At 45.9% G+C, this 57,671-nt stretch carries 45 protein-coding genes (2 of these 45 cut by a window edge); 34 read left to right on the top strand and 11 right to left on the bottom strand.

All coding sequences use genetic code 11. From position 1 onward, the window contains the following. Both ACO0KW_RS19270 and hemL read right to left on the bottom strand, forming a co-directional pair. Positions 1–1,437 carry the 5' portion of a TolC family outer membrane protein gene (locus tag ACO0KW_RS19270; RefSeq protein ID WP_423054983.1) on the bottom strand. Its footprint begins 423 nt before the window's first position, so 1,437 of the gene's 1,860 nt are visible here — the first part of the coding sequence; the start codon lies at positions 1,435–1,437; its stop codon lies off the left edge, out of view. 139 nt (positions 1,438–1,576) lie between these two features. Then, positions 1,577–2,872, bottom strand: coding sequence for a glutamate-1-semialdehyde 2,1-aminomutase (hemL, locus tag ACO0KW_RS19265; protein ID WP_423054982.1), 1,296 nt, complete (start codon positions 2,870–2,872; stop codon positions 1,577–1,579). 291 nt (positions 2,873–3,163) lie between these two features. Here hemL and ACO0KW_RS19260 point away from each other — a divergent pair, with 291 nt between their 5' ends. From ACO0KW_RS19260 to ACO0KW_RS19235, 6 genes are all read left to right on the top strand, one after another. Next, positions 3,164–3,334 carry a rubredoxin gene (locus ACO0KW_RS19260; protein ID WP_423054981.1) on the top strand — a complete coding sequence of 57 codons (171 nt, stop codon included), beginning with the start codon at positions 3,164–3,166 and terminating at the stop codon, positions 3,332–3,334. Between the two features lie 211 nt (positions 3,335–3,545). After that, entirely contained in the window at positions 3,546–3,947 is a 402-nt protein-coding gene (locus ACO0KW_RS19255; protein ID WP_423054980.1) for a response regulator, read from the top strand. A gap of 26 nt (positions 3,948–3,973) precedes the next feature. Further along, positions 3,974–4,339: a response regulator gene (locus ACO0KW_RS19250; RefSeq protein ID WP_186943644.1), complete on the top strand. Its 366-nt coding sequence runs from the start codon at positions 3,974–3,976 to the stop codon at positions 4,337–4,339. A gap of 12 nt (positions 4,340–4,351) precedes the next feature. Beyond that, positions 4,352–4,954 (top strand): chemotaxis protein CheW, encoded by a 603-nt coding sequence (locus ACO0KW_RS19245; protein ID WP_423054979.1) that lies wholly within the window; start codon positions 4,352–4,354, stop codon positions 4,952–4,954. Positions 4,955–5,230: 276 nt separating this feature from the next. Next, positions 5,231–7,414: a methyl-accepting chemotaxis protein gene (locus ACO0KW_RS19240; protein ID WP_423054999.1), complete on the top strand. Its 2,184-nt coding sequence runs from the start codon at positions 5,231–5,233 to the stop codon at positions 7,412–7,414. 92 nt (positions 7,415–7,506) lie between these two features. Continuing rightward, a complete protein-coding gene (locus ACO0KW_RS19235) occupies positions 7,507–14,331 on the top strand; it encodes an Hpt domain-containing protein (RefSeq protein WP_423054978.1) in 6,825 nt (2,274 codons plus the stop codon). A 225-nt stretch (positions 14,332–14,556) separates the two neighbouring features. Here ACO0KW_RS19235 and ACO0KW_RS19230 read toward each other — a convergent pair whose 3' ends face one another. Beyond that, positions 14,557–16,026, bottom strand: coding sequence for a cryptochrome/photolyase family protein (locus tag ACO0KW_RS19230; RefSeq protein WP_423054977.1), 1,470 nt, complete (start codon positions 16,024–16,026; stop codon positions 14,557–14,559). Positions 16,027–16,173: 147 nt separating this feature from the next. Between ACO0KW_RS19230 and ACO0KW_RS19225 the strand changes: the two genes are divergently transcribed. From ACO0KW_RS19225 to ACO0KW_RS19205, 5 genes are all read left to right on the top strand, one after another. Then, a complete protein-coding gene (locus ACO0KW_RS19225; RefSeq protein WP_423054976.1) occupies positions 16,174–16,884 on the top strand; it encodes a YqgE/AlgH family protein in 711 nt (236 codons plus the stop codon). Next, a complete protein-coding gene (gene ruvX / locus ACO0KW_RS19220; protein ID WP_423054975.1) occupies positions 16,884–17,291 on the top strand; it encodes a Holliday junction resolvase RuvX in 408 nt (135 codons plus the stop codon). Before ACO0KW_RS19225 ends, ruvX begins: the two co-directional genes overlap by 1 nt. 76 nt (positions 17,292–17,367) lie before the next feature. After that, positions 17,368–18,333: an aspartate carbamoyltransferase catalytic subunit gene (locus tag ACO0KW_RS19215; RefSeq protein ID WP_423054998.1), complete on the top strand. Its 966-nt coding sequence runs from the start codon at positions 17,368–17,370 to the stop codon at positions 18,331–18,333. A 53-nt stretch (positions 18,334–18,386) separates the two neighbouring features. Then, positions 18,387–19,670, top strand: a complete 1,284-nt coding sequence (locus ACO0KW_RS19210) for a dihydroorotase (RefSeq protein ID WP_423054974.1) — start codon at positions 18,387–18,389, stop codon at positions 19,668–19,670. A 95-nt stretch (positions 19,671–19,765) separates the two neighbouring features. Further along, positions 19,766–20,500 (top strand): lysophospholipid acyltransferase family protein, encoded by a 735-nt coding sequence (locus ACO0KW_RS19205; RefSeq protein ID WP_423054973.1) that lies wholly within the window; start codon positions 19,766–19,768, stop codon positions 20,498–20,500. Positions 20,501–20,510: 10 nt separating this feature from the next. Here the strand turns inward: ACO0KW_RS19205 and ACO0KW_RS19200 are convergent, their stop codons facing one another. The 5 genes from ACO0KW_RS19200 to ACO0KW_RS19180 form a co-directional block, all read right to left on the bottom strand. Then, positions 20,511–21,332: a symmetrical bis(5'-nucleosyl)-tetraphosphatase gene (locus ACO0KW_RS19200; RefSeq protein WP_423054972.1), complete on the bottom strand. Its 822-nt coding sequence runs from the start codon at positions 21,330–21,332 to the stop codon at positions 20,511–20,513. 7 nt (positions 21,333–21,339) lie between these two features. Beyond that, the gene (hemH, locus tag ACO0KW_RS19195) at positions 21,340–22,446 is read right to left on the bottom strand and encodes a ferrochelatase (RefSeq protein ID WP_423054971.1); all 1,107 of its coding nucleotides are present in this window, start codon (positions 22,444–22,446) and stop codon (positions 21,340–21,342) included. A 75-nt stretch (positions 22,447–22,521) separates the two neighbouring features. Beyond that, positions 22,522–24,168, bottom strand: a complete 1,647-nt coding sequence (recN, locus tag ACO0KW_RS19190) for a DNA repair protein RecN (protein ID WP_423054970.1) — start codon at positions 24,166–24,168, stop codon at positions 22,522–22,524. A 158-nt stretch (positions 24,169–24,326) separates the two neighbouring features. Continuing rightward, on the bottom strand, positions 24,327–25,220 hold the full coding sequence (locus ACO0KW_RS19185) for an NAD kinase (RefSeq protein WP_423054969.1): 894 nt from the start codon (positions 25,218–25,220) through the stop codon (positions 24,327–24,329). A 191-nt stretch (positions 25,221–25,411) separates the two neighbouring features. Further along, positions 25,412–25,876 (bottom strand): GNAT family N-acetyltransferase, encoded by a 465-nt coding sequence (locus ACO0KW_RS19180; protein ID WP_423054968.1) that lies wholly within the window; start codon positions 25,874–25,876, stop codon positions 25,412–25,414. Between the two features lie 130 nt (positions 25,877–26,006). Here ACO0KW_RS19180 and ACO0KW_RS19175 point away from each other — a divergent pair, with 130 nt between their 5' ends. The 8 genes from ACO0KW_RS19175 (at position 26,007) to ACO0KW_RS19140 (ending at position 37,420) form a co-directional block, all read left to right on the top strand. Beyond that, on the top strand, positions 26,007–26,915 hold the full coding sequence (locus tag ACO0KW_RS19175) for an FAD-dependent oxidoreductase (protein WP_423054967.1): 909 nt from the start codon (positions 26,007–26,009) through the stop codon (positions 26,913–26,915). A gap of 143 nt (positions 26,916–27,058) precedes the next feature. Then, positions 27,059–27,235: a hypothetical protein gene (locus tag ACO0KW_RS19170; protein ID WP_423054966.1), complete on the top strand. Its 177-nt coding sequence runs from the start codon at positions 27,059–27,061 to the stop codon at positions 27,233–27,235. A 72-nt stretch (positions 27,236–27,307) separates the two neighbouring features. Then, entirely contained in the window at positions 27,308–27,997 is a 690-nt protein-coding gene (locus tag ACO0KW_RS19165) for an HAD family hydrolase (RefSeq protein ID WP_423054965.1), read from the top strand. Positions 27,998–28,066: 69 nt separating this feature from the next. Beyond that, entirely contained in the window at positions 28,067–29,098 is a 1,032-nt protein-coding gene (gene hrcA / locus ACO0KW_RS19160; RefSeq protein ID WP_423054964.1) for a heat-inducible transcriptional repressor HrcA, read from the top strand. 47 nt (positions 29,099–29,145) lie between these two features. After that, complete coding sequence (locus tag ACO0KW_RS19155; protein ID WP_423054963.1) at positions 29,146–29,568, top strand: response regulator; 423 nt, start codon at positions 29,146–29,148, stop codon at positions 29,566–29,568. Positions 29,569–30,649: 1,081 nt separating this feature from the next. Further along, complete coding sequence (lanKC, locus tag ACO0KW_RS19150; RefSeq protein WP_423054962.1) at positions 30,650–33,340, top strand: class III lanthionine synthetase LanKC; 2,691 nt, start codon at positions 30,650–30,652, stop codon at positions 33,338–33,340. Positions 33,341–33,408: 68 nt separating this feature from the next. Beyond that, positions 33,409–35,163 carry an ABC transporter ATP-binding protein gene (locus ACO0KW_RS19145; RefSeq protein ID WP_423054961.1) on the top strand — a complete coding sequence of 585 codons (1,755 nt, stop codon included), beginning with the start codon at positions 33,409–33,411 and terminating at the stop codon, positions 35,161–35,163. Between the two features lie 55 nt (positions 35,164–35,218). After that, the gene (locus ACO0KW_RS19140) at positions 35,219–37,420 is read left to right on the top strand and encodes a TonB-dependent receptor plug domain-containing protein (RefSeq protein WP_423054960.1); all 2,202 of its coding nucleotides are present in this window, start codon (positions 35,219–35,221) and stop codon (positions 37,418–37,420) included. A gap of 99 nt (positions 37,421–37,519) precedes the next feature. On the opposite strand, the gene ACO0KW_RS19135 is transcribed toward ACO0KW_RS19140, so the two are convergent. Beyond that, positions 37,520–40,288 carry a M16 family metallopeptidase gene (locus ACO0KW_RS19135; RefSeq protein ID WP_423054959.1) on the bottom strand — a complete coding sequence of 923 codons (2,769 nt, stop codon included), beginning with the start codon at positions 40,286–40,288 and terminating at the stop codon, positions 37,520–37,522. A gap of 554 nt (positions 40,289–40,842) precedes the next feature. Here ACO0KW_RS19135 and ACO0KW_RS19130 point away from each other — a divergent pair. Beyond that, the gene (locus ACO0KW_RS19130; protein WP_423054958.1) at positions 40,843–41,562 is read left to right on the top strand and encodes an autoinducer binding domain-containing protein; all 720 of its coding nucleotides are present in this window, start codon (positions 40,843–40,845) and stop codon (positions 41,560–41,562) included. Between the two features lie 22 nt (positions 41,563–41,584). Here ACO0KW_RS19130 and ACO0KW_RS19125 read toward each other — a convergent pair whose 3' ends face one another. Next, positions 41,585–41,854: a hypothetical protein gene (locus tag ACO0KW_RS19125; protein WP_423054957.1), complete on the bottom strand. Its 270-nt coding sequence runs from the start codon at positions 41,852–41,854 to the stop codon at positions 41,585–41,587. Positions 41,855–42,028: 174 nt separating this feature from the next. On the opposite strand from ACO0KW_RS19125, the gene ACO0KW_RS19120 reads away from it, so the two are divergent. Next, entirely contained in the window at positions 42,029–42,637 is a 609-nt protein-coding gene (locus ACO0KW_RS19120; protein ID WP_423054956.1) for an acyl-homoserine-lactone synthase, read from the top strand. A 448-nt stretch (positions 42,638–43,085) separates the two neighbouring features. On the opposite strand, the gene fur is transcribed toward ACO0KW_RS19120, so the two are convergent. After that, positions 43,086–43,514 carry a ferric iron uptake transcriptional regulator gene (gene fur, locus ACO0KW_RS19115; RefSeq protein WP_423054955.1) on the bottom strand — a complete coding sequence of 143 codons (429 nt, stop codon included), beginning with the start codon at positions 43,512–43,514 and terminating at the stop codon, positions 43,086–43,088. 124 nt (positions 43,515–43,638) lie between these two features. Between fur and ACO0KW_RS19110 the strand changes: the two genes are divergently transcribed. The 13 genes from ACO0KW_RS19110 to ACO0KW_RS19050 all read left to right on the top strand — a co-directional run. Beyond that, positions 43,639–44,163, top strand: coding sequence for an outer membrane protein assembly factor BamE (locus ACO0KW_RS19110; protein ID WP_423054954.1), 525 nt, complete (start codon positions 43,639–43,641; stop codon positions 44,161–44,163). Positions 44,164–44,176: 13 nt separating this feature from the next. Then, entirely contained in the window at positions 44,177–44,983 is an 807-nt protein-coding gene (dapB, locus tag ACO0KW_RS19105) for a 4-hydroxy-tetrahydrodipicolinate reductase (protein ID WP_423054953.1), read from the top strand. Between the two features lie 37 nt (positions 44,984–45,020). Beyond that, a complete protein-coding gene (locus tag ACO0KW_RS19100) occupies positions 45,021–45,680 on the top strand; it encodes a MotA/TolQ/ExbB proton channel family protein (protein WP_423054952.1) in 660 nt (219 codons plus the stop codon). A 10-nt stretch (positions 45,681–45,690) separates the two neighbouring features. Beyond that, positions 45,691–46,176 carry an ExbD/TolR family protein gene (locus tag ACO0KW_RS19095; RefSeq protein WP_423054950.1) on the top strand — a complete coding sequence of 162 codons (486 nt, stop codon included), beginning with the start codon at positions 45,691–45,693 and terminating at the stop codon, positions 46,174–46,176. 120 nt (positions 46,177–46,296) lie between these two features. Next, positions 46,297–48,924: a leucine--tRNA ligase gene (leuS, locus tag ACO0KW_RS19090; RefSeq protein ID WP_423054949.1), complete on the top strand. Its 2,628-nt coding sequence runs from the start codon at positions 46,297–46,299 to the stop codon at positions 48,922–48,924. A 157-nt stretch (positions 48,925–49,081) separates the two neighbouring features. Beyond that, positions 49,082–49,600 carry an LPS assembly lipoprotein LptE gene (lptE, locus tag ACO0KW_RS19085; protein WP_423054948.1) on the top strand — a complete coding sequence of 173 codons (519 nt, stop codon included), beginning with the start codon at positions 49,082–49,084 and terminating at the stop codon, positions 49,598–49,600. 13 nt (positions 49,601–49,613) lie between these two features. Beyond that, entirely contained in the window at positions 49,614–50,633 is a 1,020-nt protein-coding gene (holA, locus tag ACO0KW_RS19080; protein ID WP_423054947.1) for a DNA polymerase III subunit delta, read from the top strand. 151 nt (positions 50,634–50,784) lie between these two features. Further along, complete coding sequence (locus ACO0KW_RS19075) at positions 50,785–52,071, top strand: glutamate-5-semialdehyde dehydrogenase (RefSeq protein WP_423054946.1); 1,287 nt, start codon at positions 50,785–50,787, stop codon at positions 52,069–52,071. Between the two features lie 40 nt (positions 52,072–52,111). Beyond that, on the top strand, positions 52,112–52,534 hold the full coding sequence (locus tag ACO0KW_RS19070) for a CopD family protein (protein ID WP_423054945.1): 423 nt from the start codon (positions 52,112–52,114) through the stop codon (positions 52,532–52,534). A gap of 85 nt (positions 52,535–52,619) precedes the next feature. Beyond that, complete coding sequence (locus tag ACO0KW_RS19065) at positions 52,620–53,222, top strand: 2-hydroxychromene-2-carboxylate isomerase (protein ID WP_423054944.1); 603 nt, start codon at positions 52,620–52,622, stop codon at positions 53,220–53,222. A 202-nt stretch (positions 53,223–53,424) separates the two neighbouring features. Beyond that, on the top strand, positions 53,425–54,645 hold the full coding sequence (locus tag ACO0KW_RS19060; RefSeq protein ID WP_423054943.1) for a THUMP domain-containing class I SAM-dependent RNA methyltransferase: 1,221 nt from the start codon (positions 53,425–53,427) through the stop codon (positions 54,643–54,645). Positions 54,646–55,709: 1,064 nt separating this feature from the next. Continuing rightward, a complete protein-coding gene (locus tag ACO0KW_RS19055; RefSeq protein ID WP_423054942.1) occupies positions 55,710–57,182 on the top strand; it encodes an NAD-dependent succinate-semialdehyde dehydrogenase in 1,473 nt (490 codons plus the stop codon). A gap of 121 nt (positions 57,183–57,303) precedes the next feature. After that, a protein-coding gene (locus ACO0KW_RS19050) for a multidrug effflux MFS transporter (protein WP_423054941.1) crosses the window boundary here: on the top strand, positions 57,304–57,671 show its start. Its footprint extends 850 nt past the window's final position; the window shows 368 of its 1,218 coding nt (coding positions 1–368); its start codon is at positions 57,304–57,306; the stop codon falls past the right edge of the window.

The following is a 57,671-nucleotide window of genomic DNA, read 5'->3' as shown; positions in this document are numbered from 1 at the left end:
TTTGAATTCTGAAACTGTAATGCCTTCAATGGCGCGTTGATCGAGTTGCGCCTTATTAATGACGTAAATATCCGGTGCTTCTATTGGGCAATTTGCCGCCGCAGCGTTCGGGCTGATTTCAGTATTCTTAAGCAAACCAGTAGCGTCGTCGCGACGTGCTAATCCCAAAGCTGCATAAAGTTTGCCCATTCCCGCCTGCGTTCTTGCGTAGGCTAAGAATAAGTCAATTTCAGCGTTTGAAAAAGTGCGCTTGGCTTGATACAACTCATTTTCAGTGTCTAATAAATCGAGCAAAGAGCGCTGGCCAATATCAAATTGCTGGCGATAAGCGTCTCGCGCTTTTTCAATTGACAATTGATGTTGATCGAGGAAATTCAATTGATCAGTTAATTTGCGAGTGTCGTTGAACGCAATCGCTAAGGTTTGGCGTATGTCCCGACAAGTCTTATCGCGCAAATCACGCGCCAGATTTAATTGATCTGCTGCTTCCTGCACCCGTGCCTTATCGCTACCACCGTTGAACAGGTTCCAAGTCATTACAAATTCGGCTGAATTATTATTGGTGCGACCCGAAACGAAATCGATGTTATTGCCACGCTCAGCCCGTGCTTTAAAATCAAGACGAGGTTGATAGACAGAGCGACGTGAATTCAATCCACTATTCACTGAGTCAATGTTATCGATACTTGCTAATAAGGCTGGATGATTAGTAAACGCGACATTCAAGGCTTCTACAATAGAACTGGGCATGCCAGTGGATAAACCACTTAAACTTTCCAAATCTTTTGCTGGCATAACACCCACCAGTCGCTGGAATCTTGCACTAACGTCATGTAGGTTAGACGTTTCAGTCACCAGATTCGCCTCTGCTAATGCTAAACGTCCCGAAATTTGCTCCAAATCGACGCGACGACTTACACCCGCTTTTGATTTCGCCTGTATTTGTTCGAATACCGCACGGTGACGAACATAATTATCTTCAGCGAGGCTTACCAACTTACGGAATCTGGCAACGTCTGAGTAGGCACGGACAACCTCTAACACGATGTTTTCCGAAGTATCTTGTAATTCAAAGAAACGAACACGCTTCAGATGATCGAGTTGTTTAACTTGATTACTCGTCAAAAAACCATCGTAGATCATTTGATTCAAACTAATTGCTGTTGCACTACGATTTAACTCAGATTTCCCTAGACGGTTATCGCGGTTGTCGCGCCCTGTATCTGCGGTCAATGTAACGTTGGGTAAATAAGCACCTAACGCAGCATCCCGGCCGGAGCTTGTCGATTGAAAACTATGCCACTTTGCCTGTACTTCGGGATTGGTCAAAATAGCCTTTTGCGCAGATTCCTTTAAAGTTTGCGTTTGCGCATACGAAGATAGCGCAGTAATGGTTAAGCTAATCGCAAGACTAATTTTCTTTAGATTTAATGACATGTTTTTCTCAAAAAGGTCAAGATTAAGTTATGGCGAAAGATAGCAGAAGATTATTGGCAGTGACAAGAATTCCACAATTGATTGGTGTCTATTTTTCATTAATTAACAGATTAAATGCAGTGTGGAAATAGTACGGTTTCTACGAATTTTCTTTACATGTAAATTGACGTAAAGATTCATATGCCGCATCAATTGTAGTTTTAATTACATTATCTGAATGGCATGCCGACACAAATCCTGCTTCGTAAGCCGATGGAGCAAGATATATGCCACGATCGAGCATTGCATGAAAGAATCGTTTAAATAAATCGCCATCCGCTTGCATGACTTGTTGGAAACTGGTTGGTACTTCTTTACAAAAGTAGATGCCAAACATGCCGCCGATGGCATCTGCACAAAAATTGATATTTAGTTCCTTACCGATGCGGTTGAATCCGTCAACTAACTTTTGAGTTTGTCGGCTGAGGTGCATATAAAACTCAGGTGCTTGAATGAGCTTCAACGTCGTTAATCCAGCTGCAACCGCAACCGGATTTCCGGATAAAGTGCCGGCCTGATAGACGCCACCTAAGGGAGCCAAATGTGCCATGATCTCAGCTTTGCCCCCAAAAGCAGCGACTGGTAATCCGCCGCCAATGACTTTGCCTAACGCGGTTAAGTCTGGTGTAATCCCATACAAGGATTGCGCTCCACCAAGCGCAACTCGGAAGCCGCACATCACTTCATCAAAAATCAATATGCTGCCATGCGCGGTACAAAGACGGCGCATAGTCTGCAAAAATGCTTCAGTTGCTTTAATTAAGTTCATATTCCCTGCAACCGGTTCGACGATAACACAGGCGATTTCACTACCAAATTGTTGAAAAGCTTCTTCTAGTTGCGCACAGTCGTTGTAGTCAAGAACCAATGTGTGTTTGGTGAAGTCCGCAGGAACTCCAGAAGAAGTTGGATTCCCAAATGTTAATAGGCCGCTACCTGCTTTGACCAGCAACGAATCAGCATGCCCATGATAGCAACCTTCGAATTTAATGATTTTGTCGCGTTTCGTTGCACCTCGTGCGAGACGCAAAGCGCTCATTGTTGCTTCCGTGCCGCTGGACACCAAGCGTACTTGTTCAATTGAAGGCACCAGCTTGCAGATTTCTTCTGCCATTAGAATTTCCGCCTCGGTGGGGGCGCCAAAACTCAAACCTTGCGTGACCGCCTGTTGAACAGCCGCAACCACATCCGGATGCGCATGTCCCAAGATTGCCGGTCCCCACGAACCAATGTAATCGATATATTTTTGGTCGTCTGCATCCCAAATGTAAGCGCCTTCAGCCTTCTTGATAAAGCGTGGCGTACCACCAACGGAGCGAAATGCACGAACTGGCGAGTTTACACCGCCGGGTGTAGTAATTTGTGCTCTTTGAAACAGAGTCTCATTGAAAGACATAGCAATATTCTCACTGCAAAATAGTTATAAGAAAACGATACTTCACAACCAGTAATGATGAGGTTGTGATGATGTGATGGACATTACAATTTTTAAAATGCAAAAATGAAGTGGCATTAGCAATAAGAGATCTAACTTTTTACTGGAATAAAAATGAAAGTTTGTTTATTCTTCGATCTTTTTAGATCATGCAATTGCGCTTGATTTAGATATATCTGAAATAGAATAGACAAAAAAGCTGATCTTAACCTAACACCTGTTTAAAGTCGTTATCTAAAAGGAATGGAATTCGTGGAATATAAAACAATGATGTGTTTAATTTGTGGTTGGATTTATGATGAAGCGGCTGGTATGCCAGAGGATGGAATCGCGCCTGGAACTAAATGGGAAGATGTTCCTTTAAATTGGACTTGTCCTGAATGTGGTGCAAGGAAAGATGATTTTGATATGGTGTCGATGTAAGTTGGCGAGGAATTTAGAAATGCTGATAGTGCATTTTATAGATTAAATAGACATGAAATTAGGTGCTCGCTTCTATTTTTAAACTCGATTTACGTACAGGTAAACCTGAATTGTTGTTTCATCGTGTAGAAACAACTAAAAATTGGTGCAAGCTTGATAAACTTTGATAAAGTGCGGAGTAGTAAAAACTCTTCCATTTCGAGATAGCCTCATGTCAACATCGATTAGCAACGAAAATTTAAGAATTATGGTGATTGACGATAGCAGTACTATTCGTCGGTCGGCCGAAATCTTCTTGGGGCAAGTTGGTTATAAAGTGATTTTGGCAGAAGATGGATTTGATGCGCTGGCCAAAATAAACGATACCCATCCGCATTTAATCTTTTGTGACATCCTGATGCCGCGACTAGATGGTTATCAAACTTGCGCGTTGATTAAAAAAAGTGCCAAATTCCGAGATACCCCTGTAATTATGCTTTCTTCAAAAGATGGATTGTTCGACAGGGCACGTGGAGCGATGGTTGGGTCAGAAGAATATCTTACTAAACCCTTTACAAAAGATAGCTTGCTTAAGACTGTACGGAAGTACACTTCTGAGGCTGTTTCTAATTAAATTCAAAAACTTTTTCGAGGTTGAAAATGGCAATACAGAAGATTTTGATCGTTGATGATTCACCGACGGAACGTTATTTCTTGACAGATATTTTGGTGAAAAATGGCTTTTCTGTTTCTACCGCAGAAAATGGTGAAGATGCATTGACAAAAATTAAAGCCGACAAGCCGCAGTTAATTTTGATGGATGTCGTGATGCCAGGCCAAAACGGTTTTCAAATTACGCGTGCGATTTCTAGAGATCCAGAAACTCAAGACGTTCCGGTAATCATTTGTACTAGTAAAAATCAAGAAACCGATCGAATTTGGGGTTTACGTCAAGGCGCAAGAGATTATCTTGTGAAGCCAATTGATCCTCAAGAGTTACTGGCAAAAATAGCAGCGCTCGGTTAAGCGAGTGAGTTTATGGCAGATAATTCGAGCGACAAATTGGTGGTAACAGAACCCGAAATAGCAGTTTCTGCGGCGATCGGACGACGGGCTCGTTTGCGAGATTTTCAATCTCAGCTGATGGAGCGTATGCAAGCTGCGAAAGCTGGCGCGCATGTCAGAGCAAATCAGCTGGGAGTCCAGATCGGAAAATTTCGCTACCTGATTGATTTACGTGAGGCGGGTGAGATTGTGTCGTCTGGTAATCTCACGAAAGTTCCTTTGACAAAACCTTGGTACCTCGGTCTTTCGAATGTCCGCGGTAGTTTGACCAGCGTCATAGATTACTCACTTTTCGAGGGAAATGAGGCAACATTCCTGGATTCTTCATGTCGTGTTTTGGCGTTTTCGAATTCATTGTCATTTAACAGTGGATTGTTAGTGTCGAAAGTGCTTGGTTTGCGTAATGCGGACGAAATGGATCTGATTGATGAGCTCGCAATCGATGAAAGTGCGATCAATCAGCAGAAAAAACCGTGGGTGCTAAATCGGTTTTTAGACGCGGAAGGGCAAGTCTGGTCACAATTAAGCCTTTCACTATTAGTCCAGGATCAAGAATTCTTGCACATTGGACTGTAAATAAAAATAAGTGTTTGACGGATAAGTAAAATAGAAAAAGCCTAGCTTTTCAATCGTTTAGGAGATTTTGTAATGGCATTGAATAACCCACCACATTCGACTGAAGATCAAGAAGTCCAAGATCTAGACTTTGCGAATCAAGCTTCAGAGGCACCGATTGAGTCGATTGAGAATGAGATTCTGCCTTTAGAAACGATAGAAGAAGCACAGAACGTTCGTATGTTGCAAGAGAATGACGTACAAACAGCAGAGCCTGAGGTTCAGCCTCAGCACACGATGGCTGAGCCAGAAAAAGAGCTTAATTTTGACAGCACCATCAATCGAGTAGATGCAACTATCATTGGTGATGCCCTGGAAAAAGGTCGCGATATTCGCTTGCCTTTGATTGGGCATTTGCCACTACAAAAACAGATCCGTTATTTGTTGATTGCGATGGCCGTTTCTTTAGGCTTAAGTGCACTATTCGTTTATTTAAACGCGAGTCAGTCATCTTTGATTTCTACGCAGGCACAGATTTCCGGTGAGATTCTGATGCACTCGCAGCGTATTGGTAAAGCTGCACCGAATGCGATTTACGGCAAACCAGCGGCGTTTTCTCAATTGGAAGAAAGCCAAAAAACGATCAATGCGAATATCGACATTCTCTTGAATGGCGGCGATTACAAAGGCCGTTCTATCTCCAAGGCAAGTTCAGGCGCCGAGCCGATTTTGAAAACGACCAAAGCGGCCTGGGCGAACTCGAACAAAGCAGCGACCACCATCATGAAAACCAAGAAAGAATTGGCTGGTTTCCGTGAAGATTTGGAAAGCATGAACTTACTATCGCCAACTCTTGAGAGTTTGACGAGCGATATCTCAACGAAAGAAGTGCAGGGCGGCGCGTCTCCGCAAGCGATTTTCGCATCTGGCCAACTTGTTATGTTGACGCAACGTCTGGCACGTAGTGCGAGTGAATTCATGACACCAGAAGGTATCAACCCAGAAAAAGCTTTCTTATTGGGTAAAGATGCGGATACTTTCTATGAACTGGTCGAAGGTTTCTTGAACGGTAGTGAAATCAATAAATTGGCGGCCGTGAAAGATGGTGCTATCCGTGCACTGTTGACTGATTTGCGTAAGACGTTCGCAGACTACAAAAAAAACGTGGATAGTATTCTCGCAAAAAACAATGAATTCATTGAAGCGAAAAAATCCGAGCAATTGATTTTTAATGAAAACGAAGACATCAAACAAAAAATTGCTACGTTGGAAAAGACTTACACCGCACAACAAGATTCGACAAATCTGTCGTTCTGGTTCCTGATGTTGTCAGCAGCGTTAGCGTTGGTTTCCGCCGCAGGTATCGCGGTGGTCTTGTTGCAAGACAGTCGCAGCCGTACCAAAGAAGCAAATCAACGACGCCTTGAGGCCGATGCGCAAATGCAATTGGCGCAGAAACAAGAAGAACAAGCGAACGCGGTTAACGAACAAAACCAGGCAGCGATTTTGCGCTTAATGAATGAGTTGCAAGAAGTGGCGGATGGTGACTTGACGGTACAAGCAACGGTCTCCGAGGACATCACCGGTGCGATTGCCGATTCGGTTAATTACACGGTGGAAGAGTTGCGTGGACTGGTAGGCCGTGTTACAACGACCGCAGTACAAGTTACCAGCGCGTCTTCACAAGCGCAAACAATTTCCGATGAATTGTTGGAAGCGTCTCATCAACAAGCGCGTGAGATTGTCGACGCTGGTAAAGCGATTACCACGATGGCGAATGATATTACCGAAGTTTCTCGCTCTGCGAATGAATCTGCAGAAGTTGCGCGTCAATCAGTTGCGGCGGCGGAGCAAGGAGCCTTGGCTGTGGAAAACACGATCAAAGGCATGAACGAGATTCGTGAACAGATCCAGGAAACATCTAAACGTATTAAACGTCTCGGTGAGTCTTCACAAGAGATTGGTGAGATCACCGAATTGATTTCCGATATTACCGAACAGACCAACGTGTTGGCGTTGAACGCGGCGATTCAGGCAGCATCTGCGGGTGAAGCGGGTCGAGGTTTCTCCGTCGTTGCGGAAGAGGTTCAACGATTGGCGGAACGTTCAGCTGAAGCGACCAAGCAGATCGGTGCATTGGTTCGTACGATTCAAACGGATACTCATGACGCGGTTGCCGCGATGGAAAAATCGACACAGGGTGTGGTTGAAGGAGCAAAATTGTCAGATGCGGCGGGTACGGCGTTGTCTGAGATTCGTAGCGTTTCAAACCGCTTGGCGGAATTGATTCAAGGTATTTCACTTTCTACCGAACAGCAGGCAACTTCAGCAAACGGCGTTGCCCAAAATATTCAACACATTTTGACGATTACCGAGAAAACACAAAACGGTACACAACAAACCTCACTCTCCATTAAGGACTTGTCGAAATTAGCGGAAGAATTGAAGAACTCAGTGTCTCGATTCCGGGTTACAGCCTGATTTTCGACAGCAAGCGAGATTTTAATCTGCTTGTTTATGTATGCAACGCGGAAAATTTGTTTTTCCGCCCATAGAGTTTGCGGGGTTTAAGAATGACATCAGGTTCTTCTAAAACGTTGGATTCTGGGCAGGAGCAATTTGATATTGCTCCCTTGTCTTGGGTCATGACGGAATTGCGAGAGGCACTTTCGAGTGCCGGTAAATTGTTGAATGATGCGATTGGTCAAGAGACTGATACGCAATCCACATCGCTATTACAGGCGAAGACTTATTTGCATCAGGCACATGGTGCCTTACAAATTGTTGAGGTCGAAGGTGTTTCGATTGTGACCGAGACGGTCGAAGAGTTGATCGAACGAATTCAGGCCGGAAAACTAGCTATTTCGGCAGACGTTGTGCAGCGAATCACAGAAGCGTTTTATGCGGTTTTGCGCTATTTGGAAGATTTGCTGGCAGGGAATTCTCAACAACCGGTGCGTTTATTTCCGGAGTATCGAGCCCTGCTTGAGTTAAAAGGTGCTGAACGAATTCACCCCGCGGATTTATTTTTTCCTTCGCTATCGGTGCAGGAAAAAATACCAGAATTAGCGTTGTCGGCCCATCCGGCAAGCATTAACTACGGTGCTATTCGTTTACGCTTCGAAAAATTATTACTCACTGTTCTTACAAGTAAAAACCTCGATGCGAAACTGGATGCATCGAATCAGATGAGTGTTTTAATTCGGGAAATCGAGCAGGCACAAACAAGCTCGCAAACGAAAGCATTTTGGTTAGTGATGCGCGCATTTGCGGAGTCAACAGCGTCGATAGATGCACGAGATGAGCGGCATATAAAACAAATCTGGGGACGAATTAATTTACAAATTCGTCGTTTAGTTGAAGGCAATACAAGTGTTCCGGAACGCTTACTGCGCGATGCATTATTTTTCATTGCCCAAGTGCGTAATCCATCGGCTTTTGTGGCGCAAATCCGGCGCGCATATCAGTTAGACGATCATGTACCGGATGATTATGATCAAAAACGCTATGGCTTAATTTCACCAAATGTCTTGGTGAATGCGAAAGAATTGCTCACAAACATTAAGAACTTGTGGGGTCGCATTTCGAACGGCGATAACAGTTTGGCAGATAAGTTCACCCAGAAGATGAAGGATCTTGCAGAATTAGGCGTGAGCTTACAATCACCACCGTTGACCAAACTCTTGCGTGAATTAAACGGCATCGCCAGCCATGCGGTTCGTGCCAAAGACAAAGAACGAATGGGATTGGAATTAGCAACCTGCCTTCTATTTCTTGAAAATTCACTCGATCAGATTACACATTTGCCCGCGAATTTTTCAGCACGCGCTGATGAAATTTCTGCTCGACTGTTGTCGGTCGTGAGTGGTGAGGTTCCTGATGGACACGTCACCTGGATCGGTGAAATCTCTCGTGAAGCGCAGCAACGGCAGACAATGGGTGTGCTGGTCGGTGAGATGCAGGTGAGCCTGAAACAGGCAGAAAAAGCGCTAGATGAGCATTTCCGTGATATTTCGAATACTGCGACATTAGCGCCGGTTGATGGTATTTTAGCGCAGCTTGGTGGCGCTTTGGCAATGCTGGATCAAGACGATGCGCTCGCTGCAGTCAGTCACACACGTACGCTAGTCAATTCCTTTGCGCAAGGTGATGCAAGCTTGGCTCCCGCGCAGTTGAATGACTTGCATCAAAAAGTGGCACAAAATATCGGAGCGCTATCGTTTTTCATCGAGACTTTGCAAAGCCAGCCAGAGTTTGCTAAAAAGCGCTTTGTTTTTGATTCGGTCGCTGGAACTTTCCAAACAAAATTATTGGAAAAAGCGCCTGAGAAAGAATTGTTACCATCTACTCCGTTAGAAATAAATCCTTTGGCGCAACCAGCGCCAACCGCTGAGCAAGATTTGATAGAGCAGCAAAAAGAATCTGAACGTTTGTTAGCTTCTTTGGTTGATGCACCTGAAGATTCCGCTTTACAAGCTAAACTTAAAGACTCTTTGGATCATGAACGTTCATATGCAGCCTTACTTGACGATAGCGATGCCAGCGCCAGAGCGAAAACTGCAATTGATTTACTCGCACATGCAGATCTGACACAAGCAGCTGCATTAGATGAAATCGTTGCGGCGACATCTCACGTTGATGTAGAGCCTGAGATACAGTTAAGCCACGAATTACCCGAAACCGAAGAAGAAATTGATGCGGAGCTGTTAGAGATATTCTTGACCGAGGCCGATGAAGTACTTGGTGCAGTAAGGGAAAATATTCCTCTTTCTCGTCATGATTCGACTAACCAAGAGTACCTGATTCGATTGCGCCGATCATTCCATACGCTCAAAGGTAGTGGACGAATGGTAGGCCTGATGGTGTTTGGTGAAGGTGCGTGGAACATTGAGCAAGTCATGAACTTGTGGTTATCCGAGTCCCGTGCGGGTACTGAGCCACTTTATCAATTGTTGGAATACGCAGCCGAAGAGATGTTTGCTTGGGTAGAGGAGCTTAAGACGAAAGGGAGCTCCAGTCGTAATTCGAATGCGATTATTGCGGCTGCCACTCGTGTACGAGACGGTGAAAAATTTAGTATTGAACCGGTAGGGCTGGAGCAATCGGTGCCATTAGAGCCAGTGCTGTTGACTGAGTCACCTGAAACCGAACAAGCTATCGAAGTTGTGGCTCCGTCGTTAGAAACTGAACTGCCAGAATTAGCTATACCGGAAGATGTTGCACAATTGATCGATGTAACAAGTCTCACTTTAACATCTGATACAACTGCCAAAAATGATGTTGCTTTCAATGAAGCTGAATTGACGGTGGCATCAGCGATCGAGGAAGCTGAAGATCATGCAGAAATTAGCCTGACGATCCCCGATCTGCACGCACCAGAGTTAAACGACGTTTCTTTAGATTTTCCTGATATTCCTTCTCATGATGCCTTGCTAGCAATTAAGACAGACATTATTGAGAGTGCTGATGCTAGTCATGTTAGTCACGAGCTCGCCGATGATGCGTTGGACAATAATGTGTTCGCGATAACGCCAACGGCAACGGATTCAGACTCAATTGAATTGCTTGAAGATTCTGGATTGTCTGACAAGTTGATCACGCCAGACGACGTTATAGCAGTTCAACAAACAGCACAAATTATCGAATTCCCAGATTTTTCTATGCCGGTGTTGAAAGATTCCGACAACACGAAGCGTATTGGTGAAATAGAAATAAGTTTGCCGCTGCACACGATTTATATGGCGGAGACAGATGAAATCGTACGCTTTTTGGCACAGGATTTCTCCGAATGGCGTCATGAGCCAAGCCGCCCCGTTTCCCGTCATGCAGTACATGCAGCACATTCTTTAGCTGGTAGTTCCGCTACTGTCGGCTTGTTTGCAGCGCAAGAATTGGCACATAGCCTGGAAAACGTCCTGCAGCGCTTAGAACGCCATCCGGTCATTTTGGAAAATGCAGAATTTGACTTGTTGGACCATTCTGTTGAATGTGTTAAATCTATGCTGCAAAAATTCGCTTTGTCTGAAATGGCGGATCGAGTTCCAGAAGAAAATTTCAGTTTAAGTCAATTGCTGGAAGCCGTTATTGCACGTTCGAATATTGGGGATGATGGTGAATTTATCACGTCAACTAATGAACGTTTGGATCCAGTCTTACTTGCAACAGAGACAGGCGAAACAGTAGAGGCTGTAGAGGCAGTAGAGGCTGTAGAGGCAATCGAGGCAGTAGAAGCAATCGAGGCAGTAGAAGCAATCGAGGCAGTAGAAGCAATCGAGGCAGTAGAAGCAATCGAGGCAGTAGAAGCAATCGAGGCAGTAGAAGCAATCGAGGCAGTAGAAGCAATAGCAGCATTAGAGACAGTAGAGGAATCGGCGGTCTTGGAAGTGCCTGTTTTGCCAACTACCACCTCTGATATTAGCGAAACGATTTCAGATGTAGCTTATTCGGACACCCCAAATATTGCGGTGATCGAGACGCTTGCTGAGAACGACCTAACGCCGAATGTGGTGGAAATAAACTTGCCGCAGGAATTGTCGCAAACTTTGACAGCTGCAACCGAATCTTCGGATGTAGAAGCGTTGTCCAAAGTCGGAATTGACTTGCCAGCTGATATTCAGGAATTAGCCTCAGATACTGTGTCACTAGAAATCAATGCCGATCCAGTTGTTTCTGAGACCTTCGCAATTGAACCTGTTTCTACCGAACCCGTACCTTCAGCAATTTTTGAAAATGAAATTTCGCCTGATTTAACGATCGGAAATTTTGAAGCTGTGGATGCTGCGAAAGCATTGACAGCAAAAGAAGCGACTCCGGTTGCTCAGGAAATCGAACTTGATCGCGGCAGTTCGGAAATTCACTTGAAGGTGAACGACGAGATTGATCATGATTTACTCCCAGTGTTCTTGGAAGAAGGTAATGATTTGTTGCCGATGATCGGTCAATTATTGCGTTCATGGCAGCAGAGTCCTGAGGATGATGCGATTCCACAATCCATATTGCGTTTGATGCACACAGTAAAAGGTAGTGCTCGGATGGCTGGTGCGATGCAATTGGGCCAACATACGCATGATATGGAAACGCGTATTGAAAATCTGATGCATACCGGTAGTACGATTCGTCAACCTTTGTTGGAAGATTTATTGTCCCGTCATGACTATGCAATGCATTTGTTTGAGCGCTTGCAAAATCCTGATTTGGCGCTCCAAAATGCCCCGAATATGGAAATCGGTGAGTTGTCCGCAACCGAAGAAATGAATCAGTTCGAGGAAGCGCCGGAGAATGCTCCGATCCATGAAAATGACTCATTAGCGCCGGCATCGACTGAATCCTCGATGATGCAAGCACCAGATGATAATTCAGTGAGTTTGAGCAGCGATCTTGCGGCAGGTATAGATGCCCTCACAGTACCGAATCTTCATGTGGCCGAAGTCACTAACACTCCAGTTAAGCCTGCAATTGTGTCACGTGCCTTGAGGCAAGCGGCACCGCAGGTGGTGACCGCAACCAATACGGCACCAGTACCTTTAGTGCGCGTTCGCGCAGATATTCTTGATCGTTTGGTCAATCAGGCGGGTGAAGTATCTATTTCTCGTTCGAAGTTGGAAAATGAGGTTGATACTTTAAAAGCGTCATTGTCAGAGTTGACAGAAAACGTCAGTCGTTTGCGGGATCAATTACGCGAAGTTGAAATTCAGGCTGAAACACAGATCACTTCACGCATGGCATTTTCCGGCGACCGTGAATTTGATCCTCTTGAATTTGACCGTTTTACGCGTTTGCAAGAATTGACGCGGATGATGGCAGAAAGCGTCAGTGACGTTGCCACCGTGCAGACCACGTTGAATCGCACGATCGAAGGTGCAACCATCGATCTCAATGCGCAAGCGCGTTTAACGCGTGAGTTACAACAAGATTTGATGCGTGTGCGGATGATTCCGTTCTCTAGTGTTTCTGAACGCCTGTACCGGATTGCACGTCAGACTGCGAAAGAAATGGATAAACGGGTCAACTTAGATATTCGTGGTACATCGGTTGAGATCGATCGCAGTGTTTTGGAAAAAATGGTCGGTCCATTTGAACATATGCTGCGCAATGCGATTGTGCATGGAATCGAAGCGCGCCAGGAACGTGTCGTTCGAGGTAAGAGCGAAGTTGGTGAATTATTAATTGAAATTCGTCAAGAGGGTAACGAGGTTGTTATTCATTTCAACGACGACGGGCAGGGATTAAATATCAACCGTATTCGCGAAAAAGCGAAAAATGTTGGCTTGTTGACTGACGAAAGCTTTGTCAATGAATCCGATGTCGTCAATTTGATTTTTGAACCAGGTTTCTCAACCGCCAGTGAAGTCACCGAATTAGCTGGACGTGGCGTCGGTATGGACGTGGTGCGTTCAGAAGCAGCGTCACTAGGTGGGCGTGTTTCAGTCACTACGGTTGAAGGTAAAGGAGCGCATTTCACGATCCACTTGCCGTTGACTTTGGCGGTGACTCAGGTCGTGATTTTGAATGCAGGCGGCAAGACATTTGCGGTACCTTCGGTATTAGTTGAGCAGGTACAACAGTTGAAATCCGCGGCTTTGGCCACTGCCTACAATGATGGTGCAATTATGTGGCAAGGGAACCGCGTTCCTTTGCATTACTTGCCAAGTATGTTGGGCGAGCGCGATGCGACACCGGACACGCAACAATACACGCCTATTTTGATTATGAAGAGCGACAATGAGCGTGTTGCCATTCACGTCGATCAGATTATTGGTAACCGCGAGGTGGTAGTTAAAAACGTTGGACCGCAGCTTGCACGGATGATTGGTATCGCAGGTGCAACGGTTCTGGGTTCTGGCAACATTGTGTTGATTTTGAATCCTGTTCCATTGGCGCAGAAAATCGAACACGAGCGTGCCAAGTTGCCTGAAACGCATATTGATGGTGCTACACCAGAGTTGGGCGCAGTGGCTGAGATGGTGGAGAAGCAAACTGCAGCTGCGAACGTGGAGCCGGTGCAAGGTCTGCGTTCACATCATATTGTGATGGTCGTTGATGACTCTTTGACCGTGCGCCGTGTAACTCAACGTTTGCTGGTGCGTGAAGGCTACCAGGTTGTCTTGGCCAAAGATGGTATTGATGCACTCGAACAACTGCAGTCAATTACGCCGGATGTGATGTTGGTCGATATTGAAATGCCGCGTATGGATGGTTTCGATTTGACGCGTAACGTACGTAGCGACTCGAGAACCCATCATATTCCTATCATTATGATCACTTCCCGTACTGCGGATAAACATCGTAACTATGCGGCCGAACTCGGAGTGAACGAGTATTTCGGTAAGCCATATCGCGAAGATGATTTGTTGGCGGCGATTAGTGGTTTTGTGAATAAGCAAACCGAGGCTGTGTAATAGTTTTACTATTAGGAAAAATCTGTCGCAGTCGATAGAAACAGCACACCATAAAAAAACGCCTCGATATTCTCGAGGCGTTTTTTTATGGTGTGCTGTTTCAAGTCCTCTGCGTGACTGCAGCAAGTAGTCAAAATTCGAAACGTGAAGCGCACCTGTAGCATTGCACAGCGAGCACCGCAGACCACAAAACCTTCGCGTTATTGCTCGTGCAGTAGGCTCGATTCAACCCACTTTCTTCACTACACTATACCGCTCTAAAGTCTTCAGACGTGCAACATCATGTGCCACAATCGGATAAGGATAATCAACACCTAGTTGTAGACTTGCCGCCGTCAACTCGATGGGGCCCAGCTTCCATGGTGCATGAATTTGCTTGGCATTCAGCTTTGCTAATTGCGGTAAGTAACGACGTATGAATTTACCGTCGCTGTCAAATTTTTCAGACTGCGTAGTTGGATTAAAAATTCGGAAGTAAGGTTGCGCATCGCAGCCGGTGGACGCCGCCCATTGCCAGCCACCATTATTAGCGGATAAGTCAAAATCGTTTAGATTCAGTGCGAAATAGGCCTCGCCCCAGCGCCAGTCGATGCCGAGGTCTTTGACCAAAAAGCTAGCGACAACCATGCGTAAGCGATTATGCATATAGCCAGTTTGGTTCAGCTGCTGCATCGCGGCATCAACCAATGGGTATCCAGTCTTTCCGTCACACCAGGCCTTAAACAACTCGTTCGCCGCACTTCCGCTCTCCCAGTGAATCGCATCGTACTCAGGTTTATATGCCTGCCCGACTACGCGAGGATTATGGTGCAAAATCATGAAGTAGAAGTCGCGCCAAATGAGTTCCGATAACCACACGCTGGCACCGTCTAGAGAACTAGCGATACGGATGTGACGCATCGCTTGACTCACCAGATAACGGATCGAAACAGTGCCAAAACGCAGATGCACGGACAGATAAGATGGCCCTTTAATTGCGGGGAAGTCTCGTGCATTACCATATTGATCGATCCGATTTAAGAACTCCTCTAACAGAGCAGCACCTGCGTTCATGCCGCCTTGCAGTTTCAACTCTTGCTCGCTGAGTTCTTCGAATCCCATGCTGGCTAGGCTAGGTAAAGGAGTTTTAGTATGTGGTGCAAAATGACCCGCATATTTTCTTACGGGATAGGGCTTAAAATAGAAATCCGCCCCTCCTTCGATTTCAGAGGCAAGTTTCTTTAGCCAGGCATTTTTGTAAGGGGTGAATACAGAAAATGGTTTTCCGGCCAGACTTAAGACTTCATCTTTATCAAAAATAACTTGATCTTTACAGTCGATGAAGTCGCAATTAAAACTCCCTAAGTGTTGTTGCACCGACTGGTCGCGTTGTAGTGCGGCCGGCTCATAATCACGATTGACGAAGACTGCATTGATTTCTAACTCGGCTGCCAAACGTGGAATTTCTTCGACAGGATCGCCGTAGAGAACGATCAAGTGCGTGCCTAATTCTTTTAGCTCAGTTCTTAATTCCTGAATGCTTTGATGGATAAACTGCACACGACGATCGCGCTTTGGTAAGCCACGCAAGATGACTTTATCAAAAATAAAGACGCAGTAACAAGAATTGGACTGTTTTAATGCGTGGTATAAAGCGGCATTGTCGAAATGACGCAAGTCGCGGCGGAACCACACTAAACTTTTGGTATAGATCATATTTTCAAATAGCTAATGTTCTGTTGTGATATTCAGATGTTTTCAGTTGAAAGATGCTTGAAATAGCAATGCTTGTAGCAGTTTTTTCAGTAGGGTGTGACCATATCACAGATCATAAAACCGCATTAAAACTGATAAAATACGGGGATGAAGAAGCAAAAAAACATAAATCCCCCAGTTGACGACTTTGATGATGAGGAAATTGAACTCCTCAGCGATGATTTTTCCGAAACTTTAGAACGCGCGCTTAAACGCACTGAATTGACTTCCGCTACCGAAGTCGACGAACAGTCTCTTAATCTCCGTGATCATTTCCTTATCGCGATGCCAGGCATGCTGGATCCGATTTTTGGTGGCACTGTGATCTATATATGCGAGCACAATTCTCGTGGTGCCATGGGGATGGTGATCAACCGTCCTACGGACATGACGATTGCTGAGTTGTTTGATCGCATTGATCTACAACTTGAAATTATTCCTAATTCACATCCATTAGGGCAGCGGCCTGTGCTATTTGGTGGCCCCGTGCAAAGTGATCGCGGATTCGTATTACATGCAAATGCAGGAAAATTTTCATCTTCGCTTAAAGTCAGCGAAGATATTTCTTTTACGACGTCACGCGATATCTTAGAGTCTCTTGCTGCAGGAGAAGCTCCGCAACGTCTATTGCTTAGCATAGGTTATGCGGGGTGGGATGCTGGACAACTAGAGCAAGAAATTTTGGCGAATGGTTGGCTGACGGTGCCTGCGGATTTAAGCGTGATGTTTGACACGCCAGTCGAAGAACGTTTCGACGCGGCGATGAAACTGTTGGGTTTCGATCCCTTGATGTTGGCCACAGTTGCAGGACATGCTTGATGACGAGCCTAGACATGGCCAATATTAGCGGTACGATATTAGCATTTGATTTTGGTTTGAAACGCATCGGTGTTGCGGTTGGAAATACCCTGATTCGACAAGCGCAGCCATTGTCGATCATTAATGCGCCGAGCAATGAAGGAAAATTCGAAATCATCGCACGCTTGATTCAGGAATGGCAACCCGCATTGTGCGTGGTTGGCTTACCGATGCATCAGGATGGCGTAGCGCATGAAATGACGGTGCGTTGCCAACGATTTGCGAATCAATTACATGGACGCTATGGCGTCAAAATTGCCTTGGTGGACGAGCGTTATTCGTCAGCGGTATTGCACGCCAGGCAGGGTGAAAGAATCGACGATCAAGCCGCCGCAGTGATTTTGCAGCAGTATTTTGATCAGACCTGAAATGCTCGTGCGTAACAACTCAGTATCCAACCCCAATACTCGGCTTGAAACTTCTAAAACAATTTGAAGAGTAATGATGAAAAATCCACAGTTAAATAAAAACGGCGAACTGCAACATTTATTAGGTATAGATGGTTTGCCGAAATCGATTATCAATCACATTCTGGATACTGCTTCTTCGTTCGTTAGCATAGGTGAACGTGAACTGAAAAAGGTTCCTTTGATGCATGGTAAGAGTGTGTTTAATCTGTTTTTTGAAAATTCTACCCGTACCCGTACTACTTTCGAAATCGCGGCCAAGCGCCTTTCAGCCGATGTGATCAATTTGAATATCGCCGCCTCTAGTGCAAGCAAAGGTGAATCTTTGCTTGATACGATAGACAATTTAGCGGCGATGCATGCAGATATGTTTGTCGTTCGTCATGCGACTTCTGGTGCACCATTTTTAATCGCACAGCATTTGAACGATACCAAGCAACACCATGTGCACGTTGTGAATGCGGGTGACGGGCGCCATGAACATCCAACTCAAGGTTTGCTGGACATGTACACGATCCGTCACTACAAAAAAGATTTCAGTAATCTGACAGTGGCGATTGTCGGTGACGTTTTGCATAGTCGTGTAGCACGCTCCGACATTCATGCGTTGACTACGCTAGGTGCAGCAGAAGTACGCGTGATCGGCCCACGTACTTTATTGCCGGGCGGTTTGGAGCAAATGGGGGTGCGTGTTTTTACGAACATGAATGAAGGCCTAAAAGGCGTCGATGTGGTCATCATGCTGCGCCTGCAAAATGAACGTATGAATGGTGCCTTATTGCCTTCTACTCAGGAATATTTCAAACAATACGGGTTGACGCCAGAGCGTTTAGCTTTAGCAAAGCCAGAGGCGATCGTCATGCACCCTGGTCCGATGAATCGTGGTGTGGAAATTGATTCAGCGGTTGCCGATGGTCCCCAGGCTGTGATTTTGCCACAGGTGACTTTTGGTATCGCGGTGCGAATGGCAGTGATGAGTATTGTTTCTGGCAGCAATGCCTGAATCCGCAATCCCATCAGCTCAAGTTAAGAATAGAAATTTCGGAAAGAACTTAAATGAACCTTCATATTAAAAACGGCCGTGTGATTGATCCGGCGAGTGGCTTGGATGAAGTTAAAGATGTGTTTGTTAGCGCAGGAAAAATTGCAGCAATTGGACATGTGCCAGCAGATTTCGTCGCAGCGCAAATTATCGATGCCAGCGGATTAGTTGTAACACCAGGCTTAGTCGATTTGAGTGCACGCTTGCGTGAACCTGGGTTTGAATATAAGGCGACTTTGGAATCAGAACTGCAGGCAGCAATGCGTGGTGGAGTGACTAGTTTGGTGTGCCCGCCAGATACCGATCCAGTGTTGGATGAAGCCGGCTTGGTCGAGATGTTAAAGCAAAGAGCCAAGATGCAGCACAAGGCTAATGTCTATCCATTAGGTGCATTGACCGTTGGCCTGCATGGTCAAAACCTGACCGAAATGGCAGCATTGACAGAAGCTGGTTGTGTCGGTTTCTCACAAGCTGAAGAGCCAATCGTCGATACTAATGTTTTGCAGCGCGCGCTGTCTTATGCAGCAACTTTTGGCTACACGGTCTGGCTGCGCCCGCAAGATGCCTTTGTCGGTAAGGGGGGGGTTGCCCATAGTGGCCCCTTGGCGTCGCGTCTTGGATTGTCTGGTGTGCCGGTAATGGCAGAGACCATCGCGATGCATACTTTGTTTGAATTGATGCGTGCGACTGGGGCGAAAGTACATTTGTGCCGGATTTCTTCCGCCGCTGGTTTAGAGCTCATTCGCCAAGCAAAAAAAGAAGGTCTGGCTTTAACGTGTGACGTGGGTATTCATCATGTTCATTTAACCGACACCGACATTGGTTACTTTGATTCAAACGCGCGTTTGACACCGCCATTGCGTAGTCAACGCGATAGAGATGCGATTTTAGCGGCGTTGGCGGATGGCACGATCGATGCAATTTGTTCTGATCACACGCCAGTAGACGATGATGAGAAAGCCTTGCCATTCGCTGAAGCTTCAGCGGGAGCAACCGGCTTGGAATTATTATTGTCGTTGACGGTGAAGTGGGCCGACGACAGCCGTGGTGCGATCAGCTTAGCGCAAGCGATGGCTAAAATCACGCGTGATCCGGCGGCTTTAGTTGGATTGCCTTGTGGTCAGATCAAAGTCGGTGAAGCAGCAGACTTGTGCGTGTTTGATCCGACTACACGCTGGGCTGTACGGGCAGATGCTTTGGTCAGTCAAGGAAAACATACGCCATTCTTAGGCTATGAATTGCCAGCAGTGGTGAAAGCGACGATCGTGCATGGTCGTCTTGCTTACAGCTCTTTGTAATCGTTCTTGCTCTTATCCCTCAAGTTGTACGGCTTGAGGGATTTTTATTGCCCGACTTTCCGTCATTATTTTATTATTTTTTTGTTTGGTGATGCATGCCTAAATTGCGATTTGCCCGTGTACTTTTGCATGTGTTTGCAGGTGTCTTGACTTGCGCGATTGTTTTCCCATTTATCAGCGCTACGAAGCGCGAGGCTTTGGTCAAACGTTGGTCATTACAGCTACTCACTTTATGTAAAGTAAAAGTGAGAATGCTTGACCAAAGTGGTGGGCAAATTCCTGAACACGCTTTAATCATTGCCAATCACGTGTCATGGCTTGATATTTTTGTGATCAACTCTTGGCAAGCTTGTCACTTCGTTGCAAAGGCAGATATCCGCGGTTGGCCAATAGCCGGCTGGCTCAGCGCTCAGGCAGGAACCATCTTCTTGGCACGCGGCAAACAAAGAGAGGTGCGTCGTATCTACGAAGGCTTAGTGCATCAACTTCGGGACAATAAACGCATCGCATTTTTTCCAGAAGGCACCACGGGTGCTCAAGGTGGAATATTGCCGTTTCATCCGAATTTATTTGAAGCTGCGATTGAAGCTCAGGTTCCGGTTTTACCCTTTGCTTTGCGTTACGTGGATGCCAATGGGGGATTACATTCCGCAGCCGACTTTATTGGTGAGATGACGTTTGCAGAAAGTATGAAATTAATTTTACAATCAGAGTCAATGACCGCTGAGTTGACACAACTGCCGATGATTTCAACAGATGGCGAGCACCGCCGAGAAGTTGCGCAAGTTGCCAGAGCGGCAGTGGCGAATGCCTTGGGTGTCAAATTATAGGCGTCAATATCTAAAAAGGAGATTGATGCTGCGGACTATCGACTTGTAGCACCAAACGATCTTCCAAGCGCACTGCTGTTAATTTTCCACCCCAAACACAGCCAGTATCCAGACTAATTAGATTGTCGCGCAGCAGTAATCCTAAAGTTGACCAATGGCCAAAAATCATCACACAATCTTGCGTTTTGCGTGAGGTTAAATCAAACCACGGTAGCAAATGTTCTGGTGCTTTTTCGGTACCTTCTTTTAAATCAAAGTCCATGCCGCCATCCGCATGACAAAAGCGCATACGGGTTAAGCCGTTGATGATACAGCGTAGACGTTCTGCACCTTGCAAATCATTTTGCCACTGCGCTGGCGTGTTGCCATACATCGTCTTGAGTAGGGATACGTAATTGTCACTGCGCAGTTGGTTTTCAACTTCATGTGCGAATTCCAAAGTGGTGGCCTTTGTCCAATTGGCGAAAACGCCTGCGTGAACTAATAAATGCTCGCCGATTTCGATCGCCATTGGTCGGTGACGTAACCAGTTCAATAGTTCGATACAATCATCCGCTGCAAGTATTGCTTCCAGTGTGTCACTGCGATGCGAAGCGCGAGTGTGTTTGGCGACCGCCAATAAATGCAAATCATGATTACCCAAGACCGTGTCGGCACGCGTACCCAGGTTTTTCACTAGACGCAGCGTCTGCAAAGATTGAGGGCCGCGATTCACCAAGTCACCAGCGAATAGTAAACGTGCCTGTGGATCGATCGCGTCGATTTGCGCGATCAGCTCGACTAATTGATCGTAGCAGCCCTGTACGTCACCGATAACAAAAGTATTCTGCATGTTGGATTTATTGCTCTGCACCTAGGCGTTTGGCCTCGGCGCGGCTGATAAGTGCTTGTTGTTTTTCTTGTTCGCGCATACTTGAGGTTACCATGGTCGGCCAGCCTATCAAATGCTGTTCACTGATTTCTGCCAAGGCGCGCAATCCGTCGGGCGATTCATTTAAGCAGGGGATGTAATTGAAAGTTTGACCGCCAGCGGTTAAAAATGCTTGACGCACTTCCATCGCGATTTCTTCTAAGGTTTCTAAACAGTCAGCTAAGAAGCCCGGACAAACAACATCGATACGTTTGATGCCTTGCGTAGCCAAAGCCTGCACGGTTGGTTCGGTGTAAGGCTGCAACCATTCGGCGCGACCTAAGCGTGACTGGAAGGTAACGACATAGTCTTCTTTTGTTAAACCCAACTGTTCGGCCAGCAAGCGTGCTGTTTTGTAGCACTCGCAATGATAAGGATCTCCGCGTAACAAAAAAGCTTTGGGCAAGCCATGAAAACTCATGACCAATTTTTCCGGCTTACCGTTTTTTTCCCATGCATGCAAAATAGAATTTTTTAGCGCTTGTATGTACGCAGGGTGATCATGGTAGTGCTTGATAAAGCGTAGTTCCGGCACATTTCGTGTTTGTTGATAATGCTGCGTGACGGCATCAAAGTTTGATGCCGTGGTGGTAGCGGAGTATTGTGGGTAAGCGGGTAAGATCAAAATGCGCTCATGTCCCTCGGTTTTTAATTGTGCTAACACATCTGGAATCGACGGCGACCCATAACGCATTGCGTGTACTACGTTGACTTCATGTCCACGTTCACCCAGATAGCCTTTGAGTAGCATCGCCTGCGAACGTGTATGAACTAGCAAAGGCGAGCCTTCGTTGGTCCAAATTGCGGCATATTTTTCTGCCGATTTTTTGGAGCGAAAAGGCAGAATGATCAGATTCAAAATCAACCACCAGACCGCACGTGGAATTTCCACCACACGTTGGTCCCACAAGAATTGCTTTAGATACCTTTTAACGGCGCTTGGTGTTGGTGCGTCGGGTGTGCCAAGATTAATCAGGACGACGGCGGTCTTAACGAGTTTTCCGTGCGAATAATCAGGTTCTTTGAGAAATGCCATGGTGTTCCTTCAATCTTCTAAACTTCTAAATTTCTAAATACGTCTTATTATTTGCTTCTTAAAATCGCATCCGGCCTACAAGGCGAGTAACTCACGCGCATGTTTACGTGTGGTGGCCGTAATTTCCAGGCCGCCTAACATGCGGGCGATTTCTTCGACGCGTTGTTTATTGTCAAGCGCATTAATCCGAGAAAAAGTTTTATTATTTTCCTGCGTTTTGCTGACTTCAAAGTGCTGATTGCCTTGACTTGCAACTTGCGGCAAATGGGTTACGCACAATACTTGCCGATCTTGTCCTAATCGTTTCAATAGACGACCAACAACTTCTGCGACACCTCCACCAATACCGCTATCGACTTCGTCAAAAATTAAAGTCGGAGTCGCAGTTGCGCAGGATGTGATGACAGAAATTGCTAAGGAAATTCGGGCTAATTCACCACCCGAAGCGACCTTTGCGAGGGGACGTAGCTGCACGCCGGCATGCCCGGCGACCATAAATTCTATGCTTTCTAATCCAGTTGAACTGGGTTCGCATGTGATCAAATCGATTGCGAAGCGTCCGCCCGCCATGCTCAAATCCTGCATCGCTGTGCTAACCGCCAACCCCAAATCGCGTGCGATAATTTGACGTTTTGTGCTAAGTAATTGGGCGTCTTTCAGATAGATCTGAAATGCTAAGTCTTCTTGTTTTTTGAGAGAGTCGATATCGGATGCGCCGGATAATTGCTCCAGTTGCTGCCGCAAATTTTCTAGCTCTCTGATCAGTCCTTCTGGCTCTACATGAAAACGCCGCGCCGTGCTGTGCAGAGTTTCAACGCGCTGTTCGACCTGTCGTAATCGCGCTGGATCAAGTTCTACTCTGCCCAAATAATCATTTAAGGCATAAGCACATTCTTGCAAATTAATGCGAGCGGATTCTAGCGATTCGATAATCGGCTTGAGCTTGCTATCGAATTCTTCCAACCGGCCCAATTTTTGCAAGAGTGCTGACACTTGTGACAATACAGGATGGTCTGATTCCGAAATCACATCCGCCGCTTCTTGCGCGCCTTCTAATAAACTCGCGGCATGTGCTAAGCGGCTGTGCTCTTGGGTAATCTCGTCCCATTCGCCTTTTTTGAGTTGCAATTTATCGAGTTCACCAACTTGCCATTCCAGACGCTGACGTTCTTGTAAAATGTTTTTGGCATTTTGTTCGAATTCTTCTCGTTGTTTTGCCAGACCACGCCAATGCTTGTAGTGACGGCTAACCTCGTGCGTAAGCGTTTGCAAACCGCCTTGCATATCTAATAAATTACGCTGCGCCTCATTTTTTAATAGAGATTGATGAGCATGTTGACCATGGATATCGACTAAAAATTCACCCAGCTCACGGAGTTGCGCAGCGGTGGCGTTAACGCCGTTGATATAGGCTTTAGAGCGTCCAGCGTTATCAATTACCCGACGGATTAAGAGTTGCTCGTCCTCGGAACTAAAGTCGTGCTCAACCAACCAGTCCGTCGTAGCAGGATTGCAGGAAAACTCAGCGGAAATATCGGCCTTTTGTGCTCCTTCCCTGACCATGCTAGCGTCACCGCGCCCGCCCAAAGTTAATGCAAGCGCATCGATTAGGATTGATTTCCCGGCACCGGTTTCACCGGTAAACACGGTAAAGCCAGCAGAGAATTCCAGTTCTATCGCATCAACGATAACAAAATCACGAATAGCAAGCGTACGCAGCATAGGTTTTGATCTGTCTATAAGTACAAAGAGAAGTGCAGTAAGTTGAATCGAGGCCAGAGCCTTGGAGTGCGTATTTTACCTCAGGGCATAGCGCTGAGCATGACAAAATACTGTATTAATTCACAGGCTTTTGCGGGACAAAAACAATTGAAGTTACACTAATTGAGCGCACCTTCCACTGATGGGTACTCATTCCAGTGGAGTTTTTCACGTAGGGTATGGTAGTAGTTCCAGCCTTCTGGATGTAGGAAAGTGATGTGATGGGTCGAGCGGCTGATGATAATTTTGTCTTTGTGATTCAGGTTGGCAAATGATTGCATATCAAAATTCACACTGGCATCGCGCCCAGCAACGATTTCAACGCTGATGACGCTGGTTTCGGGTAAGACAATCGGACGGTTTGACAATGCATGTGGGGCAATTGGTACCATGGCGATTCCACCGAGGCTAGGATGTAATAAAGGTCCGCCAGCTGATAACGCATAAGCGGTGGAGCCAGTTGGTGTCGAGACGATCAAGCCATCAGAGCGCTGGTTATACATAAAATGCTGATCCACTTCGACCCGCAATTCAATCATGCCCGACCCTGCGCCACGTGATAGTACGATGTCGTTAAAAGCGACCCCGCTGAAAATTTGTTCACCCTCCCTTACCACGATGGCTTCCAACATGCAGCGTTGCTCAGCGATATGATTGCCATCCAAAATTTTCGTTACCGACGGAATCATCTGGTCGCGCGGAATGTCCGTGATGAACCCCAGGCGGCCTTGATTGATGCCAATCAGAGGAACATCGTAAGGCGCTAATTGGCGAGCTATGCCAAGCATAGTGCCATCGCCACCAAGTACGATCGCCACATCTGCAGTACGTCCAATGTCAGTAACCGATAAAGCCGGAAAATGGTTAAGTGCTAAATTTTGTGCGGAGTCGATATCGAAGACGACCATGTGGCCCGCGTCAGCTAAGGAACTTGCCAACTCACTCAAAGATTCACCCATGCCAAGTGCATTATATTTGCCGATCAAAGCGATGGTTTTGGGTGTCGTTATCATAGAAGGGACGCAGGGGTTCGAAGAAGGCTTTAGATTACACTATTCTTAGTCAATTGGATGTGTCGGCAATACGAAAGTCTTGGCTTTGTTGCAGACGTCCTTAAATGCGCACGGAAAGGTTTGAAGCGCATACCAAGCTTGTCAATAATCGACTGCCGTCGTGAGTTGCCGATATGAGATTTCACTCTTCGCTAGGTAGTCTTTACATTTTGCAGGTCAAGAAAATAATAAAACTCGGAATTCTTTTGATATCCCAACGATTCATACAAGGCTTGTCCTTTGAAATTGTCGTGCCCAGTTTCTAAGAATAAGCCTTTTGCGCTAGTATCAATTGCAAATGCGCGAACACAGTTCATCAATTTTCTGGCAACGCCGTTACGTCTCGCAGATTCAGCAACGAATAGATCATTGAGTATCCATAGTCTTTTGGCAGAAACGGACGAAAAACTAGGGTAGAGCTGGATAAATCCCAATCCACAACCCTGGATGTCAGAGGCAAAAAAAATCACCGACTCATTGTTTTGCAGACGATCGGTTAGAAAGCGATTCGCTAAGTTTAAGTCGCTGCTTTGCTGGTAAAACACGCGGTATGCGTCGAACAACGGGGCAATAATGGGGAGTTCATTTAAGGTGGCTCGATGAATATGAATAGTCATGTGAAACTCTTTTGAATGTGAAGATAGCGACGGATTTACTACTTTGCAGAGTCCGAATATCGTCTGGCGCTGGCCTATCAGTAGTCTATAAAATCGTATAATTAAAATGATTTAAATTCACCATTTTCTTATGACGCATATTGCTATTGCTGGCGCAGGTATCGCTGGACTTGCTGCCGCTATTTTACTCACACGCCAGGGATATCGGGTGACAGTCTTCGAACACGTGGCCGATCCGACACCGGTAGGTGCTGGACTTCTATTGCAGCCCAGCGGGCAAATGATGTTGCAAAATTTAGGCCTGTTAGAAATGGTTCGAGATAAAGCGGCGATCGTGCATAGCCTCGAAGGCTACTCTGGCTCTTGGAAAACTTTGGATTTACATTATGCATCGGTGCAACAAGATTGGCATGGGCTGGGAATACATCGTGCATCGCTACACCAAATTTTGTGGGACTGCGCACGTAATTCCGGTGTGACTATTCACCTCGGAAACGGTATCGCCGATTTTATTCAAGATCATCAACAAGTCGTGGTGCAGCACAGACAAGGCGAGTTAGGCGTAGATGGTTTAATTATCGCCAATGGCACACGTTCACAGTTACGTGAGAGACTCGATATCAAACAAATTCATCGACCATATCCTTGGGGCGCCTTTTGGACTGTGTTGGACAAAGATGATTGGCCATTCCCGCATATTCTAATGCAGCGATATCGTGGTGCGCGGATCATGCTCGGAATTTTGCCAACAGGGATCAATCCATCGACTAAAAGAACTTGCTATTCCTTATTTTGGAGTCTACCCAAAACCGCGTTTTCTGAATATCAACATGCCGGACTGGAAGAATTAATAGCGCGCGTACGAGCGGTCTGGCCTGAAGTAGCCGACTGGTTGTCCGGTACGCCAACTACATCGATTTCGATTGCCGAATATGCGGATGTCCGGTTAGCGTCCTACCACCAACAAAATGTAGTGGTATTGGGTGATGCAGCTCATGCCATGAGTCCGCAATTAGGGCAGGGGGCAAATATGCCTTAATTGATGCGACTGTCTTGGCGCAGTGTTTAGGATCATCCACTGATAAAGGCGATGCCTCCAAGGGAGAATCAATTCGTACGAGTATCGAACAGGCTTTTGCTCGATACTCGCAGCGACGATGCAAACACATCGCGTATTATCAAATGGCTAGCCGTATTATGACACCACTGTATCAATCCCATTACCCTGTGGGTTGGATACGCGATATCGGAACTGTGGCTGGGCGTTATTTACCGGCTGTCTATCGGCAATACATGCTGACCCTGTGCGGTGCGAAGCAATCTACTTGGGACATGCAGGCGGCGAACGCTAATTTGTAATGTATCTTGGTAAGTCTGGCGCAATTTTCGATTACACTGCAAAACCTCTCGCCTCCGTTCTACGACTTCGAAATGAAAATCAAAGCACTAATTTTTGATCTTGATGATACTTTGTGGCCAGTCGTGCCAGTGATTCATTCCGCAGAGAGCACTTTGCATGACTGGATCGCGACGCAAGTTCCATCCGTTGCTAGCGCATATTCTATTGAAGCGCTGCGTGAGCGCCGTCAGGCCTTGGTGGCGACTGAACCACGTTTTAGTTACGATTTGTGGGCTTTGCGTCATACATTGTTGCAACAAGTATTTGTCGAGCATGGCGCGGCGCCGGGAATGGCGGATGAGGCGATGCAAGTGTTCGCGAATGCGCGGAATCAAGTTACATTTTTTGCCGACGTTATGCCCGCGCTTGATGTATTGAAGGAGCGGTATATATTAGGATCGATCTCAAATGGTTTTGCGGATATCGAGAAGATAGGATTGGGTGAACACTTTTCTATATCGCTCGCTGCGCACACATTTGGCTGTGCCAAGCCCGACCCGAGAATATTTTTGGCGATGCTGCAACACTTGAAATTACAACCAGCGGAAGTCATGTATGCCGGCGATGATTTACATCTCGATGTTGGTGGGGCACAGCGAGTTGGTATGGCGACGGCTTGGATCAACCGACGTGGTACCGTGCTTACCGAAGCGACCTACGCGGGACCTAAACCAGATTTAATTGTAAAAGACTTACAAGAACTGTTGTGCGAACTCAAATAACAGTGCAACTGATTGCTCGCGCGCGACAAAAACGATGCGTTTCTGCTTCGGCTAGCCTAAAATAAAACCATGCAACTCGATAATCGCGCCCAAACACTATTAAAAGCCCTGGTAGAACGGTATATTGCCGACGGCCAGCCAGTCGGTTCACGTGAACTGTCCAAAATTTCTGGTTTGGAATTGTCTCCAGCGACAATTCGCAATGTCATGTCTGATCTGGAGGAAATGGGCTTTGTTACCAGCCCACATACTTCGTCTGGGAGGATCCCTACACCACGCGGTTACCGCGTCTTTGTTGATCAATTGTTGACAGTGCAAGAACTGGATGAATCTGTACTCGAATCTGTGTTAGGAACGCGATTACAATCTTCAATTATCGCGGGGTCGCCGCAAAAAATTATCGCAAACGCAGCGCAAGTTCTTTCGTCGCTATCGCAGTTTGCCGGTGTGGTCATGACCGCCCGTCAAGAGTCGATTTTTAAACAAGTTGAATTCTTGCGCTTGTCAGAAAAACGCATATTGTTGGTCGTCGTGGCGCCAAATGACGAAGTACACAATCGACTTTTACTCACGGATGTGGATTACACGCCCACTCAATTGATCCAAGCCGCCAATTATTTGAATCAACATTTTGGCGGGCAAAGTTTTGATCAGGCGCGCATGAATATCAATCGAGAATTACGTGAATTGCAAAGTGACATGAATCGCTTGATGCAAACTGCATTGCAAGCTGGCAGTGAGGCAATGGCGGAAAACACCGAAGATATGGTGATTTCGGGAGAGAGGAATTTGCTCAATGTCAGCGATTTGTCGTCGAATATGAGTTCTTTGAGACGATTATTTGATCTATTTGAGCAAAAAAGTGGTTTAATGCAGTTATTGGATGTCTCTAGCAACGCATCCGGTGTGAGAATTTTTATCGGTGGAGAATCACAACTCGTTCCCATGGAGGAGATGAGTGTAGTCACTGCCCCGTATGAAGTGAATGGCAAAATTGTTGGTACTTTGGGCGTCATTGGACCAACACGAATGGCGTATGAGCGCGTAATTCCCATAGTGGATATCACGGCGAAATTATTGTCGAATGCGTTGAACCACTAGTTGCCCGTCACACATCCGGTTTATTTAACACATTTGAAAATTAGAAAATGGCTGACAATAAAGATATTTCGGTATTGATCGTTGATGACAATGATGTAACGCGAGAAACGTTGCGAGTGATCTTACGTCATGATGGTTATAACGTCGTGGGTGAAGCACTCGATGGAGATAGTGCATTAGAAATGGCAACCCGCCTGAAACCTGACATCATCTTGCTCGATGTGATTATGCCTAAGGTGAATGGAATCGAAGCCTTGAAGAGCATACGGATGGTAATGAAAGATGTTTTTGTGTTAATGGTGACGTCGAATACTGATCAGGATATCGTGGCAGAAGCTGTAAAGAGTGGTATTAGTGGTTATATTATTAAGCCATTTAACGCAAAAAAAGTACTCGATACCGTACAAAATGTTGTTGCTAAAGTTCGCACGAACCGTAAAGCAAGAGCTGCGGGTGCTGCCTCGCAGTGAGTCTTTCGTCTTGCATGTAACAGCAAAAAATTGACAAATGTATTTAGTTGTCGTGTAAGTAGACAGTCTGTACCGCAGCAGCTTCAACATTATTTGACGTCGGCTCAATCGATGTGAGTGCAGTTTTATATCGCGCCAAAGAATTTTCAACATTGGCCAAGCAAACTTTCACGTAATTCTAAACAGCCATTTCTCAATTTTCTCGTCAAAGAAACTTCTATCCCGCAGACCCACTTCAGTCGAGCTTATAAAGCACATTGATGAATTTTTTCCGACCCTGTGTCTGTACTGCGGAGAAATGCCCTTCAGTTCCGCAATCCCGTGAGTGACCAACAAGCAGAAAAATACTTGAACATTTGGGCGATATCTTTTCCCCCCACCCAAAATCAATCTGGGTCACGTCCTGCTGCACAATTGAATTCGTGAGTTGATTTACGGGAAAAGACCATGACTTTAGCTCGCCTAGTGAGTGCTTCTTACTTCTACCTACGAAATACTAAGTAAACAGCATCTATCTGACCAATAAGTAGTGACTGCACGAGGGGTAAAGCCGTAACAAGCTACTTTCCTCACTTAATGCCGGCAGTCTTGGCACACGCAGATACTCAATCTTCACTCTTCACTCTTGCATGACCTGGCTACGTTTCCCCCTTCAAGAGGATAGGCGTGTCAACCCATAGATTCTACTAGTTACCGCGTTCGCGACTCTCACATAGACTTTATCTGTCGGCATACATAACGTTGCGACAAACGCAGTAAAGCCATGGCACTCGTCATGGTTAAACTTACATTTTTAAGGAAAACAATATGAACCGTATTTTGAACTTGCAAAGCATGATTTCTGTTGCCCCACAACAGCCACAACCAAATAGCACAAGCAGCAATAGTGCATGCCAATGCTCAACCCACAGCAATCTGTTGTGCTTCATGGATGACAGTTTAGTCGCGTTGTAATCCGGCATTGCCTTGGTGGAGTATTAAGTACTTCACCAAGGTCAGCATGAAATGTGTGATTACTTATTAATCTATGATTTTCGATGAAACCTAAATACGCCTGTGAAATGGCATAAAAGAGAAAAAAATGTCAGAACTATTAATTGATGATAAGTTTTTATATGTACTTGCCGGTAAAGATCATTATGAAACGCTAACGAGATATTCAGCCATCCTTGAGGACTTCTGTGTCGGTTTGAAACGACGCATGCCAAGTGACTGGACCTTACATCGGAGCGAATGTTGGATGCACTGTACTGGACCGGAAGCAATTTTCCCCGATCAGGGTTGGAAAATTCATTTATCTGCAACCCCAGCTCATGCCCCGGCGATTCTGGTAACGGCCGCGACCATACTTTTCGAAGCGGGCGTACCTTTTAAATTCATTGCGGACAGAAATCTGTTAAGCCAGTCAATCGGAAAACGATGGCCACGTGGAGGTGCGGGTAAGTTCATGGCGATCTATCCCAAGGATGACCAACAATGCGCGGAGTTACTAGAAAAATTACATCAAGCGACCTTAGGATTTAATGGTCCATATATACTTTCTGACCGCCGCTATCAAGATAGCCGGATTGTCTTCTATCGTTATGGCGGACTACACAAAACACAGCGTTTAGCGCCAGACGGAACAAAGCAAATGGTCATTACTGATCAAGATGGTCAGTATATTCCTGACGATCGCGATCCGTTCTTTCACTTGCCACCCGGCGTTGAAGATCCATTTGTGACAGAAACGCCAAACGAAGACGAAGCAGCGGCAGGAACGCTGAAAGGCGGCCGCTACCAAATTGAATCCGTTATTCAATTTAGTAATTCTGGCGGTGTTTATTTGGCGTTTGATCATGTTTTGGGAATCAAAGTCGTCATTAAAGAGGCTCGTCCATTTACGAATATTTCGACCAGAGGATTAGACGCCGTCGCGCTACTCAAAAAAGAACATCGCGTCTTGTCATGTCTTGCCGATACTGACATTGGCCCCAAAGCCATTGACTTCTTCTTTGACTGGGAACATGCCTATCTGGTCGAAGAATATTTAGAAAAGGCAGTAGGCTTTCGCGAATATATGGGGGACATCTCCTTATCGTTGCGGACTCGTCCTACTCAACAAGATTCTCAACTTTTTATTGAACGTTATTGTCGTCTCGTGAGTAAATTGGCTAGCGTTATTCGGGAATTACACAAGCGCCACATCGTTTTCGGCGACGTATCGATGGCAAACGTGATGATCACAAAGTTGCCTGCCGACGATGATATCCTAGTCCAACTGATCGACTTTGAAGGATCGCATGAATCCAATGTCGACTTGGCGGCGCACTTGTTTACGCCTGGATATTCGTCACAGGAATTTATGGATCGTGGCGTCACAAGTGCAGATGATGATCTGTATGGTCTGGGTTCGCTCATGCTTGCCGGATTGTTCCCAATGAACACCTTATTATCGTTGGATCGAGGAGCGCATATTCGGTTCCTAGAGGGTATGTCGCAGGACTTCGGTTTGCCATTACAGATACGCAAGACAATAGAAGGACTGTTGTCAAAACGAGAGTTGAGACCAACGTTAGACCAAGTCATTGAGGTATTGACGACCCCTTATGTAATGCCTGTGCCGCATATTGGTAGTCAGGAATTCTCATCGCTTGATGCGCACCAATATCTCAGTGACATTATGCGATACGTCGATTCGACCGCCGATTACACAAGGTCTGATCGATTATTTCCTGCGGATCCTGAAGTCTTTGCTTCAAATCCTTTGAGTTTGTCACATGGTGCCTGTGGCGTGGCACTCGTGCAAAAGAGGGTGCGGGGAACAGTATCACCAGAAGTACTCGATTGGATAAAACAATTTCCGTTGCGACGGGATGCACTATCCCCGGGGCTTTACAGTGGACTTAGTGGTATTGCCTGGTTCTGGCTTGATATGGGTGAAGATGAACGCGCCAAAGAAGCGCTTGCTGTGGCGGATCAGCACCCTTATCTCGCCCAATCGGCAGACATGTTTCATGGTTTGGCTGGGTGGGGAATGACTCAACTTCGCTTCTTTAAACATTTTGGTGATCACTCTTATTTGGATGCGGCAATTGATGCTGGAGAGCAATTGTTATTGTCGCGCGAGGTGGAAACTGAGGGTCAATGTTTCTGGCGCACACCACAAGGTTTAACAGCGGGATTTGGTCACGGCTCCGCTGGAATCTGTACTTTTCTTCTGTATTTGTATTTGGCCACAGAGAACAGTAAATTTTTGAAAGCTGGGGAAGAAGGTTTAGCTTGGGTGATGAACCAAGGAATAACAAACGAAGATGGAGGGCTCACTTGGATAGCACGAGAATCCTCGCCATCAGTAACACCCTATCTCCGTTGGGGAAGCTCAGGTATTGGTCGAGCATTTCTAAGATATTGGTATGTTACCGGCGATGAAAAGTATGCCGAACTGATCGATAAGGTCATGATCGATGCTGATCGGAAATACACAATTTTTCCGGGCTATTTTTTTGGATTAGCGGGTATTGGCGAGTTTTTCTTGGATCTGGCGCGCTTTGATCGTTGGCGGGATTCGGCACTTACCAGTCTTACTAGAATATTTTCGGGTTGTTCCCTGTATGCGTTACACCGTGAACAAGGCATCGCCTTTCCAGGGGAATCATTAATGCGCATCAGTTGCGACTTGGGAACTGGCGGCGCCGGTATTGCGATGGTGTTACATCGTTACTTGACCCGTTGTGGTGCGAGCTTAATGCTTGACGATCTGTTACCCGGGTGGGCTAAGGAAGATCGATAAGTAAATACAACGGATAGTTTTACCCACTAAAACTATTCGTTCGATTAATTTAAAAAGTAAACCATAGCATGCCGCAATTTTCTGGAACGACGATGAACATCAATGCCACCAATGCCACAGAGGTACCAAGCCTTTCCTCAACATTTAGAAATGTGTTGCCATTTGCCAAGCGATACGCTTGGCGTATATCAATTAGCCTCGCATTTATGGTGGCCGCTGGCGCAGTTCAACTGGCATTGCCGTTGGGTGTGCGTCAATTGTTTGATCACATGCTCAGCCCAAACGATTCTTCGAAACTGAACATACTTGCCGCAACGCTTATTGGTGTTTTTATCCTTCGATCTGTCATCGGTTTCATTGGGCAATATATTCTTCAAGTCACCGGTGACCGAATTACCAACGAAATTCGCGTTCGCTTGCTTCGGCACTATCAAAATCTCCCACTCGACTATCACCACAAGCATCGAATTGGTGATTTCACATCTCGCTTGTATAGCGATGCATCAGAGGTGAGAAATATTGTGACGAATTTTGCTGTCTCTGGGACAGTGAATGTAGTGCAGCTGGTGGCGACCAGTGTCGTGATGATGTGCATGAACTGGCAACTTGGCTTAATCGTACTAGCCTTGGGCCCTCTTACTACAATTGTGGCAAAATTTTTTAGCGCATACTTCAAACAACTCGCACAGCAAATGAAGAATGCACTGGCAAATGCGATGTCATTTGCACAGGAATTAATTTCAGGGACTCATGTCGTTAGAATTTTCTCGGCCGATGGCAAGCAGATTTCTCGTTTCGAAAAAATGATTGATGACTACCAACACTTATGTGATAGATCAAGACGGATTGACGCAGCGTACATCTCCATCGTCACATTTCTCACGGTGATTTCAACCATTGCGCTATTTTGGTTTGGGGGAATTCAGGTTCAATCGGGAAGTATGACGGTCGGTTCCTTGGTAGCATTTTTCTTATATTCACAAAATGTGAATCAGGGAATTTCAACCTTGGCACAATTATTTTCTTCACTTAGTCAATCGGTAGGCGCATCTGCAAAAGTATTTGAACTGTTAAGTGAGGCAACGGAAGAGGACGACGCAACTATGCGACAAACTTTCAATGCGAATGAAGCCACCATTGAATTTTGTAATGTCAATTTTCAATACCATGACGCTATACCCATACTCGAGAACATTTCATTTTGCATTCGTCCAGGTCAAACCTTGGCAATACTTGGTCCAAGCGGTATTGGCAAGTCTTCACTACTTGGGCTCCTACCAAGGTTTTACGAACCGACGTCGGGTAAAATTCTGCTGAATGGCATAGACATTTCTCAGTATTCGTTAGAGTCACTGCGAAATCATATCTCGATGGTATCGCAAGACATATTTCTGTTTTCAGCATCAGTGCGTGAGAATATCCGTTTCGGTCATCCAGATGCGACTGATGAGGAAGTAGAAAAAGCGGCTAAAAGTGCAAGTGCACATGAATTCATCAAGGGTCTCAAAAACGGGTATAACACTGAAGTCGGCGAGCGCGGAGTTCAACTCAGTGGCGGGCAACGACAACGCATTGCAATTGCCCGTGCACTCTTGCGAGACGCGCCAATTCTGATACTCGACGAAGCGACTTCGGCGGTTGACAGCAATACCGACTCACAGATTCATGAAGCACTTCTTCGCCTGACAAAAAATCGAACCACTTTCGTCGTTGCGCATCGCTCATCAACTATTGAGAACGCAGATGAAGTAATTCACCTCGATAAGCGCAGTTCAACTGTCACGAACAAAGAAATCCGTAGTGCCAAGCTTAAGTTGGCTTAGCCTTAATAGCTCATTTTATTTACTTGATTTAGCCACATCTTAATATTAACAATCTATGAAACCATTCCCTTACAAACGCACCATTTTTTCTGCATCGAATGCTGTCGCGCTCATGTTGAGTGCTGGTGTACACGCTCAAGAGGGTATTCCGAAGCAGGTCGGCAAAGTCGATGATCAAAGCGTGCAGACTGATCAATCAAAGGGTACGCCGCAGAAAGTAGAAGTTAAAGCTAAATCTGAAACCGAAAATGCGCGCAGCGATGCTGCAGCTAAAACGGTTATTAGCAATGTCGAATTAAATCGGTTTGGCGATAACAATATTACTGAAGCGATGAAACGTGTGCCGGGTATCATCGTCATAGATGGTGCGATTCAATTTCCGGGTATGGGAGCCAAATACACACAGATATTAGTAGACGGTGAAGCACCGCGTGGTATCGACATCAAAGATATCCCCATGAGTGCCATTGATCGCATTGAAATCTCTCGGCTTGGCAGCGCTGAATTTAGCGCCCAGGGTGGTTCGGGTACGATCAATATCATATTGAAGAAGGCGCCACGAAAGGGGCAGCAGCAAATTAAACTTGGTGTCGAATCGGAATTCAAACCTGAGACCAATGCGGAATGGATGATTTCTGATAAACAAGGTAACTTGAGTTACTCTTTCATTGTTGCTGCAGTGAATGGCCACAACACCTTCGCAGCGCCATATCATATCGACACCACAATCATTGACAAAAATAATCAGCCCACGCAAAGCTATAGCTTAGTGGAAACAAGTACGCGCTTAAATCAAAGCCTGCGCCTCATGTCGACGTTGCAGTACAAAACGAATCAAGGTCTCAATATTCGTTCCAATACTTCTTTCACCGCGACAAATACGGATGCTGTCGTTAATTCGGACTACCATTTTTTTACTGGGGCTGAATTACCTGTGGCACATACCTTGAGCTTACTTCATAGTCAGGTACGTTCAGGAAATAGTACGCTCAAACTCCTTGATACCATCGCGCAGGACATCAAACTTGATGCGAGTGTGACGATTAGTGGCGTGGAGATGAATGATAGCTCACATCGCTTTTACAGTAAGACCAATACAAGTCCTATTTTTGATCGACTCACGACTAGTCATCAATTTCAAAATGGGGTTGGTAGTTCGTTTAAATTGAGCGTCCCGACCAATGAAAAACATGACTTGGTGGTGGGTGGAAACGGCTACACAAAACACGCGAATAATGCGCGCTTTCAAACAGATCATTTTCCTACTGGCGATGTCGCGGTCACCGACATGAGTAATCAAACCATTATTAGCAACTGGGCATTGTTTGCGCAAGATGAATGGCGCTTCCAGAAATCCTCGTCTGCGTATTTTGGCCTACGTTGGGAAACAGTCCGCATACAAAGCGAAGGAGCACAACAATTCCCAGTACGAAATGTATCAAACGTGTGGAGTCCTATCGTTCAGACCTTGTGGCAACTCAATCCAGACAACACCGATAGACTACGTTTGGGAATCTCTCGCACTTTTCAGGCACCGCAAAATTTCTACCTGGTCGCGCCAAAGTTCAATGATGTTAACAACACAATAAGCAATCCGAATTTTCGCGGGAATCCACATTTAAGACCTGAACTAGCATGGTCAATGGAAAGTTCCTACGAACACAATGGAAAGGATGAGTTGAATTTTAACCTGCGTGCGATCATACGGAGCATTCAAAATGCCCATCGCAAGACAATTTCATTTGAAGATAATGCATGGTGGTCACAGTGGGTCAACGCGGGTGATGCAGTCAGCAAGCGTATCGACGTGGATACGAGCTTTCCGCTGAAACGCTTCGTGGACAATGCTCCTGATCTTAGTTTGAGCTTTTTCGTTTCGCGCAATTGGACCACGATGTCAACGTTGCCTAAACCAGACAATTTGCTCACACCAATTAAGCTTACGATTAGCACTAGCCTCGATTACGAAGCCAAAGATCTTCCATTAACGATGGGTGCCAGTCTGCGCTATCGAGACAGTCAGCCTATGCTAATCAACGAGCTGCAACGTACAATAGGATACGCAAGAACTGATCTTGATATCTATGGCCTTTGGAAATTTTCACCAAAAACGCATTTAAGATTCGCTGTCAATAATGTTCTGAAAGGTCACGATAATAGTAGCAATATTTTTTATGATACAGCTGCAACGTCTATGCAAGATCAGATCAAACCAGGTTACCGAATGGTGCAACTTAAATTGGAACATGGATTTTAGTTAGTATGCAGTTTCAATAAAAAAAGTCCTTGAAAGAGAATTCAAGGACTTTTTTATTTTCGGCGCGATTGGAAATTGATACTACATATCTTGAGTCAATTACTTCGTCGCTGGGGTTGTTGATGCTTTAGCTTTGACTTCATCCAGCGCAAATACGACGCTAAATTTTTCTGGCGCTATCATTTTTCTAAACGCCGTATTCACTTCGTCGACTGTGAGTTTAGCAATTTTGTCGTCAATGGCTTGTGCGAAGCTCATATTACGATTGCGATATAAATTGCTGGCAAGTCCACCGGCGAGACTGACATCATCACTACGAGATTGCACGCGCTGCTGTAAAAGCCCCGATTTTGCGCGCTCGACTTCTTCTTTGGAGAATCCATCTTTTAAGGCGCGTGTTAATTCCTCTTTTATCGCGACATCAACTTTAGCAATGTTTTGCGGTGCTGCTGTGGCACTGATACTGAGTCGGCCTGAGTGATCGAAGGAATCGGCGATTAAGCGTGAGCCACCGCCGTAGGATAAGCCGTCCTTTTGACGGATACGCTCCATTACACGTGAGTTCATGCCAGCACCGCCACCGAAAATGTAATTGGCGATGAAAAGTGCGGGATAGTCGGCGTCATCATCTTTAATTGGCAAGTTCATTTGCGCCATATAGATGCCATTTTCTTTGTCGGGCGTGTTAATTACTTTTTTCATCGCTGGAATGTCGACATACGCATCGTTTAAGCGAGTGAAGGTACTAGCACTTTTCCAATTGGCGAAGTTGGATTCTAGTGTTTTACCTGCTTCTTTTGCGTCAAAATCACCGACGATAGACACTTCTGCCTTAGACATGCCGTGGAATTGCTTGTAGAAGGCTTTGACATCTTCAAGCGTCAGGACATTGATGTTGGCAATCATTTCTTCTATCGTTTCGGATGCGCGCATATCGCCTTTCGGATAGCGATTAAAATGTTCTGCTAAGGCGATGGATGCTTGCATTTGCGGTTCATTTTTTTGCGATTCGATTTGGGTTAGTAGCGTTTTCTTGGACTGTGCAAATTCACTTTCTGGGAAAGTTGCGTTTTGCATGATGTGTGCGGCAAGCGTTAAGGCGGCGGTGAGATTTTCTTTGGTCGTATCAAAACGATTCACGCTGCCTGTCATCTTAAGTTTTGACATCTCATCAGCGATTTGGGCGCGAGAATATTGACTCGTGCCCCGGGCTAAAAGGTTGTTGGTTAAACTGGCGACCCATTTTTTACCCATCAACGTTTTTTCATCGCCCCAATGTGGTGTGATGACGACGGAGACCGTTTCACCCTTGGATTTTTTTACGAGCATCGCAACGTCGAGTCCGCCGATTTTGCTGCGAACGGTACGCTTGTCGATGTTGGCAGGTGATGGATCGAAATTCTCTGCACTCAAGACAGTCGTCTTAGGTTTAAATCCTGCCATTGCTTCGGTAAGACTAGGTGCAGCAGGGATGTCGGCGCGCTGTGGTGCGTCTTCTGGTATGAAGCTGCCTATGGTGCGATTGTCGCGTTTGAAATAGCGCTTGGTTGCCGCAGCGACTTGGTCGGACGTGACAGATGCTTCGAGATCGCGGCTTTGGAAGAACAGGCGCCAGTCACCAAGGGCGATTATTTCGGACATGCCGATACCGATCGATTCATGATTGGTAAGCGTTTTTTCAATACTGTTGAGATTCTCGCGACGTACACGTTCAATTTCATCTTTGGTCGGCGGTGTATTGGCAAACTCTTCCATTGCAGCAACGATAGCGTCACGCACTGGTTCTAGAGCTTCGCCTTTTTTGACTGCGGCACCGATGACTTGCAGACCTGGCGCATATCCACTTAGTCCAATTGGAAAAATTTGTACGGCTTTGCCTGTCTCGACCAATTGTTTATGGAGGCGGCTGTTCGCGCCACTTGCCAAAATACTCGCGGCATAGCTTAGCGCGTCGGTGTCTCGGTGAAGACTACTGGGAATTTTGTAAGCGACTGCGACAAATTGGATGTCTCCTTTGCGACGCACGACGAAGCTGCGTTCGCCATCCTGAGTAGGCTCGACCGTCCATAGCTGTGGTAATTGACGGCTTGGTTTCTTGATGGCTGTAAATGACTTGGCAATCCACGCTAAAGTTTTTGCTTCATCAAATTTACCGGCAATCGTTAATACTGCATTGTCAGGTTGGTAGTACATGCGATAAAAAGCTTGTAAGTTTTCGATCTTGATATTCTCTATGTCGCTGCGATTACCGATAGTGGAATTGCCATAGTTATGCCAGTCAAAAGCGACGCTTTGCAGACGTTTGATCAATACACCTGTGGGATTATTTTCGCCGCGTTCGTATTCATTGCGAACCACAGTCATCTCGGTATCGAGATCTTTTTTTGCGATATAGGAATTGACCATGCGATCCGCTTCTAGCTCAATTGCCCATTTTAAATTTTCTTCACTGGCTTGGAATAATTCAAAATAATTGGTTCGATCTATTGACGTAGTGCCATTCATACGAAAGCCACGTTTATTGAATTCTTCGGTGATCTTAGGATTCTTGGGAGTGCCTTTAAATACCAAATGTTCCAATAAATGCGCCATCCCGGTTTCACCATAATTTTCATGACGGGAACCGACTAAATATGTGATATTTACGGCCACTGTGGGTTTAGAAGCGTCGGGGAGGAGAAGGACTTTAAGACCATTTTCTAGGCGGTATTCATTGATGCCTTCAATCGTGGTAATTTTGCTGACTCCCGCTGGGAGTGTTTGAATGCTCGCTTTTGTTTTGAGGATGGTGGAAGCGGGTGGGTTTGTTGTTTGTGCCGCAGTGACCCCGTTTGCCAGGGTAATTGCAGCAAGTAGGATGAAACGCATGGGTTTTTGAGATGCGTTGAGTATTGTCATTATTGTGTGTCTCTCTAGAAAAATTACACTTCATTTGTTATGCCGCGTACTTGGTAAAGTGTGGACGAATAAATACGCAGCGAGAAGTATTTCTGAGTAAAGATATTATTGCAAGCATATTTATTATTCGGTTGAGGTTGGTATCGATCAAATCTATTCTTGAATACCCATGAGTTGCTTCTCAATCGTTGGTGCATTGAACGCTAAAATTCGATCCCTTCACCTTAATGAGCTACTTACTCGGTTCCTTCGCGTCAAATTAATTCGGCGCATTTGTTAACGCTACACAACCGCAATGATTCCATCCTGTTCTGAGTAGGATATTGCTATTCGGCTTCGTTCATTCCGATACAAAATTCGGTTATTTTTGAAAAAACTTACTGAATTGATTTCACTGATTTGTTTTTATTTTTTAATTAAATGGCAAATCTGCACAATTTCTAAAATCATGTATTTTCATGTTATGCTAATTAAGCAATTATAAAAAATAATATTTTATTGGTGAGGTTTGTGAGGAGGGAAGTGTGCAATTAGAAGTCTTGGTTAATTTGTTTGATATAGATAGTGAGGCGGAATGGGGTGCCGCCTTGCTGAAGCTTGCATCTGAGCTTGGTTATGAGCATGCACTATTTGGTGTAGTGCCAGACAAAGCACTACAAATTGACACGGCACTTTTAGTAACGAACTATCCTCATGAGTGGCTGAGAACCTATGAAAAGCAACAGCTGCACAAAGTTGACCCCATCGTGTCGCATTGCCTCACTAGTAGTCTTCCCATAACGTGGAAAGCGGAGCACTTCATCGGAAAAGCACGTGGCGAATTTTATGAGCAGGCGTGTGGTCACGGCTTACGGTCGGGAATTTCACTACCCATGCACGGGATTAACAATGAGGTGGGTGTATTAAGCATGGTCTCTAGTGACACCGAACGTCTGGCCGGTGGAAATCGTTCTGAGGCACTTCCCGCTATTTCATTGCTACGTGATTATGCATTGGAGTCATCGCGCAAATTTATGTCTCGCTCCAACAAGCCTACCGAGAACATCAAGCTCACCACAAGCGAACTTGAATGCCTAAAATGGGTTTCAATTGGAAAGTCGTCGTGGGAAATATCGCGCATATTGAGCCGGTCAGAAGCAACGATTAATTTTCATATTGCGAACATCATGAAAAAATTTGGCGTGCAAACAAGACAGCAAGCAGTGATTAAGTCCATTCGGATTGGCATTATTACGCTAACCTGAATGACTTCGGTGACTCGCCAGCTTATATCTTCTTGTCTTGGGGAGCTTGAGTGTTGGCGCTCTCCTTAGCCATCCAGAGATCCTCGTCGGTGAGCTTACCATCCACATAAAGCGACAATAAAATAATGAGTTGCAAAGACATATTCATGCCTTGTTCATAGCGACTTCCCTGCGATTGGGTTACGCCAAAACGCGACCAAAACACTGTCTGATTTTCATTAAGGTCATGGCGAAGTTTTCTTGGAGTATGTAAGACTGTTAACGTTAATGACGGTCGGGAAATGGTAAGCATTGTCTTTATGGGTGAAATTGTTTACGGCTTTGCAAAAAATGATCGTATTCCTATGCATCATCACGAGAATGCCAGAAAATATCGCGTAAGAAACCTGATAGATTTACTAGTTTCTTAATTATGTATTTTGCATAAACATGACAACTCCAAAACAACCAAGATCACGGAGATATCATGCAATTAAACGCCCAAGTCGCAGCTCGTCGGCACTTCCAAAAGCCAGTTCTGTGTGAAATGCACAGACTCAGAGCAAAGGTATTTTGTGAGCGCAAAGGTTGGGCGATACCCACCATGAGTGGTATGGAAATTGACGGGTATGATGCAATTGATCCGGTGTACATGTTGATGCACGAACCAAATGGGCAACTACGAGGCTGTTGGCGATTGCTCCCGACTGAAGGCCCCTACATGCTTAAAGATACTTTTCCAGAATTGTTATATGGTGTGCCAGCACCAGAAAGTCCGCGAATCTGGGAATTGAGTCGATTTACTTTAGAAACCGACGGACAGCATACATTTGGATTTTCCAACGAAGCAATCCAGTCAATTAGCGAAGTAATGAATTATGGTCATGACCATGGGATTGAACAATACGTGATCGTCACAACCACATCGATTGAACGCATGTTACGTCGAGCTGGTGCTGTAATGTCGAGATTCGGCCCGCCGTTCGTGATCGGTGTTGAAACTACAGTCGCGCTTTCGATCGATATCGCTGCGACGCTTGAGGCGTTAATTGGAAAGCCGCGACCCACATACACGATGCTGAATTTTCAGTCCTAAGGATTAAGCGACCGACGACTTCTGGCTTTTCAGCTTTGGTAGTTAAAGTATGGCAGTTGGAAAGCGATATTGATTGCCGCTTCAACTTGTTTTGAATTGAGGTCGCGGAGCGAGTACGAGTATGGTGGCCTCGAACTGGTCGCTGCGTATGCTGATGAGATAAGTATTTTTGAGGTGGTGAATATTGGTATCAGCGACTGTGGTATTAAACCAATTAATGCAAATAAATATTGTTAATAAGTAAGGTGTATGAAGTGTATGGCCAAATAATACGAAGAAAATATTTGGCACCGTGGAAATGATTGTGCGTAAGCTCAGGTCGTACAGAGTGCCGAACGTGGTGATATGCATTGAAGGGAATAGTATGGCAGTACTTTTGCGAAAAAAAAGCGAGCTAGTTAAGCTAGCTTTTTTAGTCGCTGTGTTTGGGTATTAAGCAACAGCCCGATTATTTTTTATTCTCACAATTCAATTTTGTACAATTGCCATAAAGCGCCAAAGAGTGCTCGGCGATCGAGAATCCACGTTCTTCCGCAATGGCATGTTGACGTTTTTCAATTTGTTCATCAAAAAATTCTTCGACGCGACCACAATCCAAACACACTAAATGATCGTGGTGAGAACCCTCATTGAGTTCAAAAATGGCTTTGCCCGATTCAAAATGATTGCGGTGTAGTAAACCTGCTTGTTCGAATTGGGTCAACACGCGATAAACCGTCGCCAAGCCGACATCCATGTTTTCCGTTAATAAAATCTTGTAAACATCCTCAGCCGTGAGATGCCGGACTGTACTATTTTGGAAGATTTCTAAAATTTTCAGTCGGGGTAGGGTAGCTTTCAGTCCGCTAGCTTTCAGATCGGGCGTGTTATTTGTCATGTTTTCAGTCAAAAGAAGGCTAAGTGCTTTATGATATAGGGTTTTAGAGCTTGGTTAACAATTTCTGATATCTTATCTGAAGTTTACTGGTTCGACATTTTTGCTTGAAAATTTGAGGTAGTTTATGCGATTCATTCCGTTTACAAATAATCCACAGCAGTTGGCTTTCCTAAGTGCCGCATCCTTAGTCGTATTGTTGTCTGGATGCGCGACTAAGCAAACAGTTGTTGCAGAGGCTGATGCCAATGCCGTGAAAGGCACGCAAATTGTGAAGCCTACAGGGATTGATAAGTTATTTGGCATTATTTCTCCATATCGTATTTCCATCCAACAAGGTAATTTCGTTTCACAAGAAATGGTGTCACAGTTGAAGGAAGGGATGACGCGCGAACAGGTCAGATTTTTGTTAGGAACAGCCTTATTGACTGATATGTTTCACGAAGACCGCTGGGACTATCCATTTCGCATGATTAAGCCGAATGGTGAAGTGATCTCTAGTCGCCTGGCAATTTTCTTCAAAGACAATACGGTAGCCAAATTTGAGGGCGGTAATTTGCCGACTGAAAAGGAATATTTGGCACACATTACCAATTCCGCAATTACGTCACGTAACGAAACTTTGCCAACTGAAACCCCTAAGAAAAAATAAGTCGAGTTAATTTATGACAGTAATGAAAATCGCTGTGGCTGGTGCATCTGGTCGCATGGGTAAAATGTTGATTGAAACGATCATGGCTGCCGACGATGCAAGCTTGGCTGGTGCATTGGATATTCCACAATCAGCATTTCTGGGAACTGATGCAGGCTTATCTCTCGGCAAGCAAACTGCGGTGAAGATTGAATCTGATTTCGGGATAGCCTTGGCAAATGCAGAATTTTTGATTGACTTTACCCGCCCAGAAGGAACTTTAGAGCATCTGAAATATTGTGCCGAACATGGTATCAAGATGATTATCGGTACAACAGGTTTTGATGACGCAGGTAAAGCTGCCATTGCGGAAGCCGCAAAAAAAACTGCAATTGTGTTCGCGCCAAATATGAGTGTTGGTGTCAATGTCACACTCAAATTGTTAGAGATGGCAGCGAAGAGTTTTTCACATGGCTATGACATTGAAATTATCGAAGCGCATCATCGTCATAAAGTCGATGCGCCGTCCGGCACTGCGCTGAAAATGGGTGAAGTCATCGCCGACACGCTGGGTCGTGATTTAAAGGAAGTCGGTGTGTTTTCACGCGAAGGTGTCACTGGCGAGCGTGATCCATCGTCGATTGGTTTCGCGACGATTCGTGGTGGAGATATTGTTGGTGATCACACTGTTTTGTTTGCTGGGATTGGTGAACGAGTTGAAATTACTCACAAGTCCTCGAGCCGTGTAACCTACGCGCACGGCAGCTTGCGTGCGGCGCGCTTCCTAGCCGATAAAACTACTGGTTTGTACGATATGTATGATGTTTTGGGTTTGAATTGAGCTTGAAATAAGTTGAATTAAGCAAAGAGAGCGATCAATGCCTATCACACTCAGTCAATATTGGATGCAGCTGGACGACTTAAGTCGATCTGTCGCGGTGTTTCTGATTTTGATGTCCCTTCTCAGTTGGTTCACGATATTTTCTAAGGCTTGGTCATTTTGGCGGATTCGTCGAAGCACGGCAGCATTGCATGCTTTTTGGAGTGCGCCAACCATAGAAGATGCGGTCACTGTACTGGATGCACTTGATGTAGAGAGTATTTATACACCGATGGCTAAGCTCGGATTGGCCGCAGCAAATCCGCAGGCACGTGCTAGGTCTATTATGGCTAAAACCGATTTAACCGATGTCATGACGCGTGTATTGCGAGAAGAGTTAAATCGCGTGACCGTGCGCTTAGAGTCTGGTTTAACTTTGTTGGCATCGATTGGCGCTACGGCACCATTTGTAGGTTTGCTTGGTACCGTTTGGGGTATTTATCATGCGTTAACGGCGGTCGCAGGGTCAACAGCGATTCAAATTGACCTGGTGGCTGGCCCAGTTGGGGAAGCATTGGTGATGACTGGTCTCGGTCTGATAGTCGCAATTCCCGCTGTATTGGCGTATAACGCATTTAATCGTATTAATCGTATTACTTTTGCCGAGTTAGATGGATTTGCATTCGATTTGCATGCCCATTTAACCAAGGCTAACTGAGCATCTCGCGATGGGATTCGGACAGTTTAAAAGCCCAGGCGGACGTTCAGGTAAGCCCATGACTTCGATGTCAGAAATCAATGTCACGCCGATGGTCGATGTGATGTTGGTGTTGCTGGTGATTTTTATTCTCGCTGCACCGTTGTTGAATCATGCGATTCGTCTTGATTTACCCCAAGCACAAACGCAAGCCATGCCTCAAGATGTGAAAACCATTACATTGTCTTTTAATGGCGATGGTAAGTTATTTTGGGATACTGAATTGACTACGATTGAAGATGTCGAGCTGCGTTTGGCATTGAGCGCGAAACAAAAACCACAACCAGAAATTCTCTTGCGTGCAGATAAATCAACGCGATTTGAATTGATTGCGGAAGTGATGGCAGCAGCACAGACCCAGGGTTTGACTAAGATAGGTTTCGCTACCGAACCCAAAACGTCATCTGCAACCGCAAAATTATCTGCAAAAATACCAGAAAATCCCCCTAAAAAGTAAGCGAAAGCGCGCTTTTTATCCTCTTGTTCCCTCAAATAGCAGCGCTTTAGCCTTATAATCTAAGGTTCTAGTCAGCATCGCATTTCCCCAAATTTAATTAATTTCTTCAATCGAATCGTCATGCAAGAAAAATATAGCCCAGCAGAAGTTGAACAAGCCGCCCAGTCACATTGGACAGAAACAAACGCGTTTAAAACAGTAGAAAACGATCCACGTTTCCCACAAGGTAAGTACTACGCTTGTTCCATGTTGCCATACCCATCCGGCAAACTACACATGGGACATGTGCGCAACTACACGATCAACGACATGCTGGCACGTCAATTGCGCATGAAGGGCTATAACGTCTTGATGCCTATGGGCTGGGATGCTTTCGGTTTGCCCGCAGAGAATGCGGCGATTGCGTACAAAAAGTCTCCAGCAGAATGGACTTACGCCAATATCGAAGATATGAAATCACAGATGCAGCCTTTGGGCTTGGCATTTGACTGGTCACGCGAAGTTGCGACTTGTGATCCTGATTACTACCGTTGGAACCAATGGTTGTTCTTGAAGATGCTGGAAAAAGGCGTCGCCTATAAAAAGACGCAAGTTGTGAACTGGGACCCAGTTGATCAAACTGTGTTGGCGAATGAGCAGGTGATTGACGGCAAAGGTTGGCGCTCAGGCGCAGTGGTTGAAAAACGTGAAATCCCTGGCTACTACTTCGGTATCACGCAATACGCAGAAGAACTCTTGTCCAGTATTGATCAACTCGACGGCTGGCCAGATCAAGTGCGCACCATGCAGCGCAATTGGATTGGTAAGAGCGAAGGCGTGCGTTTCGCTTTTAGTCATGAAATCAAAGATGAAACTGGCGCAACGGTGCAAGATGGCAAGATGTATGTGTTCACCACTCGTCCTGACACCATCATGGGTGTGACTTTCTGCGCAGTAGCTGCAGAACACCCACTCGCTACGGTCGCTGCGAAAAATAATGAAAAGTTAGCCACGTTTATCGAAGAATGCAAAGCTGGTGGTACCACTGAAGCGGAGATGGCGACCAAAGAAAAAGAAGGATTGCCAACGGGCTTGTTTGTCGCGCATCCATTGACTGGCGAACAGGTCGAAGTTTGGGTTGGTAATTATGTTTTGATGACTTACGGTGACGGCGCGGTGATGGGTGTGCCAGCGCATGATGAGCGTGATTTTGCGTTTGCAAAAAAATATAACATTGCGATCAAACAAGTAGTCGCCGTTGAGGGCGAGAGCTTCACAACGGATGCTTGGGCCGAATGGTATGGCGATAAACAAAAATGTGTCACGGTGAATTCCGGTAAATACGATGGATTGACTTACAAAGCGGCCGTGGATGCAGTCGCCGCTGACCTCGTCGCCAAAGGCGTGGGCGAAAAGAAAACCACTTGGCGTTTGCGCGATTGGGGTATTTCTCGTCAACGTTATTGGGGCACGCCTATCCCTATCATCCACTGCGATGAATGCGGTGACGTGCCGGTGCCATACGAAGATTTGCCTGTTGTCTTGCCGACCGAATGTATCCCTGATGGTTCCGGTAATCCATTGAAAACACATGCGGCTTTTCTGAATGTGCCTTGCCCGAAATGCGGCAAACCAGCACATCGTGAAACCGACACCATGGATACCTTTGTCGATTCTAGCTGGTACTTCATGCGCTATACCTGCCCAGATGCGACGACCATGGTCGATGAACGCAATGACTACTGGATGGCGATGGACCAGTACATCGGCGGTGTGGAACATGCGGTTCTGCATTTGCTGTATGCCCGTTTCTGGACCAAGGCGATGCGTGATATGGGCTTGGTCAAGATCGACGAACCATTCAAAAACTTATTCACGCAAGGTATGTTGCTCAACGAGTCTTATTATCGTGAAGAAGCCAGTGGCAAAAAGATTTGGTTCTATCCAAACGAAGTTGAAGTTCAGCACGATGAAAAAGGTCGTCCAATTTCCGCTAGTTTGAAGAGCGATGGTCAGCCAGTACAAATGGGCGGCATCGAGAAGATGTCCAAGTCCAAGAACAACGTGGTCGAACCAAAAGATATTATCAGTCAGTTTGGTGCTGATACTGCGCGTTTGTTCACGATGTTTGCCGGTCCTCCAGATCAAAGTGCAGCGTGGAGCAGCAGTGGCGTAGAAGGTGCTTCACGCTACCTGCGCCGCTTGTGGGCGACAGCATTAAAATTCTCAGCGACAATTGCGGCTGGTGCGACGCCTGCGGAAAATTACGCAGCCGATGTCAAAGCCTTGCGCTTTGAAGTACACAGCACGCTGAAACAAATCGATAGCGATTACGACCGTCTGCAGTACAACACGGTGGTCTCTGGCGCGATGAAATTATTGAACACAATTGAGTCATTCAAATCTGAAGCAGAAGGCTCTGCCGCAGCGGTACGTGAAGCGTTCGGTATCTTGTTACGTGGACTGTACCCAGTCTGCCCGCACATTACGCATGCATTGTGGAATGAACTCGGTTACGGGAAAGACTTAGGCGGCATCATTGATGCTCCTTGGCCACAAGTCGATGCGGCTGCGTTGGTGCAAGATGAAATCGAATTAATGGTGCAAGTGAATGGTAAATTGCGCGGTAGTATCAAGGTAGCGAAAGATGCTGACAAGGCGACTATCGAAGCCACTGCAGTCGCTAACGAAAGCGCAGCACGTTTTATTGAAGGTACACCGAAGAAGATTATTGTTGTGCCTGGTAAATTGGTGAATATTGTTGTTTGAGTTTGAACAGATTCGCCGCAGAGGCGCGCAGTACGCGGAGATTTGCGTATTTAAAATGTAGGGCGGGTGCAACCCGCCAATCGAGTTCAAATAAAGTGTGAAGTTTGGCGGGTTTCACCCGCCCTACGTGTACTGCTAAAGTAGAGTGAAGATCCACATGAGCATGAATCGTTTTCTGAAAACTATTAGTTATCTCGTTCTGTTGACGAGCCTTAGTGCTTGTGGCTTCGCTCTGCGCGGTGCAGTGGTGTTTCCATTCCAAAGTATTTACGTAGGTTTGCCAGAAAGCTCAGCTTTGGGTGGTGAGCTCAAACGTAATTTGCGTGCAAATGGAAAAACTGAAGTAAGCTCGCAAGCTACCAATGCGGAAGTAATTTTGGATGTGCTGGGTGAGACACGTGACAAAGTGATTTTGTCCTTGAATAGCCAAGGTCGTGTCCGCGAATTTAATTTGATCTATAACTTGAAATTCCGTTTGCGTGACAAAGCCGGACGCGAAGTTTTAGAGCCAACCACGATCAGCCTGAAACGCAATCTCAGCTTTAAAGAAAACGAAGTCTTAGCGAAAGAAGCCGAAGAAGCATTGCTCTATCGCGATATGCAATCTGAACTTGTGCAGCAAATCATGCGCCGTCTTGCCGTCGTCAAGATGGACTTGCCAGCTAAATCTGATTAAGGCCAATCAGATTATGCAACTACGCTACGACGCTATTGATGCTCATCTCGCCAAAGGTTTGGCGGCGATGTATGTCATCTCTAGCGACGAGCATTTGTTGGTGCAAGAGACAGCCGACAAGATACGCAAAATCACTAAAGCGCAGGGTTTTTTAGAGCGCGAGATTTTGACCGTAGAGCGCTACTTCAAATGGGGCGAACTACTACAAGCGAATCAATCACAATCTTTGTTTGGCGATAAAAAATTAATCGATTTACGTATTCCAACTGGCAAGCCTGGTAAAGACGGTGGCGCGGCTTTGCAAGAATATGTGCGTGATCTTTCGCCAGATAACATCACGCTGATTACGTTACCGAAGCTTGATTGGGCAACGCAAAAAGCAGCCTGGGTCACGATGTTGCAACAAGCGGCGGTGTATATCGAAATCCCGCTCATTGAACGCGTAGCCTTACCGAATTGGATAGGCCAACGACTGGCTGCGCAAGGACAAAGCGTTGATCGTCAAAGTCTGGAATTTATTGCTGATCGCGTCGAAGGTAATTTGCTAGCGGCGCACCAAGAAATACAAAAATTAGGTCTGCTACATCCACAAGGTAAACTTAGTTTCGAAGTGATTCATGACGCCGTATTAAATGTTGCCCGCTACGATGTTTTTAAATTGAACGAAGCGATGTTAGTTGGCGACGTGGCACGTTTAGTCAGAATGTTAGATGGACTCAAAGGTGAGGGCGAAGCACTTCCTTTAGTTTTGTGGGCGATGGCAGAAGAGCTACGTACACTACTCAAATTAAAATCCGGCGTCGCACAAGGGCGTCCGTTAGGGGCACTCTTAAAAGAGTACCGTATCTGGGGGCCAAGAGAAAAACTCATGGAGCCAGCACTACGCCGCGTCAGTCTAGCGACCCTGCAAGCAGCGCTACAAGACGCCGCACAAATCGATAAAATGGTCAAAGGCCTTCGTGCACCAAAGTTCGCGGGAGATGCTTGGGATGCGTTGTTGCATCTAGGCTTGCGAGTCGCTAAAGCAAATTAACGCTGCTCCAAATCGCTTATTTGGGCGCATCGCGTTGTTGCTCATGCTCGCAATATCGACATATTACTGCGCTGAGCGCCTAGCGCTGCATCCCGACTAAGCAATTTTGCGAAGTTTAGCAACAGCCATTATTGAATACGAATTCAAAAAAATGAACACAGAAATTACTATAGATAATATTACCAGCTACATGCAAACCTTGGGCAAGCAAGCTCGCGCTGCTTCACGTGCCATGGCGAAGGCTGACACCGCCACTAAGAATCAAGCTTTGCTAGCGATAGCAGCTGCGATTCGCCGCGAAGCATCAGCTCTTCGTGCAGCAAATGAACTCGATTTGGCAGAAGCCAAATCGGCAGGCATGGAAGCAGCGATGTTAGATCGTTTAGCGCTCAGCGATAAAGCAATCGCCACCATGGCAGAAGGCTTGGAGCAAATCGCCCGCTTGCCCGATCCGATTGGCGAAATTTCAAACATGAAGTATCGCCCGTCGGGCATACAAGTTGGGCAAATGCGTGTGCCGCTTGGTGTGATTGGTATCATTTATGAGGCTCGCCCTAACGTCACTGTTGATGCAGCAGGATTGTGCATTAAGAGCGGCAATGCGACCATATTGCGCGGCGGTTCCGAAGCGATTAATTGCAATCGCGCATTGGCGAATCTAGTCAAAGAAGGTTTGTGTGTAGCGGGTTTGCCAGAGCAAGCGGTGCAAGTCGTCGATACAACGGATCGCGCAGCGGTAGGTGCCTTGATCACCATGCCAGAATACGTTGATGTGATTGTACCGCGCGGCGGCAAAGGTCTGATAGAACGTTTGATACGCGAAGCGACCGTGCCAATGATCAAGCATCTTGACGGTATTTGTCATGTCTACATTGATGATAAAGCAGATATTCAAAAAGCCGTTGATATTGGCTTCAATGCGAAATGTCATCGTTATGGTACTTGCAATACGATGGAAACTTTGTTGGTGGCCGAAGCGATTGCACCACAAGTATTGCCATTATTGGCTGAGCGCTATGTAACGGAAAAAGTAGAACTACGTTGCGATGAACAAGCCGCACAAATTCTACATGCTTATCCACACTTGGCAACAGCGCAAGAGACAGACTGGTCGACTGAATATTTAGCCCCGATCTTGTCAATAAAAGTGGTCGTAAATATGGCAGCGGCTATCGAGCACATCAATCATTATTCGTCGAAACACACGGAATCCATCATCACCGAAGACTACAGTCGCGCCATGGCATTTTTGCGCGCGGTTGATTCTGCGTCGGTCATGGTGAATGCCTCGACTCGCTTTGCCGACGGATTTGAATTTGGCCTCGGTGCCGAAATTGGCATTTCTAATGATAAACTGCACGCACGCGGACCGGTCGGTCTGGAAGGATTAACTTCGTTGAAGTATGTCGTGTTTGGTCATGGCGAGGTTCGCACATAGTTGGGAAATAGTTGGAAAACAATTAAAAAGTAAGGTCACTATGCTCTACGTCAAAGCGTTTCACATCGTTTTTATCGCCTCTTGGTTTGCTGGTTTGTTTTATCTTCCACGTATTTTTGTCAATTTGGCGATGGAAACGAATCAACACAGTGTAGAGAGATTGCTACTGATGGCGCGTAAGTTGTATCGGTTTATGACTTTGCTGATGATACCGGCACTGGTTTTGGGATTGTGGTTATGGCTAGGCTATGGCATTGGTAAAGGGCCTGGCAACGGTTGGATGCATGCAAAGTTAGCAATAGTGGTATTGCTGATCGGCTACCACCATGCATGCGGTAGCATATTGAAAAAATTTGAAAATGGTCAAAACAAACGTAGCCATAAATGGTTCCGTTTCTTCAATGAAGTGCCTGTTTTGATGATGATTGCTGCGGTGATTTTGGTGGTCGTAAAACCATTCTAAAATTTGTCGTTAGAAACTAGCGTGGGTGCAAGGCACCGCCGGTGTCAGGAAGTGGTCCGATTGATCAATCTGTGGAGTGTTCTGCATGAGCAAAGTTTGTGATTACTATTTCGCCCCACATTCACCTTGGTCTTATTTAGGACATCAACGCTTCATCGATGTCGCAGCAAAACATAAAATTAAAATAACCATCAAACCTTGTGATCTCAGTCGTGTTTTTGCAGCGTCAGGTGGTTTGCCATTAGCTAAACGTGCGCCGCAAAGACAGGCCTATCGTCTAATTGAATTGCAGCGCTGGAGTGATTTTTTGCAAGTGCCACTCCATGTCCAACCACAGTTTTTTCCGATAACCCCTGATCCAGCCGCGCGTTTGATCATTGCAACACAAATCGCGCACGGTAATGAAGTCGCATTAAATTTATCAACAGCGATTATGCGTGCGATGTGGGCAGAACAAAAAAATATCGCGGATGAAGCGACTCTCATAGGATTGGCTTGTGATGCCGATTTGGATGGAAAACAATTAGTGAAATCGGCAGAAACCATAGCCGTGCAAACTGATTACGATAGCAATACAAATGATGCGATCGCCGCCAATGTCTTCGGTGCTCCTTGGTATGTGTACAAAGGTGAAGGCTTTTGGGGGCAGGATAGGTTAGATTTTTTAGAGCGCGAATTCGCTCGATAGTTTGAAAAGCAATTGCCATAGAGGCGCAGAGTATCGAGTAAAACTGCCCAATTAAGCTCTTGTCTTTTGTCGCGTCATTCCCGCGAAGGCGGGAATCCAGTGGCGTAGCAGTTTAAAGACTTTAGAATTTGATTTTTAGCAAGCCCTCTGGACACGCAGCGTGTTCAGAGTTTTTAAAACCATGACGGAAAAAAGGTCCCCCATGAAAACACGTTATTCCTATTTTTGCCCATGCCCACGCGGCTTGGAAACTGCTCTAGCAGAAGAACTCAATGAGATCGCCGATCTCACATCCCCAAAGACCATCCACGTCCACACGCAAGTGCCGGGTGGTGTGCATTTTTCGGGTGAAATCACGGATGCGTATCGCGTTAATTTGCATTCTCGTATTGCTTCCCGCGTACTGCTGCGCATGGCGCATGGCGGTTACAGCAACGAGAACGATATCTACGACATGACGCTCGAACAACCGTGGGAAGATTGGTTTGGCTATCACCACACCATCCGCGTCGATGTCACCGCAGTCAAGTCTCCACTCAAGAGTTTAGAGTTCACCACACTCAAAATTAAAGACGCGATCTGCGACCGTTTCCGCGATCAATTCACCCAACGTCCGTCGGTCGATACTAAGCAACCAGACATGCGCATCGTCGGCTTCTTAGATGCACATAACTTCACGGTTTATCTCGATACCTCAGGCGAAGCTCTATTTAAACGCGGCTGGCGCTTAGAAACTGGCGATGCGCCATTGCGCGAAAATCTCGCTGCAGGTTTGCTGCGCACCTCAGGCTGGAAACCAGGCGTACCTTTGTTCGACCCGATGTGTGGCTCTGGCACTATCTTGATCGAAGCAGCACAAATGGTCGCTGGCATTCCACCCGGTATGCGTCGTGAGTTTGCGTTTGAAAAATTCGGCAGCTTTGTGGAAGAAGAATGGCAAGACATCAAAAACAGCATCCGCGCTAATCCTCTGCCAACTGAACCAACAATTTTCGGCAGTGATATTTCCGGTGACATGGTTATCATGACTCGCAATAATTTGAATAAAGCCGGTATCAAATTTGAAGTGCCACTAAAGCAAATTGAAGCACAAGAAATCAAAGCGCCGACTGAAACACCAGGTATTCTATTGACCAACCCACCGTACGGCGAACGTATCGGCGTGCGTGGTGATCAAAGCTTTGAACCAGATGATTTAGCTCGCGAATTTTTCGCAGCTTTCAGCAGTACACTCAAACAGCGTTTCTCTGGCTGGAGCGTATTCCTGTTCACCGCAGACCTCGGTTTGCCAAAACTTTTGCGTCTAAAAGAATCTCGCAAAACACCATTCTTTAACGGTGCTTTGGAATGCCGCTTGTTCCGCTTTGATATGGTGGCTGGGTTCAATCGTAGAGAAGCGGCTAAGCCGAAAGACGCTGAGTAATTTTGATGCTTTGATAGGTGCGAATAGCGTAGTGTATTCGCACTTACGCGTTTGTCGAATTACGTTGTGTCAAAACGTGACCCTTTATCTGTACTTTGATCAATGCGATTATCAAATATACGTGTGATTACGTTTCACTAATTGCACTTACGGCGCTTCGACCCAATTGGGCTTTATGTGTTCATGTCCAGATTTTGCGGACATCTTTCGCAGATTTGGCTTGAAGTAGTAATTTCTATACCAAAATATCGACAGGGTAAGAGAGAAGTTTTTTTACATCAAAACCTTAATTCGGATTGAAATATGAGATCTATCAAGCATATAGGCACAGCAGTTGTGATTTGGGCTTTATTATTTGTAGCATTTTTATTTAAAGCTGAAACACTACCTAAGAGCTTGCACGATATATTCATGTTCCTGCTTGTCGGTCCGCCTTTATTTATTCTCGGTTGTTTCTTAGAGGAGTTCATCGGCGTAAGTTTGAATGGTGTGTTACTTTTTTTCTTTCCCGGTTTACGACACAAGTATCAAGAAGTTGAATTCCAGACTAGAGATCAATCATTTTCTATGCTTAGAATATTCTGGGCTATATTGCATTTGATTCTTATGATCTGTTTTTTCGGTGGGATTATATTTTTGTTTCACTATTTTTTTCCGACTTAAGCTGGTCATCGCTCTTTCAAAATGGATGTGGTTAGTGAAGAGTATTTGGTGCGCCTGCGTAGGTGCAACAAGAAATAGATATTGTGTGAATGGCGGCAAACTATTACATTTCGACATTTGAGAGATAAAAGCTGACCTTAAATCAATCAGCATTGGGTTACCATTTTTTACTGTGGTTTGCAAAAAAACAAATCTGGAGACACTGTTCCTTCATATCGGCTTATAAAGATAAATAGCCTAAAGCGAACAATAGTTCTCAGGCTAAACCAAGCAAGCCAAACACTTTTGGCGTATTCTTACATCTTTCCATACAGCATGTTAGTTAGACGCTTCTACCAAGCGTGATTACGCTTTTGCTTGCCATCTCGCCATCTTCGAATTCACCATATCGACGGAATGCCATGACCTCCTATATACGCCCGCAACTCAAAGACAATGCCTTAATCCACGACAAAGCCTTCATCCAAAACAATTGGATAGAAACCTCCACAAAATTCGCGGTCCACAACCCGGCAACGGGTGCCTTGATCGCTGAAGTAGCGAACTTGGATATCTCACATGCACAAGACGCGATCCATGCGGCGCAAACCGCTTTGCCAGCATGGTCAGGTTTAATAGGCAAAGAACGCGCCAACATTTTGCGTAAGTGGTTCGATTTGATCGTTGCGAATGCAGATGACCTTGCGGCCATCATGACGGCGGAGCAAGGTAAGCCTTTGGCGGAAGCGAAGGGCGAAGTTTTGTATGGCGCTAGTTTTGTGGAATGGTTTGCGGAAGAGGCGAAGCGGGTTTCGGGTGATGTGTTGGCGTCGACTTGGGTGGACAAGCGCACCTTGGTTTTGAAGCAGCCGATAGGAGTCTGTGCGGCGATTACACCCTGGAATTTTCCGTTAGCGATGATCACGCGTAAGGTGGCACCCGCATTGGCGGCGGGTTGTACGATAGTCATAAAGCCCGCGGAGCAAACACCTTTATCGGCTTTGGCCTTGGCGGATTTAGCATTGCGTGCAGGTATGCCTGCTGGGGTGTTGAATGTGTTGACAGGTGATGCGGAGCAATCGATCGCAATAGGGCGCGTGCTATGTAACAGTTCGGTGGTGCGGCATTTATCTTTTACTGGTTCGACGCCAGTCGGTCGTATTTTGATGCAGCAATGCGCGCCGACTTTGAAGAAATTGGCTTTGGAGTTAGGTGGTCATGCGCCGTTTATCGTGTTTGAAGATGCCGATGTGGATGCAGCAGTAGAAGGTGCTTTGCAATCTAAGTTTCGCAATGCTGGACAAACTTGTGTGTGTACGAATCGTTTCTACGTGCATGCGTCTTTGTATGAGCAATTTTTAGAAAAATTTGCACTGGCAAGTAAGAAAGTGAAAGTCGGTGAGGGTACCGAACTTGGTGTCAAACAAGGTCCGTTGATCGATCAGCAAGCTTTGGAAAAAGTGCAAACACATGTAGCGGATGCACTGGAGCAGGGTGCTCGTTTGATGGCGGGTGGTAAGCCACATGAAAAAGCGGGATTATTTTTTGAACCAACCATCATTGCTGACGTCAATCATCAGATGCTGGTGATGCGCGAAGAAACTTTTGGCCCGGTCGCAGCGGTCATGCGCTTTACTAGTGAAGATGAAGTGATTGCCGCGGCGAACGATACGGATTTTGGCCTGGCTGCATATTTTTATTCGCGTGACATTGGTCGTGTTTGGCGTGTCGCTGAAAAACTGGAGTACGGCATGGTCGGCGTGAACACCGGTTTGATTGCGAATGAAGTGACGCCATTTGGCGGCGTTAAGCAATCAGGTTTGGGACGCGAGGGATCCAAGTACGGTATGGATGAGTATTTGGAAATGAAGTATGTGTGCCTCGGCGGTCTGTAATTTTTCTCAGGTTTTTTGCTGAGTTAGGTTTGCGTTGTTAAATTTGGTTCTTTAGATTCGGCTCCTTGAATTCGGCTCTTTGAGTTCGGCTATTCGTTGTATTGGTATCAGAAAGTATTTTATGCGGTCAAAAACAAAACTCAGCAATGCCGGTCTGGCAACTCTACTCGCAGCCTTGTCTATGCTGGGGCCATTTTCTATTGATACGTATTTGCCTGCGTTTGGTTCTATTCAAGCCAGCCTGCATGCTTCTCCGATCGAGGTGCAGCAGACTTTGACAGCCTATATGTTGTCGTTTGCGGTGATGACCTTGTGGCATGGCGCTTTGTCGGATTCGTTTGGGCGACGTAATGTGGTGCTCGTCGCTTTAGTGGTTTTTGCGATTGCGTCGTTTGGCTGTGCGTCTGCACATACCGTGCATTATTTGTGGGTGTTCCGCATCATGCAGGGTGTTGCCGCGGGTGCTGGGATGGTCATTGGTCGCGCGAT

Source organism: Undibacterium sp. Ji22W, assembly GCF_049340305.1.
Lineage (GTDB): Bacteria > Pseudomonadota > Gammaproteobacteria > Burkholderiales > Burkholderiaceae_D > Undibacterium.
The sequence above is the reverse complement of the archived record's forward strand: the minus strand, read 5'-3'. Positions and strand labels throughout refer to the sequence as shown.

Excerpts from the sequence above, each read along its gene's own strand:
- hemL (WP_423054982.1), bottom strand. The coding sequence starts at position 2,872 with ATGTCTTTCAATGAGACTCTGTTTCAAAGAGCACAAATTACTACACCC.
- ACO0KW_RS19255 (WP_423054980.1), top strand. The coding sequence starts at position 3,546 with ATGTCAACATCGATTAGCAACGAAAATTTAAGAATTATGGTGATTGAC.
- ACO0KW_RS19250 (WP_186943644.1), top strand. The coding sequence starts at position 3,974 with ATGGCAATACAGAAGATTTTGATCGTTGATGATTCACCGACGGAACGT.
- ACO0KW_RS19245 (WP_423054979.1), top strand. The coding sequence starts at position 4,352 with ATGGCAGATAATTCGAGCGACAAATTGGTGGTAACAGAACCCGAAATA.
- ACO0KW_RS19240 (WP_423054999.1), top strand. The coding sequence starts at position 5,231 with ATGGCTGAGCCAGAAAAAGAGCTTAATTTTGACAGCACCATCAATCGA.
- ACO0KW_RS19235 (WP_423054978.1), top strand. The coding sequence starts at position 7,507 with ATGACATCAGGTTCTTCTAAAACGTTGGATTCTGGGCAGGAGCAATTT.
- ACO0KW_RS19230 (WP_423054977.1), bottom strand. The coding sequence starts at position 16,026 with ATGATCTATACCAAAAGTTTAGTGTGGTTCCGCCGCGACTTGCGTCAT.
- ACO0KW_RS19225 (WP_423054976.1), top strand. The coding sequence starts at position 16,174 with ATGAAGAAGCAAAAAAACATAAATCCCCCAGTTGACGACTTTGATGAT.
- ruvX (WP_423054975.1), top strand. The coding sequence starts at position 16,884 with ATGACGAGCCTAGACATGGCCAATATTAGCGGTACGATATTAGCATTT.
- ACO0KW_RS19215 (WP_423054998.1), top strand. The coding sequence starts at position 17,368 with ATGAAAAATCCACAGTTAAATAAAAACGGCGAACTGCAACATTTATTA.
- ACO0KW_RS19210 (WP_423054974.1), top strand. The coding sequence starts at position 18,387 with ATGAACCTTCATATTAAAAACGGCCGTGTGATTGATCCGGCGAGTGGC.
- ACO0KW_RS19205 (WP_423054973.1), top strand. The coding sequence starts at position 19,766 with ATGCCTAAATTGCGATTTGCCCGTGTACTTTTGCATGTGTTTGCAGGT.
- ACO0KW_RS19200 (WP_423054972.1), bottom strand. The coding sequence starts at position 21,332 with ATGCAGAATACTTTTGTTATCGGTGACGTACAGGGCTGCTACGATCAA.
- hemH (WP_423054971.1), bottom strand. The coding sequence starts at position 22,446 with ATGGCATTTCTCAAAGAACCTGATTATTCGCACGGAAAACTCGTTAAG.
- recN (WP_423054970.1), bottom strand. The coding sequence starts at position 24,168 with ATGCTGCGTACGCTTGCTATTCGTGATTTTGTTATCGTTGATGCGATA.
- ACO0KW_RS19185 (WP_423054969.1), bottom strand. The coding sequence starts at position 25,220 with ATGATAACGACACCCAAAACCATCGCTTTGATCGGCAAATATAATGCA.
- ACO0KW_RS19180 (WP_423054968.1), bottom strand. The coding sequence starts at position 25,876 with ATGACTATTCATATTCATCGAGCCACCTTAAATGAACTCCCCATTATT.
- ACO0KW_RS19175 (WP_423054967.1), top strand. The coding sequence starts at position 26,007 with ATGACGCATATTGCTATTGCTGGCGCAGGTATCGCTGGACTTGCTGCC.
- ACO0KW_RS19170 (WP_423054966.1), top strand. The coding sequence starts at position 27,059 with ATGGCTAGCCGTATTATGACACCACTGTATCAATCCCATTACCCTGTG.
- ACO0KW_RS19165 (WP_423054965.1), top strand. The coding sequence starts at position 27,308 with ATGAAAATCAAAGCACTAATTTTTGATCTTGATGATACTTTGTGGCCA.
- hrcA (WP_423054964.1), top strand. The coding sequence starts at position 28,067 with ATGCAACTCGATAATCGCGCCCAAACACTATTAAAAGCCCTGGTAGAA.
- ACO0KW_RS19155 (WP_423054963.1), top strand. The coding sequence starts at position 29,146 with ATGGCTGACAATAAAGATATTTCGGTATTGATCGTTGATGACAATGAT.
- lanKC (WP_423054962.1), top strand. The coding sequence starts at position 30,650 with ATGTCAGAACTATTAATTGATGATAAGTTTTTATATGTACTTGCCGGT.
- ACO0KW_RS19145 (WP_423054961.1), top strand. The coding sequence starts at position 33,409 with ATGCCGCAATTTTCTGGAACGACGATGAACATCAATGCCACCAATGCC.
- ACO0KW_RS19140 (WP_423054960.1), top strand. The coding sequence starts at position 35,219 with ATGAAACCATTCCCTTACAAACGCACCATTTTTTCTGCATCGAATGCT.
- ACO0KW_RS19135 (WP_423054959.1), bottom strand. The coding sequence starts at position 40,288 with ATGCGTTTCATCCTACTTGCTGCAATTACCCTGGCAAACGGGGTCACT.
- ACO0KW_RS19125 (WP_423054957.1), bottom strand. The coding sequence starts at position 41,854 with ATGCTTACCATTTCCCGACCGTCATTAACGTTAACAGTCTTACATACT.
- ACO0KW_RS19120 (WP_423054956.1), top strand. The coding sequence starts at position 42,029 with ATGCAATTAAACGCCCAAGTCGCAGCTCGTCGGCACTTCCAAAAGCCA.
- fur (WP_423054955.1), bottom strand. The coding sequence starts at position 43,514 with ATGACAAATAACACGCCCGATCTGAAAGCTAGCGGACTGAAAGCTACC.
- ACO0KW_RS19110 (WP_423054954.1), top strand. The coding sequence starts at position 43,639 with ATGCGATTCATTCCGTTTACAAATAATCCACAGCAGTTGGCTTTCCTA.
- dapB (WP_423054953.1), top strand. The coding sequence starts at position 44,177 with ATGACAGTAATGAAAATCGCTGTGGCTGGTGCATCTGGTCGCATGGGT.
- ACO0KW_RS19100 (WP_423054952.1), top strand. The coding sequence starts at position 45,021 with ATGCCTATCACACTCAGTCAATATTGGATGCAGCTGGACGACTTAAGT.
- ACO0KW_RS19095 (WP_423054950.1), top strand. The coding sequence starts at position 45,691 with ATGGGATTCGGACAGTTTAAAAGCCCAGGCGGACGTTCAGGTAAGCCC.
- leuS (WP_423054949.1), top strand. The coding sequence starts at position 46,297 with ATGCAAGAAAAATATAGCCCAGCAGAAGTTGAACAAGCCGCCCAGTCA.
- lptE (WP_423054948.1), top strand. The coding sequence starts at position 49,082 with ATGAGCATGAATCGTTTTCTGAAAACTATTAGTTATCTCGTTCTGTTG.
- holA (WP_423054947.1), top strand. The coding sequence starts at position 49,614 with ATGCAACTACGCTACGACGCTATTGATGCTCATCTCGCCAAAGGTTTG.
- ACO0KW_RS19075 (WP_423054946.1), top strand. The coding sequence starts at position 50,785 with ATGAACACAGAAATTACTATAGATAATATTACCAGCTACATGCAAACC.
- ACO0KW_RS19070 (WP_423054945.1), top strand. The coding sequence starts at position 52,112 with ATGCTCTACGTCAAAGCGTTTCACATCGTTTTTATCGCCTCTTGGTTT.
- ACO0KW_RS19065 (WP_423054944.1), top strand. The coding sequence starts at position 52,620 with ATGAGCAAAGTTTGTGATTACTATTTCGCCCCACATTCACCTTGGTCT.
- ACO0KW_RS19060 (WP_423054943.1), top strand. The coding sequence starts at position 53,425 with ATGAAAACACGTTATTCCTATTTTTGCCCATGCCCACGCGGCTTGGAA.
- ACO0KW_RS19055 (WP_423054942.1), top strand. The coding sequence starts at position 55,710 with ATGACCTCCTATATACGCCCGCAACTCAAAGACAATGCCTTAATCCAC.